Consider the following 56,959-nt stretch of genomic DNA (forward strand, 5'->3'; position numbering starts at 1 on the left):
ACGACGAGCCCGCGAGTGTCATCGCTCTCATCCAACCGGACCAAAACGTGGACACACGCCATGCGGGAATCATGAGATTCAGCATCTGGTGGGAAAAAGTGATTCAAAATCAATACTTAGCCGTGAACAAACACTGAATCATCGGGAGTCAGCGATTCGTCTCCGATTCGTTCTACTGCTGTTCCGAATCGCTATGCGAGCATTCCACAAGCTATTCGCGAAGCCTAAAATCCGCCGGTGAAATTCAAATCAGCCCTTGCGTTTGCACGATCGGCTGTCCATTTGTTTGTCTGCTTCGGATCAGGAGCTTGGTTTTACCCCCGGGGCACCCCCGCCCCGTCTGCAGGACAAAGACACTGACATCGCAGCCGATGATACTGAGCGGGCGCGGCGTGACCGCGGTGCTCGGTCCGACCAATACAGGCAAGACCCATTATGCCATCGAGCGGATGGTCGCCCACGGCGCCGGCATTATCGGCCTGCCGCTGCGCCTGCTCGCGCGCGAGGTCTATACGCGTGTCGTCGAGAAGGTCGGCGTCCACAACGTGGCGCTGGTGACCGGCGAGGAGAAGATTTCTCCGCCGAATGCGCGCTACTCCGTCTGCACCGTCGAAGCCATGCCGCGCGAGACCAAGGCCGCCTTCGTTGCCATCGACGAAGTGCAGCTGGCCGGCGATCTCGAACGCGGGCACATCTTCACCGACCGTATCCTGCATCTGCGCGGCCGCGACGAGACGCTGCTGCTCGGCGCAGGCACCATGCGGCCGATCCTCCAGCATCTGCTTCCCGGTATTACCGTCGTCGAGCGCCCGCGCCTGTCGCACCTGCTCTATGCCGGCCAGAAGAAGATCACCCGCCTGCCGCAGCGCTCCGCCATCGTCGCCTTCTCGGCCGACGAGGTCTATGCGATCGCCGAGCTTATCCGCCGCCAGCGCGGCGGCGCCGCCGTCGTTCTCGGCGCGCTGAGCCCGCGTACTCGCAATGCCCAGGTGGCGCTCTACCAAGCCGGCGACGTCGAATATCTGGTGGCGACGGACGCGATCGGCATGGGGCTCAATCTCGATGTCGACCATGTCGCCTTCGCCCAGGACCGCAAGTTCGACGGCTACCAGTTCCGCAACCTCAATCCCGCCGAGCTCGCCCAGATCGCCGGACGCGCCGGACGCCATCTGCGCGACGGCACCTTTGGCGTGACGGGCCATGTCGATCCGTTCGACGAGGAGCTGGTCGGCCGCATCGAGGGCCACCACTTCGACAACGTCAAGGTGCTGCAGTGGCGCACCACCGACCTCGATTTCAAGTCGATCCAGACGCTGCGCGCCAGCCTTGAAACCGGGCCGCGCGTGCCCGGCCTGACGCGCGCGCTGCCGGCGGTGGACCAGCAGGCGCTCGAGCAGCTGTCGCGCTATCCCGAGATCCGCGATCTGGCCGATACCCCGGCAAGGGTCGAAAAGCTGTGGGAGGCCTGCGCGCTGCCGGACTATCGGCGCATTACGCCGGCCCAGCACGCCGATCTGATCGCCACCCTCTTTTCCGATCTCGTGCGCTATGGCACGGTAAATGAGAATTTCCTTGCCGAGCAAGTGCACCGCGCGGATCGAACTGACGGTGAAATTGACACGCTTTCGGCGCGAATCGCGCAGATAAGGACGTGGACCTATGTATCGAATCGGCCCAGCTGGCTTGCCGATCCGACACACTGGCAGGAAAAGACGCGGGAAATCGAAGATCGATTGTCCGATGCGTTACATGAAAGGTTGACGAAACGCTTTGTTGATCGCAGGACATCTGTGCTCATGAAGCGCCTGAGAGAGAATGCGATGCTGGAAGCTGAAATCAGTGTAAATGGCGATGTCTTCGTAGAAGGACATCATGTGGGGCAGTTGTCCGGTTTCCGGTTCACGCCTGTATCGGGAGCGGATGGTCCGGACGCGAAGGCTGTCCAGGCTGCTTCGCAAAAGGCGCTTGCTTTGGAATTCGAAGCCCGCGCGGCGCGTATTCACGCGTCCGGCAACGGCGATCTGGCGATCGGCTCCGACGGTTCGATCCGTTGGCTCGGCGATCCCGTGGCGCGCCTGTCTGGCACCGAGCATATCATGCGTCCGCGCGTGATCCTGCTTGCCGACGAGCAGCTGACCGGCAATGCGCGCGACCACGTCGCCGCCCGCCTGGAGCGCTTCGTCAATCACCACATCTCGACCGTGCTGAAGCCGCTCGACGATCTGTCGCGCGCCGAAGATCTGCAGGGCCTCGCCAAGGGCCTCGCCTTCCAGCTGGTGGAAAATCTCGGCGTGCTTTTCCGTCGCGACGTGACCGAAGAGGTCAAGTCGCTCGATCAGGACGCCCGCGCCTCGATGCGCCGCTACGGCGTTCGCTTCGGCGCCTATCATATCTTCGTTCCGGCACTGCTGAAGCCGGCTCCGGCCGAGCTCATCACGCTGCTCTGGGGGTTGAAGAACGACGGTCTCGACAAGCCGGGCTACGGCGACCTCATTCCGGTTCTGGCCGCCGGCCGTACCTCCGTCGTCACCGATCCGAGCTACGAGCGCAATTTCTACAAGCTGGCGGGCTTCCGCTTCCTTGGAAAGCGCGCCGTTCGCGTCGATATCCTCGAGCGCCTGGCCGACATCATCCGTCCGCTGCTGCAGTGGAAGCCGGGTCAGCCGAACCGTCCCGAGGGCGCCTATGACGGCCGCCGCTTCACCACGACGACCGCGATGCTCTCCATTCTCGGCGCCACGCTGGAGGACATGGAAGAGATCCTGAAGGGCCTCGGCTACCGCGCCGACGCCGTGAAGGCCGAGGAAGCCGCGACCTATCTGGCGACGCAGGACGCCGCCGCGACGCCTGCCGCGGCAGCTACGCCGGAAGCAACCGCTGACGCCTCCGCTGAAACGGCCGAGCACGACGACGCCGACAGCGCCTCCGCTGACGAGACGGCTGCCGAAGCACCTGCTGCTGAAGCCGCCGAAGCGCCAGCCGCTGAAGCACCAGTTGCTGAAGCGACCGCGACGGAAGCCTCCGCCGAGGCTGCGCCTGCAGCTGAAGCACCGGCCGCAGAAGCCGAAGAGCCGAAGCCGGTCCTGCTGTGGCGCCTTGGCGGCCGCACCGACAACAACCAGCGCCAGGCACGCGGCCATGGCGAGCGCCGTGGCGGCGAACGCCAGGGTGACCGTCAGGAGCGCGGCGAACGCCAGGGCGACCGTCAGGATCGCGGCCACGGCAATCGTCGCCAGGGCGGCGAAGGCGAGAACCGCGACGGCAACCGCCAGAACCGTGGCAAGGACGGCGGCAAGCCGCACCAGGGCCGCAACGACCAGCGTGGCGACCGTCAGGACCGTGGCGGAGATCGCAAGGGTCGTGACGACCGCAACAACAACCGTGGCGGCTCCCAGCCGCTGCGCTTCGAGGCGAAGCCCCCGCGCAAGGAAAAGCCGGTCGATCCGGATTCGCCCTTCGCCAAGCTCGCTGCCTTGAAGGAGCAGATGAAGAAGTAATCCATGAGCGAGAAGACACAGCCATCGAGCGGTTCGCGCCAGCGCATCGACAAGTGGCTGTTCTTCGCGCGCATGATCAAGTCGCGCTCGCTGGCGCAGGCCCATGTCCAATCAGGGCATGTGCGCATCAACGGCGAGCGCGTTTCCCAGCCAAGCCACCAGATCAAGATCGGCGACAGGATCGAGCTCTCGCTCGACCGACGCGAGCTCGTTCTCATCGTCAAATCGGGTGGCGCGCGGCGCGGCCCTTTCGAGGAGGCGCGCCTCCTCTACGACGACATCTCACCCTCGCCGGAAGACCGCAAGCGTCTGACGCCCTACGAGCAGGCGACCCGCGACACCGGCTCGGGACGACCGACCAAGAAAGAGCGCCGCGCAATCGACCGCCTGATGTCCGACGACGATTAGAAAATCCGTCTCCAAACTCGGCGCTTTGGCGCTCTCTTTATCCTTGAAATCCGGTGGTAAAGCCGATACTTCACAAGCAACTTGCCGGATGGCATGGCGGTTCCCGAGACTGCTCACGTCCTTCTCCGGCCAGGGGAAAGGCGCGACGTTCCAGGTTGCCCGGCCCCGTCTGCGTGAAAATCCTGGAGTTCCTCATGACCTATGTCGTGACCGACAACTGCATTCGCTGCAAATACACCGATTGCGTCGAAGTATGCCCTGTTGATTGCTTCTATGAAGGCGAGAATTTCCTCGCGATCAATCCCGACGAGTGCATCGATTGCGGCGTCTGCGAGCCGGAATGTCCCGCCGAGGCGATCAAGCCGGACACCGAACCGGGCCTCGACAAGTGGCTGAAGATCAATGCCGAGTTCGCCAGCATCTGGCCCAACATCACCGTCAAGAAGGACGCGATGGAAGGTGCCAAGGAAGTGGACGGCGAGACCGGAAAGTTCGAGAAATACTTCTCCGAAAAGCCTGGCGCCGGCGACTGATCGACCGATGATACTATAGTCTGAGACGACGCCGGAATTTGGCCGATCTCATGGCGGATATGCATGACTTATGGGGGCGACATGTGTTGCCCGCATGACTCACGCGCAGTAAATTATTGATTTCCTCATATTTTTGTGGTAACTTTCACACACTGTTCCTTTTGCGGCATCAAGGATGCCCCAAACCACCACGAAAGCAAACAAATCCAAGCGCGATTTCCGTGACATATCATGATCTTGAGCTGTCACGCCCCAAGATTGCGTGTCTGAATATGCTTGCTTCTCCCCGGTGGGACCAGAAGTAAAGTCACCCGACGGATCCGACCGTCTCATCCGGGCCTGACTGACCCGGCTCCGGCCTTGGCCGGAAGCGTAACAGGGAGTTTTTGACAAGAATGACGATCCAGCAGAAAAAGCCTTCAGCAGCCCGCCATGGTTTCAAGACCGGTGAATCGATCGTGTACCCCGCTCATGGCGTCGGTACCATCAGCGCCATCGAAGAGCAAGAAGTTGCCGGGATGAAGCTCGAACTTTTCGTTATCGATTTCGAGAAGGACAAGATGCGCCTGAAAGTGCCGGTCGCGAAGGCCATGAGCATTGGCATGCGCAAGCTTTCCGAGACGGATTTCGTCGAGCGTGCTTTGAAGGTCGTGCAGGGCAAGGCGCGCGTCAAGCGCACCATGTGGTCCCGTCGCGCGCAGGAATACGATGCCAAGATCAACTCCGGCGACCTGATCTCGATCGCTGAAGTCGTTCGCGATCTCTATCGTGCCGAAAACCAGCCGGAACAGTCCTATTCCGAACGCCAGCTTTACGAAGCGGCGCTTGACCGCATGGCGCGCGAAATCGCCGCCGTCAACAAGCTCTCGGAAACCGAAGCCGTCCGTCTCGTCGAAACGAACCTGAACAAGGGTCCGAAGCGCGGCAAGGCTGTCGAGGAAGATGAAGCAGAAGAGGAAGAAGCAGCCTGATCTCGGGCTTTCTTCCCACCAAAAAACCCGGCCATCGTGCCGGGTTTTTTATTGGAACCTTTTCCAAGGTCGCGCGTTTACACACTGTCACCACGGACTTCCGGGAGAAAGCAATTTCGCTGGAGGTCCGGTTTTCATGTCAGGATGCGACGAGGAGCGGATCATGCCTTCCACAAATTGCCGATTTGGCAACGTGAAGAAAACGATCTGGCCCCGAGGCATAACCAGCACATAGCAGTAACTAGGGCCTCTCTCTGAGACGTCCAGAGTTCGAGGCTTTCATATCTTCAAGCCATGAATTTGATCCGGTCAGCAATGTCCGGAAGCAAGCCTTGTTTGCCCTTTTTCGGGGCTAAAAGCCTGAGCTCAGGAGACCGATATGAAGAACATGTCTGCAGACCGGCGCATGATCAAGATCGCCATGGCGGCTCCCTATCTTGCCCGCGAGGAAGAACACGACCTCGCCGTGCGCTGGAAGCACAATGACGACCGCGGGGCGCGCAACCAGATCGCAATGGCCCATATGCGCCTCGTCATTTCGATGGCCGCGAAATTCCGCAACTTCGGACTTCCAATGAGCGACCTCGTCCAGGAAGGCTATGTCGGCCTCCTGGAGGCCGCCGCCCGTTTCGAGCCGGAGCGCGACGTGCGCTTCTCCACCTATGCAAGCTGGTGGATCCGCGCCTCCATCCAGGATTACATCCTGCGCAACTGGTCGATCGTGCGTGGCGGCACCAGTTCTGCCCAGAAGGCGCTGTTCTTCAATCTGCGCCGCCTGCGCGCCAAGCTGGCCAAGGGCGATACGCAGCTGACGCTGCAGTCCATCCACCAGGAGATCGCCGCCGCGCTCGGCGTCAGCCTCTCCGACGTGCAGACCATGGATGCCCGCCTTTCCGGCAACGACGCCTCGCTGCAGGCGCCGTCCGTTTCGGGTGATGCCGATAGCGCCGAGAAGATGGATTTCCTCGTCAGCAACGAGCCGTTGCCCGACGAACAGGTCACCAACATGATCGACGGTGAACGCCGCCGGGTGTGGCTTGCCTCCGCGCTTACCCATCTCAACGAACGCGAGATGAAGATCATCAGCGCCCGCCGGCTTGCCGAGGATGGCGCGACGCTGGAAGAACTCGGCGCCGACCTTGGCATCTCCAAGGAGCGCGTCCGCCAGATCGAAAGTCGCGCCATGGAAAAACTCAGGACGGCGCTCGTCAGCGCCGATCCGTACATGGCCGCGAACTAACCCCCGATTACTCCGAGATTACTCCCCCAGTGATGTAACTAGCCCGGCGCAAGCCGGGCTCTTTTTATTCCGAGATGATTTTGACGCGGTCGCCGGGTGCGACGGAGGCGCCGGTTGGCAGGGCGTTGATCAGCTTGAACAGATCGAGCTTGCGGTCGGTTCCCATCATCCGCGCCGCCAGCGTGGTGATGTTGTCGCCCGGCTGCACCGTCAGCACCCGGACCCTGAGCGGCTTCAGCGACGCGGCCTCGGCCGGCGTCATGCGGCGGAAGCTGGAGCGCAGCACGTCGGCGGTCGGTTGCAGCGCGGCGCTCCCCTTCGGCACGGCCGTGAGGAAGCGGAAGATCTGCGCATTGTTGCGCACGACCGTGACGTCGAAATCCCAGCGGTCGGCGCTTGCCCGCGCGGTGGCGGCCTCCATCCCGTTGACGGTGATCTGCCGGATGGTCGACGGATCGAGCCCGGTGACCCAGCCGCTCGAGATATAGTTGGTCAGCGACTGGTTCTGGTTGTCGGCCACCCCGTCGAAACGGATGGCGATGTCGCCGGGACCGGTCGCCATCACGGCCTCGACCTTGTTGTCGATCTTGAAGTCGGGCGGCACGTCGAAGCGGATGCCGAGACCGCCATGCAGGAAGGTCTGGCCGCGAACATAGCCCTCCTCCGGGCTGTCGCCGTAGAGCAGGCCATCGATGCCGTCGAGATAGTATCCGCGCCCGGTATCGCCGACCTTGCCCTCCTGGCCGAAGGCGCGGGCGTGGCCGCGCGCGAGCTCGATGCGCTGCGCCGAGTTCGGATGGCTCGACAGGAAGTCCAGGCTCTGGTCGGCATCGGGATCGACGGACATGAAACGGCTGTAACCGGCCATGGAATCGAGGAAGCGGCTGGCCGCATAGGGATCGTAGCCCGCTTCGCCGAGCATGCGCACACCGATGACGTCCGCCTGCAATTCCTGCTGTCGCGAGAAGGCGGCAAGACGCAGCTTGCCGCGCGCCAGCGCCTGCTTGCCGGCGATATCGCTCGACAGCACTTCGGCGACGACGCGGCTGGCGATGACTTCCGCCTCTTCGCGCTTCTGGCGTTCGATGCCGTGATTGGCGGTGACATGGCCCATTTCGTGCGAAAGCACCGCCGCCACTTCCGAGGCGTCGTTGGCAAGCGCCAGAAGCCCGCGGGTGACGTAGAGATAGCCGCCCGGGAGCGCGAATGCGTTGATCGCCGGCGAATTCAGGATGGTGATGCGGTAGGACTGGCTCGGATTTTCCGACACCGCCGTCAGCGCGCCGGCAATGCGCGCCACCAGCCGCTCGGTCTTCGCATCCTTGTATTCGCCGCCATAGCTCGCGACGATACGCGGATGTTCGCGCGCGCCCATCGCCGCGCGCGGATCGTTCTTCTGCACCTCGTCGACGATCTGCGGATTGGACGAAGGGCCGACACTGGGTTGATAGGATTGTTCGAGCGCCGACTGGCAGCCGTAGAGCGCCACGGTGGAGACGGACAGGATCGACGCCAGCCGCGCCCAGCGGCACGCTGCGAAGAACACATCACTGGAAGGCGCGGGCAGTTTCCACGTCGTCATGCGGTCCAGTCTGGCTCTCCGAGTCATCGTGCTTCTCGGCCGGCTCGCCGTCATCGCGCCCCGGTCGTCTTCATCAAGGTTCAACAGGCGTACGCCCCCGTTTCCGCAATGCACAATCGAGGACCCAAGCCTTTGCTTTAGCTGATTTCCGCATCGGTTGCATAGCGAGACTCTGCCTAATTATGGCGGCTTTATACTTTAGCAAGCCTAACGTGGTTAAGGAGTTCTCTGGGTCGCCGCAAATTATGGCGAAAGTGCCGTTGTGTTGTTAAGATTCGTCGATCCGTAAAAATTGCCGCAGCGCCGCATTGTCCTCGCCGGTCGAAAAACGATCGATCGGCGCGGCCACGGCGACGCTCCCATGATCGATGAAAATCGCATAGTCGGCGATCCGCCTGATCTCGTCGGCGTCGTGCGATACGATCACGACCGTATTGCCGCTGTCGCGGTGCATGGCCAGAAGCAGCCCCGCCATGTCGCGGCGCAGGCTCGGATCGAGCGCGGCGAAGGGCTCGTCGAGCAACAGGATGGGCCGCTCGCGCACCAGCGCCCGCGCGAACGCCACCCTCTGCCGCTCGCCGCCCGACAGCGTCGCCGGCATCCGCTTTTCGAAGCCTGCCAGACCGACCTTCGCCAGCGCCGACGCAATGGCGTGCCGATCGGCATTGCCAAGTTTCAAAGCTGGATGGATGCCGAGCCCGATATTGGTGAAGACGTCGAGATGCGCGAAGAGGTTGCTGTCCTGAAACACCAGTGACACGGGACGCTCGGCCGGATGCTGGCGACCGATATCCTTCCCGCGGAACAGAATTCGCCCTCCATCCGCCATGTCGAAACCGGCCAGCAGATTGAGGAAGGTCGACTTTCCGGCACCCGATGCGCCCGTGACGCCGATAACGGCGCCCTCGGGCAGCGCGCAATCGAACAGGAAACCATTCTGGCCAAGCCGCAGCGTCACGCCGCGCATCTCGATGGCATCAGTCATGCGATAGCGCCTCCCGCTTCGGTTCATCCGCCACCCCCGAGCCCATCGTGCCCGAAATCGTCAGCAACAGGCAGATCACTCCGAGGATCAGCGCCAGCCCGTCCGCGTCGTTGGTGCGATAGCTGCCGAGGCTGGAATAGACCAGCCACGGCAGCGTCACGAAACTATCCGAACCGAACAGCGCCACGGCGCCAAGATCGCCCAGCGACAGCGCCATGGCAAACGACAGCGCCGTCAGCACCGGCTTGCGCAGGTCGGGCCATGAGATCAGCCGCAGCTTGGCGAGGCCGGAGACGCCGAGGCTGGCGCTCAGCCGCTGCGTGCGGCGCTGGTGGATCGCATAGGCCGGCTCCAGCACCCTGACGACGAAGGGCATCGCCATCAGCGCATTGATGGCGACGACGAGCACCGGCGCCACGACATTGACATCGCCGACATCGCGCGCCGCCAGGAACCATCCCGTGGCGAGAACGATGGGCGGAAAAAGCAACACGAGCGACGAAGCGGCCCCCATGGCGGCGAAGAAGGATCGCGCGCCGCGACGCGCACGACGTTCAAGCGAGAGCGTATGGCGCGCGCGCACGAGCGGCATCGACAGCGTGAGCGACAGCAGCGCGGACGAGAGCGCCATCACGCCACTGGTGGCAAGCGCCCGCCAGAAGATCGCTTCGCCGACGAGCTTCGCCAGATCGGCGCGCAGGCCGGCGACGACGATGAAGAGCAGCGGCAGCCCGAGAAACAGCACCGCCAGCGTGAGAAGCGCGCGATCGGCGATCCGCGCGCCGAACAGGGCGCCATCGGGCCGCCGGATCGTGAGACCCGCGGTCAGCCCCGCATCTCCTGATGCCGGCAAAAGCGACAGGATGCCGAGCACCACCGCCGTCAGCGCGATCTGCAGCAGCGACAGGGCCACCGCGCGACCGGGGTCGAAATCGAAGCGCAGCGACTGGTAGATCGCCACCTCGATCGTGGTCGCCGCCGGGCCGCCGCCGAGCATCAGCACCAGGGTGAAACTGGTGGCGCAGAGCATGAAGATCAGTCCGGCCACACCAGGGACGACCGAGCGCAGCACCGGCCATTCGATGAAACGGAAGACGGACACCGGCCGCATGCCGAGCCCGCTCGCCACCAGCCAGTATTCGCCGGGCACCCGCTCCAGCGCCGCCAGCATCAGCCGGCAGGCAAGCGGCAGGTTGAAGAAGACATGCGCAAGCAGAATGCCCGACAGGCCATAAATGCTGACGGGCCGATCGACACCCGCCCATGAGAGCATCGTGTTGACGACGCCCTGCCGACCCCAGATGCCGATCAGGCCGAGCGCGCCGATCAGCACCGGCAGTCCCATCGGCACCGCCATCAGCCGGATGATCCAGATGCGGCCGATAAATCGCGGTTGCCGCGCCAGCGCCCGCGCAACCGGAATGGCGAGCGCCACCGACAGCAGCGTCGAGAGCGCCGCCTGCAAAAGCGTGAAGCGCAGGACACGCAGAATGTATGGATCGGAAAGGATCGACCCCAGAGGCATGCCGTCGGTGGCGGTCAGCAGCGACAGCGTCGCGACCGTCACGAAGACGAGGATGCCGGCGAGGCTGAGCGCCCCGCCGGCCAGCGCATATCGTCTTTCGGACGGCGCAAGAAGCATCAATTCATGCTCATCAATTCATGCTCATGGCTGCGAGCCACTCGTCGATCCAGGCCTTGCGGTTCCTGGCAACCTCATCCGAACTCATAAGGAAGGTCTTCGACGGGTTGACGAGCTTGCCGAAGGCATCCGGCAGCGGCTCCGAGGTCTTGGACACCGGCATCATCCAGTTGTTGGTCGGGATCGTGTCCTGAAAGCCGGGCGTGATCATGAACTTCAGGAAGTCCCGCGCCAGCGCCTTGTCCGGCGCGTTCTTCAGGAGACCGGCGACCTCGATCTGGATGTAGTGCCCTTCGGAGAATGAGGCTGCCTGGTAGCGATCCGTGTTTTCCGAAACCATGTGGTAGGCCGGCGATGTCGTGTAGGAGAGCACCATCGGCGCCTCGCCCTTGGTGAACAGGCCATAGGCCTCCGACCAGCCGGGCGTCACCGTCAGCACGCGCTTCTTGAGCTTGGCCCAGGCTTCCGGCGCCTGGTCGCCATAGACCGACTTGACCCACAAGAGCAGGCCGAGACCAGGCGTCGAGGTACGGGGGTCCTCGATGACGATCTTCTGCGCGGGATCGCCATCGACCAGCTCCTTCAGGCTCGTCGGCGGCGTCTTGATCGTCTGCGTGTCGTAGATCACGGCGAAGTGGCCGTAGTCATACGGCACGAAGACGTCATCCTTGAACCCGCCAGGCACCGTCAGCGCGCCGGTATCGACGCCGCTGGCATCAAACAGGCCGGTGGCCTTGGCTTCGGTGATGAGGTTCGTGTCGAGGCCGAGCACGAGATCGGCCTTGGTGCCAGATCCCTCGAGCTTCAGGCGCGACAGCAGCGCCACGCCATCGGCGACGCTGACGAAATTGACGCTGCAGCCGCAGGTCTTCTCGAACGCCGCCTTCACCTTGGGGCCGGGACCCCATTCGGAGGTGAAGCTCTCATAGGTGTAGATGGTGAGCGTCTTGTCGGCGGCCTGGGCCGCCGTTGCCGAAAAGCCCGCCAACAGCATGGCGGCGCCGAGCGCATAGGTTTTGAAATGGGTCATGACACCTCTCCTCTAGGTTCAATGAAGGGGAAAAGGGCGGTGCCTGGTGTCACGCGTCTAATCCCTCCGCCGGTGTTAGCCGGATCAGGTTCCGCGGGTTGGCTTTCGCAAGCCTCTCAGCCAAATATCGCAAGGATACGAGGCACCCCGTTAGAGCGTCGCAAGGTGTATATCCGTAGCCGGCGTCTGGCAAGAGCGGACGTCGGCCCGGGTTGTCAGTCAGGTCCGCCGGCTATTCGGCGGCCTCGGCGGTCGCTTTCGCGGGTGCGGCGCCGGCGCGCGGCAATTGCACCGGCTTCAGCATCAGTGCCGCGACCAGCCCGATCAGCGCGATGCCGCAGGAGGTCATGAACAGCGGCACGAAGGCATTGGCATAGGCTTCCGCCACCGCCTGGCGCGCGGCCTCCGGCAGGGCGGCCAGCATCTTCGGCGTCAGCTGCTCGATATCGGTCACGCCGGGAATGGAGGAGCCGACGCGCGCGAGCTGCGAGCCGATGATCGCGCCGTAGATCGAGATCGCGATCGACGCGCCGCCCATGCGCGACAGGGTCACCGAGCCGGTCGCCGCGCCGATATCGCGCACCGGCGCGGCGTTCTGCACGCCGATGATCGGAACCTGCTGCGCCAGGCCAATGCCGACGCCCTGCAGCGTCATCACCGCGCCGATGAAGACGATCGGCGTGCCGGCTTGAAACTGCGACAGCAGCGCGAAAGCCAGCGCATTGCAGCTGAGGCTGGCGACGGCGAACGGCTTGTAGCGCCCCGTCACCGAAATGATCCGCCCCGCCGAGATCGACCCGCACATCAGGCCGCCCGTGAGCAGGATGAAGAACAGCCCGGCCGCGGACGGAGAAAGACCCGTCGTGGTCTGCAGGAAGAGCGCGAAATAGTTCAGCATGCCGATGGCGATGCCACCGCTCATGATCGACATGATCAGCAGCAGGCTGAAGGTCGAATTGCGAAACAGCGACAGCGGAATGATCGGTTCGGCGGCGCGGCGCTCGACGAATACCCACGACACCAGGAAGACCACGCCGGCGGCGATGATCGCGAGATTGAGCGGTGCGATCAGCGAGCCGAACACCTGCGCGCCATCGGCGGCGAGCACGATGCTTGTCGTCGTCAGCGCCAGGAGAATGGCGCCGGCATAATCGATCGTCGGACGGCGGTTCGGCTTGCGATAGGGAAGCATGACCGCCAGGCCGCCGAGCACGACGACGCCGATCGGGATATTGACGAGGAAGATCGAACGCCAGCCGAAGAGATCGCTCATCGTGCCGCCGAGCACCGGCCCGATGGCGCCCGACGCCATCAGCACGAGGCTGACATAGCTCTGGTACTTGGCGCGCTCGCGCGGCTCGAAAAGATCGGCCGTCACCGCGAAGATCGACACCATCACGCCGCCGCCGCCGAGGCCCTGCAGCAGGCGCGCGGCGATCAGCGTGTTCATCGACACCGCCATCCCGCAAACCGCCGAACCGACGGTGAAGATCAGGATCGCGGCCATCATCACATATTTGCGGCCAAAGAGATCGCCCAGCTTGCCGTAAAGCGGCATCACGGCGCTGACAGCCAGCAGATAGGCAGAGCCGACCCAGCTGAACCGATCGAGTTGCCCGAACTCGCCGACGATCGTCGGAAGCGCCGTGGCGACGATCTGGTTGTCGAGCATGGCCATGAACATGGCGGTCATCAGGAAAAGAAACAGGATGAGCCGGCGACGCGGATCGGTCACCAGCGGCTGCGCGGCGATCTGTACATTCATGAGGGCGATCTTTCAGGTTATGGCGAATTTATGTGACATCAGCACATAAATGTCAATGTCACATAAATGACATCTGCATGTTTTCTTGCGCCGCACTTCCTGCTATCGTCCGACACATGAATGAGACCGCAGAAAAAACCCGCGAGCCGGACGCCGCGATCGAGGACATCGTCCATATCGGGCAGAGCATGACCCGTATGCGGGTGATAACGGGGCGGCGCCTGATCGCCCGCCTCGCCATCGCCAAGGTGGCGCCCGATATCGAACTCTCGCATCTCGACGTGCTCGATGCCGTCATGCGCGCCTCCGAGCAGGGGGAGGTCACCGTCGGCACCATAGCCGAAGCCATGCGCATCGATCCCTCGCGCGCCAGCCGGATCGTCGCCGACATGGTGGGCCGGGACGTCCTGCGGCGCGCCGCCTCGCAGCAGGACGCGCGGCGCATCCTCGTGGAGGTCACCCCCTTCGGCCAGCGCCTGCTGGAAGAGCTGAAGGCCCAGAAGCTCGCCATCATCAAGGATGTGATCGCCGACTGGTCGGCTGAGGAGGCGGAGGCCTTCGCCGGCCTGTTCGACAAGTTCATGGGTGGCTTCGAGCGCGTCTTCGCCGTCAAGGACAAGAACCTGCCGCCGGCGCCCAGCCTGTCAAAATAAAGCCAAAGGTTACCCGGGCTCGCCGATAAAGACATGCTGGCGCCCTTTCCCTTTTCCGCCGCTTTGCGCTATGGGCAATGCCCATGAGCCAATCCACCTTCACCATCCTGCTCGGCGGCGAGCTGCACATGACGGAGCGCCTTCGCGCCGCCGTATCCGGCAGCCGTTTCATCGCGGCCGATGGCGGCATGCGGCACGCGCTGGCGCTCGATGTCCGGCCGGAGCTCTGGGTCGGCGATTTCGATTCCACGCCGGATGATCTGACGGCCGCATTCTCGGATATCCCGCGAAAACCCTACCCCGCCGCCAAGGCCGCGACCGACGGCGAAATCGCCGTGTCGGAAGCGATCGCGCGCGGCGCGACACGACTGATCCTCGCGGGCGCCCTTGCAGGCGACCGCTCCGACCACGCGCTGCAGCACCTCATCTACGCCGTCAGCCTCGCCGAGGCCGGCCTCGATGTACTTTTGACCTCAGGAACGGAAGAAGCCGTGCCGCTGATCGCGGGAAGCATCACGCTCGACCTGCCGAAGAACGGCCTGTTTTCCGTGCCCGCCTTCAGCGAGCTCAACGGTCTCTTCATCGAGAACGCCCGCTATCCGCTCAGCGATTTCCATTTGCCCTTCGGCTCGTCGCGCACCATTTCCAATGTCGCGGAAGGCCCCGTACGCTTCTCGCTTGAAAGCGGCCGCGCCATCGTGCTCGCCCGCCCTTACGATCTTTCCGGAGTCTGATTTTTGGCGCCCCCTATCCTTAAACTCGACGATATCTTCCTGAGCTTCGGCGGCGCGCCGCTTCTGGCGGGCGCCGCCCTGCAGGTGGAGCCCGGCGACAAGATCTGCCTTGTCGGCCGCAACGGTTCCGGCAAGTCGACGCTGCTGAAGATTGCCGCCGGCATGGTCGAGGCACAATCCGGCGAGGTGTTCCGCCATCCGTCATCGACCGTGCGCTATCTCGAACAGGCGCCCGATTTCGCCGGCTACAACACCGTGCAGGCCTATGCGGAAGCGGGCCTTGGACCGGGAGACGACCCCTACCGCGTCACATACCTTCTCTCGCATCTCGGCCTCACCGGCGAGGAAGACCCGAAGAACCTCTCGGGCGGCGAAGCGCGCCGCGCGGCCCTTGCCCGCGTTCTGGCGCCCGAACCCGATATCCTGCTCCTGGACGAGCCGACCAACCATCTCGACCTGCCCACCATCGAGTGGCTGGAAGGCGAGCTGCAGAAGACCCGCAGCGCGCTGGTTCTGATCTCGCACGACAGGCGCTTCCTCGAAAAAGTCTCGACCGCCACCGTCTGGCTCGACCGCGGCACCTCGCGCCGCCTCGACCGTGGCTTCGCCCATTTCGAGGCCTGGCGCGACCAGGTGCTTGAGGCCGAGGAGATGGAGCAGCACAAGCTCGGCAAGGCGATCGAGCGCGAGGAGCATTGGCTGCGCTACGGCGTCACCGCGCGCCGCAAGCGCAACATGCGCCGCCTCGGCGAGTTGCAGACGATGCGCGCCAGCTATCGCGGCCACAAGGGACCGCAGGGCACCGTGCAGGCGACCGTTTCCGACGCGCAGGAATCCGGCAAGCTCGTCATCGAAGCCGACAAGATCACCAAGACCTATGGCGAGCGCCCGATCGTCGCGCCGTTTTCGATCCGTGTTCATCGCGGCGATTGCATCGGCCTCGTCGGCCCGAACGGCGCCGGCAAGACGACGATCCTGAAGATGCTGACGGGCCAGCTCGCGCCCGACACCGGCATCATCAAGCTCGGCACCAATCTGGAGATCGCCACGCTCGACCAGAAGCGCGAGGATCTGAACCCAGAGGACACGCTGGCGCACTATCTCACCGACGGACGCGGCGAGAACCTGCTCGTCAACGGCGAGCAGCGCCACGTCACCGGCTACATGAAGGAGTTCCTGTTCCAGCCGGAGCAGGCCCGCACGCCGATCAAGAACCTTTCCGGCGGCGAGCGCGCCCGCCTGATGCTTGCCCGCATGCTGGCGCGGCCATCCAACTTGCTGATCCTCGACGAACCGACCAACGATCTCGACATCGAGACGCTGGACCTGCTGCAGGAGGTCGTCGCCGGCTTCCCGGGTACCGTCATCCTCGTCAGCCACGACCGTGACTTCCTCGACCGCACCGTGACCTCGACGATCGCACCCGCCGTGCCGGACGCGCCCGATGGCCGCTGGATCGAATATGCCGGCGGCTATTCCGACATGCTGGCGCAGCGCAAGGGTGCTGCCGACGAGCGCAAGAAGGCGGAAAAGGCCGAGAAGACGAAAGCGCAGGAGGCGGCTCCCGCCGCCGAAGCGCCGAAGGGCAAAGGAAAGCTCTCCTTCAAGCAGAAGTTCGCGCTCGAAAACCTGCCCAAGGAGATGGCCAAGGCCGAAGCCGAGATCGCCAAGCGCGAGGAAAAGATGGCCGACCCCAACCTCTTCTCCAAGGACCCCACGACCTTCAACCGACTGGCTGCCGAAATGGAAAAACTCCGCGACAGCCTGGTGAAGATGGAAGAGGAATGGCTGGAGCTCGAAATGCTCCGGGAAGAGCTGGAAGGCTAAGGGGCGGGCCTTCGCCGCGAGCGCGGTTTGCCTCACATTTCATTGATTAGCCAGCACTGAAACCTCGTGCCTAAGCTCCCGGAGGCTCCAGCCCCCGGGGCCATGAGGAGAAAACCATGTCTCGCTATCTGAATACCAGCCATGTCGCGGCGCTTGCCGTCGGCATCCTTCTGGGCACGTCGCATGTGACTTCCGCCGCCGACCCACGGAACGTGCGCGTGCGCGGCGATGTCGCCAGCCTGACCGGCGACACGCTCGTCGTCAAAACCCGAGAGGGCGCCGACCAGACGGTCACGCTGAAGCCTGACTGGAAGGTCGGCGGAATCAGGAAGGCATCCGTCGACGACATCAAGCCCGGCGATTTCGTCGGCATCGCCTCGCTGCCCCGGCAGGACGGCGGCGACGGCGCGCTGGAAGTGCTGATCTTTCCGGCGGCCATGAAAGGCACCGGCGAGGGAAGCCGGCCCTGGGATCTGAAGCCCAACAGTAGCATGACCAATGCAACCGTGGCCAAGGCCGTCAAATCCGTCGACGGCCACACCGTGACGCTGACCTACCAGGGCAAGGAAAAGACCATCTCGATCGCGGACGATACGCCGATCGTGACCTTCACCGCCGCGCGGAAGTCCGACCTGACACCGGGCGCGCATATCATCGTCATGGGCGAAAAGGCCAGTGACGGAACGGTCTCCGCGGCACGGGTCACCGTCGGCACCAACGGCATCGTTCCGCCGATGTGATCGCGATCACGACGATCAGAGCGCGGGCGCCGGCGTGTTCGACGCTTTGTCCGCGACCTTGCCTTGCTCGGGCTTGGCGGCAAGCGCTTCGAGATGCAGCACGCGCGGATGGAAGGCCTCGATATAGGCGTCGGAGCGGCCGATATAGATCATCGCCGCCTCCGGCATCGCCTCGAGCACCTTCATCATCGTCGACTGCCATTCGGGCTCCATGCCCTCGAGCACTTCGTCGAAGACCATCCACTGCGGACGCACCAGCAAGAGCCGCGCGAAGCCGATGGCGCGCTGTTCATCGGCATCGAGCAGCTTGTCCCAGCGCGCGCGCGTATCCAGACGGGCAACGAGATTGTGCAGCCCCGCCTTTTCGAGCGCCGCGATCACATCGTCGTTCTTGTAGGTGTCGGCGGCTGCGGGAAACGCCAGCGCTTCGCGCAACGTGCCACCCGGAATATAGGCCGATTGCGGCACGAACAGCATGTCGTCGGTGGGCGGCAGGCCGATCTTGCCGCTGCCGCAGGGCCACAGCTCCGACATGGCCAGGAACAGCAGCTTGCGATTGACGTTGTGATCGCCGTTGATCATCACCTTCTCGCCGGCCTTGATGGTGACGCTGCCTTCCTGCAGCCGGAAGCCGCCGCACTGGTCGATCTCCTCGTCCATCTTGGTGGCGATGGTCACATCCTCGAGCGTCAGCGTGCCCGGCGCGCTGCGTTCGTAGGCGATCGTCTCCTTGAGATCGACATCGTCGCCCATCGTGGTCAGAGCCTGGCGGAAGTCGGTGACGCGCATCAAGGTCGCGCGCCATTCGGCGATCGGCCCAAAGTTGGACACGTACCAGCGCAGCGCCGTGTTCACCTGGTTGAAGGCGCCGACCGACATCATCAGTTGACCGAAGGTGAGGCCGCCGGAGAAATAGGCGGGCGCCGCCACGATGATCGGGATGACGACGACGAGCCAGCCGTAGCCGGCTGACACCCAGGTCAGGTTGACGTTGGCCATCGCCAGCTTCTTGATGACGGCGAGAACGGCGCTGATGTCGGTGTTGATCCGCCCCCGCTCGTTTTCTTCCCCGCGCGCAGCCGTGATCGCCGGAATGTTCTCGTTGGCGTGCATCAGCGCGAAACGCAGCTCCGCCTCCCTGGAGAAGCGGTCCGCGTTGAGCTTGACGAGCTTGCGGCCGACGAGCTGGCTCAGCACCGAGGCGGACGCGGCGTAAAAGATCGCCGCCCAGACCATATAGCCTGGAATGGAAAAGGCGTACTCACCGAAGCGGAAGACGAAGCCGCTCGACAATTCCCAGAGAACACCGATGAAACTCACCAGAAGGATCGTCGACTGCACCAGGCCGATCACGAGCCCCGTGGTGCTTTCCGCCAGATTGCGCGCATCCTCATGCAGGCGCTGGTCCGGATTGACCCCGATCAGCCCGCTGGAAGCGAGCCTGAGCGCCCGCTTGCGCTGCAGCCACTGATCGACGAGATCGCGTGTCAGTCCCTCGCGCATATAGAGCGCCGTCATCTGGTTGAGCCAGGCCTGGATCACGTTGAGCAGGAGCAGCATGCCGGCGATCAACGCGAAGATCTTCAACTGGTAGAAAAACCCCGGCAGATCGCGACGCGAGATGGCGTCGTAGAATGGCGCGTTCCATTGGTTGAGAATGACCGTGGCATATGCCGTCGCCAGAATGATGCCGATCAATGCCGTCGAGAGAATGAGCACCGGCACGCGCACCTTGGAATGCCAGAATGCCGAAAACATCACCTTGAGGCGGAAGATCAGGCTGAGATCATACCCGACCCGGTCCTGCCCCTGGATGCTCGGTCTGCTTTTGACGTCCTCTGCCATCATGCTTCCTTACGCGTCTGTAGCACCTGAATAGCACCGTGAGTCAGCCTGTCCAGCAACAGTTTCTAGCATCAGGTAACGGGGGAGTGACCATGGCGCCGACGAGGCGGCTTCTTTCGACGATTGATTCGCGGCCCGACTGGCGCTATTTAGAGCGCTCCGTGGTGATTTGGCCGGCCGGCTTGCAGCCACGTTAAAGAAGTTGCTAAAGGGCCGCGTGCGGACCGATAGCGATATATTCGTATTTTTCATCGAGTGACCGCTATGCCGATCAAGATCCCCGATACCCTGCCCGCCTTTGAAACCCTGGTTCAGGAAGGTGTGCGCGTCATGACCGAGACGGCCGCGATCCGTCAGGACATTCGCCCCCTGCAGATCGGGCTTCTGAACCTCATGCCGAACAAGATCAAGACCGAGATCCAGATGGCGCGCCTCATCGGCGCCTCGCCGCTGCAGGTCGAGCTGTCGCTTGTTCGCGTCGGGAACCACAAGGCGAAGAACACCTCGGAAGACCATCTCTTCTCCTTCTACCAGACCTGGGAGGAGATCCAACATCGGAAGTTCGACGGCTTCATCATCACCGGCGCGCCGATCGAAACGCTTCCATACGAAGACGTCACTTATTGGCATGAAATGCAGCAGATTTTCGACTGGACGCGCACCAGCGTGCACTCCGCGATGAATGTCTGCTGGGGCGCGATGGCCGCGATCTACCATTTCCACGATATTCCGAAGCACGCGCTGACGGAAAAGGCATTCGGCGTCTATCGCCACAAGAACCTCAAGCCGTCGTCGGTCTACCTGAACGGTTTCTCGGACAATTTCGAGGTCCCGGTCTCGCGCTGGACGGAAGTGCGACGCGCCGACATCGAAAAATCCGACACGCTCGAAATCCTGATGGAATCGAGCGAGATGGGCGTCTGCCTCGTGCACGAGAAGAAAGGCAACCGGCTCTATATCTTCAACCACGTCGAATATGATTCGACGTCGCTCGCCGACGAGTATTTCCGCGACGTGAATGCCGGCGTTCCGATCAAGATGCCGCACAACTATTTCCCGCACAACGACCCGTCGATCCCGCCGCAGAACCGCTGGCGCAGCCACGCGCATCTGCTTTTCGGCAACTGGATCAACGAAATCTACCAGACGACACCCTACAATCTGGAAGATATTGGCGAGGACGGCTGAGGCTTTTCGTCTCGCTTGTTTTTATAGCGCGACGGTTGCGATTTCATTCAATTGAGAGCAGGTTCTGGCCCGAAATTGTGGACGCGAACCGGGGAGGAAACAGGATGGCGGATGGCTTGAAGCGGGACGTTTTTGGGACGACGAAGACGGGCGAGACCGTCCATCGCGTCGAAATCTCGGGCGGCGGCCTGACCGCCAAGGTGATCACCTGGGGCGCCGTCATCCAGGACCTCAGGCTCGAGGGTCATGATGCGCCGCTGACCCTTGGGTTCGACGATTTCGACAGCTATCCCGCGCACTCCGCCTATTTCGGCGCGACGCCCGGCCGCAACGCCAACCGCATCGGCGGCGGCAGGTTCACGCTCGATGGCAATGACTATCAGCTCGACCTCAACGAAAATGGCGTCAGCCACCTGCATGGCGGCTTCGAGAACATCGCGCTGCGCAACTGGACGATCGTCGAGCACGACAGCGACCGCGTCGTCCTGAAGATCGTCGATGCCGATGGTCGCGGCGGCTATCCCGGCAATTGCACCATCCTCGTCACCTACCGCGTGCATGGCGACGGCGAGCTCTCCGTCGTCTACGAGACGACAAGCGACCAGCCGACCATCGCCAATGTCTGCCAGCACGCCTATTTCAATCTCGACGGCCGCGACGACACGCTGGGCCACGACATCATGATCGCAGCCGACAGCTATCTTCCGACCGACGAGCGCCAGATCCCGACCGGCGAGATCCGCCCGGTGCAAGGCACGGTATTCGATTTCCGCGAAATGGCCTCGCTGAAGCGCTTCGAAGGCGACACCCAGGCGCTCTACGACCATAATTTCTGCCTTTCGTCCGAACGTGTCGCCAAGCGTTCCGTGGTGCTGGCACGCAGCCTCTATTCCGGCGTCTCGATGGAAGTGCGCACGACCGAGCCCGGCGTCCAGTTCTACGCCGCCTTCAAGCTCGATGTGCCGGTACCCGGCATCGGTGGCCGCAAATACGGCCCCTTCGCCGGCTTCTGCCTGGAAACCCAGATCTGGCCGGACGCCATCAACCATGAGGGCTTCCCCAACGCGGTTCTGCGCCCCGGCGAGGTGCTGCGCCAGGAAACCGACTACATCTTCTCGAAGAGCTGACGGCGAAAAGCCGACCACTGCTGATGTCATCAAACCCTCGCGGAACTTTGCGAGGGTTTTTTTGTGCACGTTGGCACTTGAAATTGGTTCCAAATAGGTTCTATTTTAATCTCATGGATAGAACCAGTCTGGTAGCGGAGATCGACACGCGCGGACTGCGCGACACAGCGCGCAGCGGGCCTCTCTATCGTCGTCTTGCGCAGGCACTGACCGGCCTGATCAACGAGGGCCTGCTGAAGCCTGGTGCCGCATTGCCGAGCGAGCGCGACCTGGCGGAAGCCCTGAAGATCGGCCGCGTCACGGTGCGCACCGCCTATCGCGATCTCCTCAACACGGGCACGCTGGAATCGCGCCACGGCAGCGGCACCTTCGTCTCCGCCAAGGTCGAGCGCATGGAACAGTCGCTCTGGCGGCTCTCGTCCTTCTCGGAAGACATGCGCTCGCGCGGGCGCGTGCCGGCGGCACGGATCCTCTCACGCACCATCAACAAGCCCTCGCCAGAGGAAGCCTTCCTGCTCGGCCTCGGCGTCGACGAGCGCGTCTTGCGCCTCGATCGCCTGCGCCTTGCCGACGGGCTGCCGCTGGCGATCGATCGCTCCGTGGTCCCCATAAAATTCCTCGATGACACCGCCGGCGGCGAAGGCTCGCTCTACGACGCGCTGACGGCGAGTGGCCACCGGCCCGTGCGCGCGCTGCAGAAACTCTCCGCCGTCACGCTCGACGCGACGTCGGCGGCAGCACTCGACGTCGCGACCGGGGCGCCAGCCCTTCTGATCGAACGCGTGTCGCGCCTGGAAGACCAGCGCGTCGTTGAATACACCCGCTCGCACTATCGTGGCGATGCCTATGATTTTGTCGCAGAATTGAGAATTGGAGATGAGCTATGAGTGAACCCCAATCGCTGATGTTGCAGGAAGCCGGCCAGTCTCCCGAAGTGGTCGCCACGCTGCTGCGCAAGGAAAAGCCTGTTTTCGACGAGATCGCCAAGCTCTTTTCCAAGAGTGCGCCAAGCGTTGTCACCACGGCCGCGCGCGGCTCCTCCGACCATGCCGCCACCTTCTTCAAATATCTCTTCGAGATCACCTGCGGCATTCCGGTGGCCTCGGTCGGCCCGTCGATCGCGTCGGTCTATGGCGCGCCGCTGCGCCTCAAGGGCGGCATTCATTTCACCGTGTCGCAGTCGGGCGCCAGCCCCGATATCGTGGCGCTGCAGGAAGCGGCCAAGCGCGGCGGCGCGACGACCATCGCCGTCGTCAACGTCACCGACAGCCCGCTCGCCAAGCAGGCCGACCTCGTGCTCGACCTCAACGCCGGGGCCGAAAAGAGCGTCGCCGCCACCAAGTCCTTCATCGCCTCGGTCGCGGCTCTCTCGGGCGTCACCGCTGCAATCGGCGCCAACGGCGACCTGCAGGCAGCGCTTGAAAAGCTTCCCGAAGCGCTGGGCGCCACATCGGGCATCGATACCCATGCCGCGGAGGACGTGCTCTTCAACGCCACCTCGCTCTACACCGGCGGCCGCGGCCCCGCCTTCGCCATCGCGCTCGAGGCGGCGCTGAAGGCCAAGGAAACCTCCGGCCTGCACGCCGAGGCCTTCTCGCTCGCCGAACTCATGCACGGCCCGATGCGATTGGTGCAGCCGGGTTTCCCGATCCTTGCCTTCACGCCCGATGACGCCGCTTACGCCAACAACGTCAAGGCGCTGGAGCGCCTGAGCAAGCTCGGCGCCACCACCGTGCCCTTCTCGACCAGGGAACTCCCCGGCATCAACCTGCGCATCCCCACCACAGGCAACGGCCTGCTGGACCCGTTGGTCTCGCTGCTGGTCTACTACCGCATGATCGAGGCGGTCACCCGCCGCAAGGGCTTCGACCCCGACAAGCCGGCCAACCTCCTGAAGGTTACGGAGACCGTCTGATGCCGCGCAAGATCTTCTCCGGCGCCCGTATTTTCGACGGCGAACGCTTCCACGACGACAGGGCGCTTGTCGTCGCCGACAGCCGCATCGAGGCGATCGCCGCCATGAACGACCTGCCTGATGGCGAGGCGATCAGGCTCGACGGCGGCATTCTCGCGCCCGGCTTCATCGACGCTCAGGTCAATGGCGGCGCCGGCCGCATGCTCAACGACGAACCGTCGCCCGCCTCCATGTATCGGATCGCCGGAGGGCATCGTCCCTATGGCACGACATCGCTGCTGCCAACACTGATCACCGATACAGGCGAGGCGACAGCCGCCGCGATCGACGCCGCGAAAGAAGCGGTCAAGACGAACCGCGGCGTGGCCGGCCTCCATCTTGAAGGTCCGCATCTTGCGCCCGCCCGCAAGGGCGCGCATCTGGCCGAACTGATGCGCCCGGTCAATGACGGCGACGTCAAGGCGCTTTCCGCCGCCGCGCAGGTGATCGGCACGCTGCTGGTCACCATGGCGACCGAGCAGGTCACGGTGCGACAGGTGCGCGAACTGAGCGAAGCCGGCGTCATCGTCAGCATCGGCCATTCCGATTGCACGAGCGAGGCCGCCGAGGCGCGCTTCGACGCGGGCGCCCGTGGCGTCACGCATCTGTTCAACGCTATGAGCCAGCTCGGCCACCGTACGCCGGGGCTTGTGGGCGCGGCGATCGATCATCCGGCCGTCTGGTGCGGCATCATCGCCGATGGCCACCATGTCGATCCCAAGGCACTGCGCACGGCGCTTCGAGCCAAGCGTGGCGAGGGCAAGCTGTTCTTCGTCACCGACGCCATGTCGCTGGTCGGCTCCGCTGAAAGCAGCTTCACGCTGAACGGCCGCACGGTGCGGCGCGAGACCGGCGCCTTCTGCTCGCGACTGGTGCTCTCCGACGGCACGCTCGCCGGCTCGGACGTCGATATGGCCTCGGCGATCCGCTATGGCCTGACCTATCTCGACCTGTCGCTCGCCGAAGCGCTGCGCATGGCCACGCTCTACCCCGCCCGCTTCCTGAAGCTCGGGGATCGCGGCCGCCTGGCGACCAGCCTGCGCGCCGATCTCGTGCACATGACCGACGGGATCAAGGTGAACCAGACCTGGATCAGCGGCGATCCTGCGTGACCAAGGAGCGACGATTGTCAACTCGACGTTGACAATCGGTCGCCGAAGCCTGGTCTATACGGTACCCGCCGACAGGCTCATATTGCCCTCATGAAAACGGCGGCCCATCGGACGCGCCGCGATTTGAGAGGACAGACCATGGCCCAGATCATCCTGAATTCGGCAGCCGCCATCCTGATCGCGGCGGCATTTCTGGCAACGGCAGCAACCGCGTTGCGCAATGAAAGCCAGGTGCGCGTCCGCGTGCCTGTGAAGGTCCGCGACCGGCACCATCCCAACGGTTGAATGACCGAATAATTCCTCGAATTCGCCCCAATATCGACACCGGCGGAGATCAGGAATACTCCACCGGCTTTGGGAGTGACAGACAATGACGAAGATCATCGGCGCGGCGGCGATCCTGACGATTGCGCTCGCCACGTATGCGGCCTCGCTCAACCCCTATGATGCCGGCAGGGTTCAGGCCAATCAGCCGCAGCAGACCGACGACCGCGACACGGCCTCCATCCGCTAGCCTAGCCCCGCCAGGTTCTAGACAAACAGCTGCCCGCCATTGGCGCTGAGCGTCGAGCCGGTGATGAAGCCGGCATCATCGGAAGCCAGGAATACCACGCAGCGCGCGATCTCCTCCGGCGTACCGAGGCGCCCCACCGGGATCTGCGGAATGATACGCTCGTTGAGCACCTTTTCCGGAACGGCGAGCACCATCTCGGTGCCGATATAGCCCGGGCAGATGGCGTTGACGGTGATGTTCTTCGCCGCCCCTTCCTGCGCCAGCGCCTTGGTGAAGCCGAGATCGCCGGCCTTTGCCGCCGAATAGTTCGCCTGCCCCATCTGGCCCTTCTGGCCGTTGATCGACGAAATGTTGACGATGCGTCCGAAACCGCGCTCGCGCATGCCGGCCCAGACCTGGTGCGTCATGTTGAACAGGCCGGTGAGGTTGGTGTTGATCACCTCGTGCCATTGCTGCGGCGTCATCTTGTGGAACATCGCGTCGCGCGTGATGCCGGCATTGTTGATCAGCACCTCGACCGGGCCGATCTCCGCCTCGATCCGCGCCAGACCTTCGGAACAGCCTTCGTAGCTCGAAACGTCCCATTTGAAGACCGGAATGCCGGTCTCGGCGTGAAACGCCCGGGCGGCTTCGTCGTTGCCGGCGTAGTTGGCCGCGACCCGATAGCCCGCGCTCTTCAGCGCCAGTGAAATGGCCGCGCCAATGCCGCGCGTTCCGCCGGTGACAACAGCGACTCTGCTCATGTTCCGCTCCCCATATGTAAGGCTCCGCTATGACCGGAGCTCAACCACGACACGATATAAAGCAGGCTATTAGAACGCTTCGAAGCACATGGCGACGCCCATTCCGCCGCCGATGCACAATGTCGCAAGTCCCTTCTTGGCGCCGCGGCGCTTCATCTCGAACAAGAGCGTGTTGAGCACGCGGGCGCCGGACGCGCCGATCGGATGGCCGATGGCGATCGCGCCGCCATTGACGTTGACGATCTCGGGGTTCCAGCCGAGATCCTTGTTGACCGCGCAGGCCTGCGCGGCGAAGGCCTCGTTGGCCTCGACCAGATCGAGATCGTTGATCGACCAGCCGGCCTTCTCCAGCGCCTTGCGCGACGCCGGGATCGGTCCGGTGCCCATGATCTGCGGATCGACGCCGGCGGTGGCCCAGGACACGATACGGGCCAGCGGCTGGATGCCGCGACGCGATGCTTCCTGTTCGGTCATCAGCACGGCTGCGGCCGCGCCATCGTTGAGACCCGAGGCGTTGGCGGCCGTCACCGTGCCTTCCTTGTCGAACGCCGGCCGAAGCTTCGCCATTGCCTCCATGGTGGCGCCATGGCGGATATATTCGTCCGCATCGACGGTGACGTCGCCCTTGCGCGTCTGGATCACGAAGGGAATGATCTCGTCGGCGAAACGTCCGGCCTTCTGCGCGGCTTCCGCCTTGTTCTGCGAGGCGACGGCGAACATGTCCTGCTCCTCGCGCGAGAGTTGCCACTGGCGTGCGATGTTTTCCGCGGTCACGCCCATGTGGTAGCCGTAGAAGGCGTCGGTGAGGCCGTCCTTGATCATGGTGTCGACCATCTTCATGTCGCCCATCTTGGTGCCGGCACGCAGATGTGCGGCATGCGGCGCCATCGACATCGATTCCTGGCCGCCCGCGACGATGATCTTCGCATCGCCGAGCGCGATCTGCTGCATGCCGAGCGCCACGGCGCGCAGGCCGGAACCGCAAAGCTGGTTGATGCCCCAGGCGGTCGCCTCCTTGGGAACGCCGGCCTTCATCGCCGCCTGGCGTGCCGGGTTCTGCCCCTCGCCCGCCGGCAGCACCTGCCCGAGAATGACCTCGTCCACTTCGGCGGCATCGACGCCCGCCCGATCGAGCGCGCCCTTGACGGCCGCGGCACCCAGCTCATGGGCGGCGACGGTGGCGAAAGCGCCGTTGAACGAGCCGACGGCCGTACGGCCGGCGGCTGCGATGACGATAGACGGACTGGACATGAAGGCCTCCTCGTTAGCTTCACCACGTATGGGTTGAAACTGACAAAGCTTCATCGCCAAGTCAAACGACAAGAAAGCATCCGCGAATTTTCGAAAGAACTTACGTTGCGTGAATTATGCTAACGCCAAAAGGGGCTTGCCGCATCGCACAAAGAGATTGTCACCGGCCCGATTTTGCGTCTACACTCCCAAGTGGAGGAATTTCAATGACAATAAGACGCGCTTCGGGAGATTCATATGGCGAAGAATGAGGGCCAGGTAGCGATCAAGAAATACGCCAATCGCCGACTCTACAACACGGGAACCAGCACCTACGTGACGCTGGAAGACCTGGCGGAGATGGTGAAGAAGGGGGAGGACTTCACAGTTCAGGACGCCAAGAGCGGCGACGACATCACGCATTCCGTGTTGACGCAGATCATCTTCGAGCAGGAATCGAAGACCGGCAACACGCTGCTGCCCATTTCCTTTTTGCGCCAGCTGATCACCTATTACGGCGACCAGATGCAGATGGTGGTTCCGAGCTTCCTGGAGCACTCCATGCGCGCCTTCACCGAGCAGCAGACACAGATGCGCGAACAGGTGACGCGCGCCTTTGGTGAGACGCCGCTGACGAAGAACCTGCAGCTGCCCATGCAGATGGTCGAGGACCAGGTGCGCCGCAACACCGAGATGTTCCAGCAGGCGATGCAGATGTTTTCGCCCTTCAAGGCGCCAGCGACGAACGCCAAGGAAAGCCGCAAGGCCGAAGCCAAGGACATCGACGAACTCAAGGAACAGTTGCGCGCGCTTCAGAGCAAGCTCGACAGCCTCTGATAGCAGACCGGATCACTCAGCATCTCCTCAAGCCGAAAGCTCGGGGAGATGCCAAAAAGCTTACAGCCCGATCGAAACATCCCGCCCGGCGCTGCGGATCGACACCGCGAAACCGCCGACCACGTCGATCAGCGCGATCGTCAGAAGAATGAAGAACACCTGCGTCGCCGCATCCGGAACAAGCAGGAATTCCACCAGAAACGCGATGAGCACGAGCATGGACAGCATGTGGTTGGCCAGGCTGCCGCGCGCATTGTGTGTCGCCCTCAATATCTCGAAGAACAGGACGACGAGCGCCACGACGATAAGGAGGTCGCCGAGCGACATGCTCCAGATCGCGCCCGATATCATTGACAGCACGAACAGGTCGTTGTCGAGCGCGGGAAGTCCGCCGCTGCCCATGAACCCGACCATCGCAAGATTATAGAGAATGAAAGGCACGACCATCAGCGGAATTGCAGTGAACATGTGGCGGTATTCTCCCTCTGCGAAAGAATAGTGCCGTAAACCACCACGTCACTTCAAGTGATCATGCGATATATTATTGCCAAAATGCAAAAGGCCGGCACATGGCCGGCCTTGCGAATTCTGCTGAAGCAGAACGCATAAGGAAATTATGCGCTTTCCTTCGGCGTCAGAACCTGACGGCCGCGGTACATACCGGTCTTCAGATCGATATGGTGCGGGCGACGCAGTTCGCCGGAGTTCTTGTCTTCAACGTAGGTCGGTGCCTTCAGCGCGTCAGCAGAGCGGCGCATACCGCGCTTGGACGGGCTTGTTTTTCTCTTCGGTACAGCCATTTTTCTTACTCCACTTCACAGGCGAACACATCCAACGGCCAGACTGGCGGCCGAAACGACATATCGCGATTTCGGAAATTTTGCGCGCTTATACATGCCTTGGAGGGGCTTGACCAGTCCCCAGCTTTATTTTTTGAGATTCACGTGAATCTCCGGTCAGACCTCGTCTTCCTCGACGATCCAGGGCTCGGCGCGCGCCGCGTCCTCCCACGCATTCCAGGCCGGATGGGCCTTCATCGCCGCCATATAGCTCAACGTGTCGGCCGACGCCACCAGATCGTAGATATCGAAGCGATTGACGACAGGCGCGAACATCGCGTCGGCGCCCGAAAATTCACCGAACAGGAAGGGGCCGCCGGAATGGGCGCGCAGATCCCGCCAGATCGTCTCGATGCGCGCCACATCGGCCATGACGCCGTCGGCGAGCACGATCCGGCCCTTCGGGCGGCGGATATTCATCGGGCAGGCGTTGCGCAGCGCCCTGAAGCCCGACAGCATCTCCATCGACACGGCGCGCGCCACGGCCCGTTCGTTCCGCGCCTTCGGCCACAGCCCCGCTTCGGGATAAAGTTCGGCGGCGTATTCGATGATCGCAAGCGACTGCCAGACACGGGTGGCGCCGTGCTGCAGCACCGGCACCTGCCCGGTCGGTGAAAACGCCCGGAAATGCGGATTGCCGGCAGCCATGTCGAAGGGAACAACGACCTCCTCGAACGGAATTCCGGCCGCCGTGAGCGCGATCCAGGGGCGGAACGACCATGAGGAATAGTTCTTGTTGCCGATATAGAGCGTCAGCCGGTCCAAGGATATCTCCCTTTCGAGCCGGCGCGGCGGCACGCGCACGGCATCCTTCATACGTAGGATCACGCATGCCAGATGATGTCGGCGGTCACCAGCGACATCTTCTAATGTCAGTTATAAATGCACCTGATGTAATCGCCCGAACCCCGCGCCCGGCGCTCGATGACGGCCGCGAGGCTGCGCAGCCCCCTGCCGGGTTTGCCGGCGTTGCGGTCAATCGGATTGGGCAGCGACACGGCAAGCAGCGCCGCCTGCCGGCTGGTGAGCTTCGAGGCCGGCACCTTGAAGTGATAGCGCGCCGCTGCCTCGATGCCGTAGATACCCGGCCCCCATTCGGCGACATTGAGATAGATCTCCATCAAGCGCCGTTTCGACCAGACGAAATCGGCGGTTACCGCCAGCGGCAGCTCCAATGCCTTGCGCACGAAGGAACGGCTGTTCCACAAAAACAGGTTCTTCGCCGTCTGCATCGGAATGGTGCTGCCGCCGCGCGTCGCTTCACCGCGCAGCGTATCGGTGACCAGCATCCGCATCTCGCCCCAGTCGACGCCGCCATGGAAGCAGTATTGCCCGTCTTCCGACATCATCACCGACTGCACCAGCACAGGCGAGATATCGTCGATCGACACCCATTGCCGGTCATAGCCGCGCAGCAGCGCCAGGTCGCGCAACATCAGCGTCGAGACCGGATGGATGAAGGGCAGCAGGTAGAGGAAGATCAGCGCATAGGGCAGGACGAGGAGTGCCACGATCGCCAGAACGATACGCATCATAAGCGAACGACCCTTCAGCCAAAACAGGGCGCGCCGATGGATCGGCATGGCCATGCTGTCGTCTGTCTCCGGCGTGATGTCCAATGCCCCTGACCCAGTCTCGTTCCCCTACCCTCCTTACCGTCTGCAAACTGGCATGGCCAGACACAAAGGAAATCTTGGTTGCTCTGTCGACAATTCCGTTGCAAGCCCAAGCCCGCCCGTGCCAAACAACACCGCATGAACGCGCACCTGAAGACATTCGAAAGCCGGCTGGCCGCCAACGCCCGTGAGATCGAAGGCGTGCTCGACGCGCTGCTCTCGCAACAGGTATTGGACGACGAGATCGCGCGACCGGAAAACCTGCGCTCGGCCATGCACTACGCGGTGCTGAACGGCGGCAAGCGGCTGCGCCCGTTTCTGGTCGTCGAGACGGCGACGATGCTGGGTGGCGACCGCGACGCCGCATTGCGGATCGGCGCGGCGCTGGAATGCGTTCACTGCTATTCGCTCGTCCACGACGACCTGCCGGCGATGGACGACGACGACCTGCGCCGCGGCAAGCCGACCGTCCACATCGCCTATGACGAGGCGACCGCGATTCTGGCCGGCGACAGCCTGCTCACCTACGCCTTCGACATCATTGCCTCGACATCGGGTATCGACGAGACGAGCAAGGTCGCGCTGATCCTGGCGCTGTCGCGGGCATCCGGCCTCGGCGGCATGGCCGGCGGGCAGGCGCTCGATCTGGCCGCCGAAAAGCGCGCGCCGGACGAACAGGGCATCGTCATGCTGCAGGCGATGAAGACGGGCGCGCTCATCCGTTTCGCCTGCGAGGCGGGCGCCATCGTTGCCGGCAGCACGGCCGAGGACCGTGCGGCATTGCGCCGCTTCGGCGAACGGATCGGCCTCGCCTTCCAGCTCGCCGACGATATCCTCGACCTGACCGCCGACAGCGCCACCATGGGCAAGACGACCGGCAAGGACGCCGGCCGCGGCAAGGGCACGCTGGTTGGCCTGCACGGCATGGCCTGGGCGGAAGCGACGCTATCGACCCATGTGAACGAGGCCGAAGCGCTGCTTCAGCCCTATGGCGAGCGCGCCGCGGTTCTCGTCGAAGCAGCCCGCTTCATCGCCGAACGCAAGAGCTGAGGCGGACAAGCGCCGCAATCGCCGAAAAAGCGTCACCGCGACAAGATTCCGGCACGCTCCCAAGCCCCGCTCTCTTGCCGAACGCCGAGCAGCGCGCCTAGAACGGCTGGACGCGCCGCGCCACCGCGCGGCCGACCGGGAACAGCGCCATGCACGAGACCCTCAGCTACCTTCCGCAGATCCTGCCCGCCTACATCGCCTATATCGTCGCCGTCATCAGCCCCGGCCCGGCCATCATGGCGATCGTCTCGACATCCATGGTGCATGGCCGCAAGGCCGGCATGACGATCTCGCTCGGCATTTTCGCCGGCTCCTTGACCTGGGCCTGCGCGGCAGCACTCGGGCTCGCCACCATCCTCAACACCTACGCGGTCGCGCTCGAGATCCTGAAGATCTTCGGCGGCCTCTATCTGCTCTATCTCGCCTACAAGGCCTTCAAGGCCGTGCGTGCCAACCCCGATATCCAGCAGGCAACAACGCCGAGGAACATGTCGACGCGCGCGCTGCTTCTGCGCGGCTACGGCATCCACGTCACCAATCCGAAGGCGATCTTCGCATGGCTGGCGATCATTGCGCTCGGCATGCCGCAGGGCGCGCCGCCATCCGTCGCCGGGCTGATCGTCGGCATCTGCCTGACGACGGGCTTCATCGTCTTCATGGGCTATGCCGTGCTCTTCTCGACGCCACGGGCACTGAAGATCTATTCAAGCCTGCGCCGCTGGATCGAAGGCGCCATGGCGGCCTTCTATTGCTTCGCGGGGCTGAAGCTGCTCACCAGCAGGATCTGACTTTGGATAGGAAAAGCGGCGGCGCGGATTACTCCGCCGCCGTCCTGTTCTGGCCGAAGCGCTTTTCGATGTAATCGGCGACCAGCGCCTCGAAATCGGATGCGATATTCGGGCCGCGCAGCGTCATCGCCTTCTGTCCGTCGATATAGACGGGCGCCGACGGGCTTTCGCCCGTTCCCGGCAGCGAAATGCCGATATCGGCATGCTTGCTTTCACCAGGGCCGTTGACGATGCAGCCCATGACCGCGACGTTGAGCGCCTCGACGCCCGGATACTTGTCGCGCCACACGGGCATGTTCTTGCGCAGATCGTTCTGGATGTTCTGCGCCAGTTCCTGGAAGACCGTGGACGTGGTGCGCCCACAGCCGGGACAAGCCGCGACGACGGGGACGAACTGGCGGAAGCCCATGACCTGCAGGATCTCCTGCGCCACCTGCACTTCGCGCGTCCGGTCTCCATTCGGCTCCGGCGTCAGTGAAACGCGGATCGTGTCACCGATTCCGTGCTGCAGCACATAGCCCATGGCCGCCGACGAGGCGACGATGCCCTTGGTGCCCATGCCGGCTTCGGTAAGACCGAGATGCAGCGCATGGTCGGAGCGCTCCGACAGCATCGAATAGACGGCGATCAGGTCCTGCACCTGGCTGACCTTGGCCGAGAGAATGATGCGGTTGCGCGGCAGGCCGATCTCTTCGGCGAGATTGGCCGAGATCAGCGCCGACTGCACGATCGCCTCCCGCGTCACCTGACGCGCCGAAAGCGGCGAGCCTGCCTCGGCGTTCTGGTCCATCAGCGCGGTCAGCAGTTCCTGGTCGAGCGAACCCCAGTTGACGCCGATGCGCACGGGCTTGTCGTAGCGGATCGCCATCTCGATGATGTCGCCGAACTGCTTGTCCTTCTTGTCCTTGAAGCCGACATTCCCGGGATTGATCCGGTACTTCGCCAGCGCCTCGGCGCAATCGGGATGATCGGCAAGCAGCTTGTGGCCGATATAGTGGAAGTCGCCGACCAAGGGCACGTCCATGCCGAGACGCAGCAACCGGTCGCGGATGCGCGGCACGGCGGCGGCACTTTCATCGCGATCGACGGTGATACGGACGAGTTCGGAGCCGGCCTTGTAGAGCGCGGCCACCTGGGCGACCGTGGCGTCGATATCGGCCGTATCGGTGTTGGTCATCGACTGGACGACGACGGGCGCGCCGCCGCCGACGATGACGCCGCCGACATCGACGGCGACGGATGCGCGGCGCGGTTTCGGATCAAAATCCGTAGCTGAAGACATGGATAGAGCTCTTGAACCCTTAAATTTCGTGCCTTTCAGGTGGATCATGACCGCCCGCTTGTCAACCCGCGGGATTGATCACTTTGTGCGGCGGCGGCCTCAATGGCCACCACCGGAAATGCCGTCGGCGTAGCGCGCCAGATTGGAAAGCGCCAGCACGACGAGAAGAAGCGCCGGCAGCGCGATGAACACGACCGAGAAGCCGACATGCTCCGCCACGAAGCCGATGGCCGACGGCGCCACCAGCATGCCGGAATAGCCCATGGTAGTGACGACGGAGAGGCCGATCCCCGCCTTCAGATGCGGAATGTTGCCCGCCGCCGAGAAGGCGATCGGCACCATGTTGGAAATGCCGATGCCGCAGAAGGCAAAGCCGAGGATGGCGATCTCCGGAGTTGGCGCGAAACCTGCGAGAAGCATGCCGGCGATGGCGAACAGGGTGCATATCCTGAGCGTCCTGACGCCGCCAAGGCGATCACGAACGAGGTCGCCGGCAAAGCGCATAGCCGCCATCGTCAGCGAGAAGGCCGCGAAGCCGAAGCCCGAGAGCGCAACCGAAGCACCGAGTTCCTCGCGCAGATAGAGCGCGCCCCAATCAAGAACCGCACCTTCGGGCATCATGGAAAACAGCGCGACGAGACCGAGCAGCCAGGGCAGCGGAACCATCGGCAGCCGTGTCTTCTCTTTCTTCGTATCGGGATGCGGCTGATCGGCAAGGATCATGTTCCAAGCAACGGCAAGCGTGATCGCCGCGAGAGCCGTGGCGACCACGGCATGCGAGAACACGCCGAAATTGGCGATCAGCAGCCCGCCCAGGCCAGCGCCGATCAAGCCACCGAAGCTCCAGAAGGCATGGCAGGACGACATGATCGCCCGCCGCATCGATTGCTCGACGGCAACGGCATTGGCGTTCATGGCGACGTCCATGGCGCCCATGAACCCGCCGAACAGGAAGATCGCGATTGCTGCCGTCACGACATTGGGTGCCAGCGTCAGCGCCAGCAGGCCGGGCAGCAGGCAGACCGCCATGGCGAGCGACACGACCCGCGATCCATGCCGGGCGATCTGCGCGCCGGCGATCGGCATCAGCGTCAACGAGCCGATCCCAAGCACCAGGATCATCAGCCCGAGCTGAAACTTGCTGAGCTCCAGCCGCTCGGCGAATTCGGGAATCTTCGGTGCCCAGGAGCCGACGGTGAAGCCGTTGATCAAAAACAGCAGCGACACCGCCGTCCTGTTCCTGGTGATGTAGCCGCTTCTTGCCGGAAGCGTCGCGTTGACGTGATTATCCATGTCTCTTCCCATATGCACTGGCGCCGGCACTCCTCGTCCGGCATGTCATTGAACGATATCTATACGGCTTCGCCGGCAACCAGCGTCTTGCAGCCAAGGTCGCGATAGCGGGCGAGCATCGCGGCATCGGCATCGCGCTCGACCACGAGGCAACCGCAGTCGGCGGCCGCAAGCACGCCATGCGGCGCGGCCGTGCCGAACTTGTCCGAGGTGACCGCGACCAGCACCTGCCGGCTTTTGCCGGCGACGAAGCGCTTGAATTCCGCATCCTCGAAACCGAAGACGGTGACGCCGGCCGCGATATCGAGGCCGCATGCGCCGAGAATGCACAGATCCGGCGATAGCGGCTCCATGTCGCGCATCGCCTTCGCCCCTAGCGCGCCGCCCACCTGCCGGTCGATCAATCCGCCGATCAGGATGACGTTGACGAGCGGCTTGTCGATCAGCGCCGTGGCGATCGACGGCGCGTTTGTCACCGCCGTCAGCGGCAGATCCATCGGTAGCGCCATGGCGATCGCGAGGTTGGTGCTGCCGGCATCGAAGAACACGGTCGTATCGGGCGCGATCTGCGAAACGGCAGCCGCCGCCAGCGCCTGCTTGCGGTCGCGCGCGATACCGGCGCGGTGCGTGAGGCTGCCGCCCGCCGGCGAGACCGGTAGCGCGCCGCCATAGACCCGCTCGCAAAGACCCGCCGCCGCCATTTCGCGCAGATCCCGACGCACCGTATCCTCGGACACGCCGAATTCCGCCGCAAGCTCGGCGGCGAGCACCCGCCCATGCGTCTGCAGCTTGCGCGATATCACGCTTTTGCGCTCCTGCAGCAGAAGTTCGCTCGTGTTCATGCCTGTTTCAGCCCGATCAATCTGAAATCGATTGAATCATGCATAAACCGATACAAACGTGCACGCAAGCAGGATGCAAACATGCGTCGCTTCACGTTGTGAAACACTCGACACCAAATCCGTGATAAATGAGAAAAATATTCGCAGCTGCCGATTTTCTTTGCAGTTTTTGACGCATCGCGGCATCGAGTTTTCTGCGATTTTCGCGCCATCGAACACATCTGGTGAATTGGATAGACATATGAACCTCCTGAAGACCCTCGCCACCGCCGCCCTGATCCAGGCCGCCGCCCTGATGCCGGCGCTGGCCGGCGAAAACCTCGCCGCCATCAAGCAGGCAGGCGTGCTGAAGATCGGCACCGAAGGCACCTACGCCCCGTTCACCTATTTTGACGACAGCGGCAAGCTGGTCGGCTTCGACGTCGAGATCGGCGAAGCGGTCGCCGCCAAGCTCGGCGTCAAGCCAGAATTCGTCCAGGGCAAGTGGGACGGCCTGATCGCCGGCATCGACGCCAAGCGTTACGACACCGTCATCAACCAGGTCGGCATCACCGATGCGCGCAAGCAGAAGTATGACTTCTCCGAGCCCTACATCGTCTCGAAGGCCGTCCTCATCGTCCGCGACGGCGACGACAGCATCAAGAGCTTCGCCGACCTCAAGGGCAAGAAGTCGGCCCAGACGCTGACCAGCAACTTCGGCAAGCTCGCCGAGCAGTCCGGCGCCGAACTCGTCGGCACCGACGGCTTCGACCAGTCGATCCAGCTGGTTCTGACCAAGCGCGCCGACGCGACCATCAACGACAGCCTGTCCTTCCTCGACTTCAAGAAGAAGAAGCCCGACGCCCCCGTCAAGATCGCGGCACAGCAGGCAGACGCCGACTATTCCGGCATCATCATCCGCAAGGGCGAGCCGGAACTTCTGGAAGCCATCAACAAGGCGCTGGTCGACATCAAGGCCGACGGCACCTACCAGAAGATCGCCGACAAGTATTTCGGCCAGGACGTCTCGAAGTAAGTCGAGGCCGTCAGGCGGCCTCCTCCAGCCCCTTCCCGCAACGGGGAGGGGCTTTTTATTGGGCGGTCTCCGACGAAATCCGGCATAAGTGCCGCAGCTGACCGCATTTTACGCAAACGGCACGGCCTCTTCGACCTTCCCCCTTGTGGGAAGGGGTTGGGGAGGGGTATTCCACGTCAACGCATAACCCGTGAAAGGGAATACCCGTGCCGTACTGGCTCCAATTGATGTTGGACTCGCTGCCGACGCTCCTGTGGGGCGGCATCAAGTTCACCGTCCCGCTGACGCTTCTTTCCTTTGTCTTCGGGCTTGCCCTTGGCTTGCTGACGGCCGTTACCCGGCTTTTCGGCCCGGCGCCGTTGCGGGCGATCGCCCGCTTCTACGTCTGGATCATCCGCGGCACGCCGCTACTCGTCCAGCTCTTCGTCATCTTCTACGGCCTGCCCAGCATCGGCATCCTGCTCGACGCCTTCCCGGCAGCCCTCATCGGCTTCACGCTCAACATCGGCGCCTACAGCTCCGAGATCATCCGCGCCGTCATTTCCTCCGTGCCCAAGGGCCAGTGGGAGGCCGCCTATTCGATCGGCATGAGCTGGCGCCAGGCGATGAGCCGCACCATCCTGCCGCAGGCCGCCCGCGTCGCCGTGCCGCCGCTGTCCAACACCTTCATATCGCTGGTCAAGGATACGTCGCTGGCGGCCGCCATCACCGTGCCGGAACTCTTTCAGGCCGCCCAGCGCATCGTCGCCACCACCTATGAACCGCTGATCCTCTATATCGAGGCAGCCCTGATCTATCTCGCCCTGAGCTCGGTGCTCTCGGTCCTGCAGGTCAGGCTCGAACGCCGCTTTGCGCGCTATGGCGGCATGCTGGAGGCAAACGCATGATCGAGCTTGATAACATCGAAAAGCGCTTCGGCGACGCCGTCATCCTGAAGGACATCAGCATCCGCATTCCCGAAGGCAGCGTCACCGCGCTCGTCGGCCCATCGGGCGGCGGCAAGAGTACGCTGCTGCGCTGCATCAACCTTCTGGAAATCCCGACGGCGGGCACGATCCGCCTCGGCGAGGAAAGGCTGACCTTCAAGCCCGGCCAGAAGACCAGCTGGCAGGCGATCCAGAAGATCCGCCGCCAGACCGGCATGGTGTTCCAGAACTTCCAGCTTTTCCCGCACCAGACGGCGATCGAAAACGTCATGGAAAGCCTGGTGACCGTGCTCAGATGGCCGAAGGAAAAGGCCCGCGCCCGCGCCATGGAACTCCTGACGAAGGTCGGCATGGCCCACAAGGCCGATGCCTGGCCCTCGACACTCTCGGGCGGCCAGCAGCAGCGCGTGGCGATTGCCCGGGCGCTTGCCCCCTCGCCCCGCGTCCTTCTCTGCGACGAGCCGACATCGGCGCTCGACCCGGAACTCTCCGCCGAAGTCGTCGACGTCCTCGGGCGTCTCGCCAGCGAAGGCACGACCATGGTCATGGCGACCCACGACCTCCGGCTCGCCTCGAAGATCGCCAACGACGTTGTCTTCCTGGAAGCGGGAAGCGTGGTCGAAACCGGCAGCGCGCGCAATGTCTTCACCGCGCCCGAACGCGAACGCACCAAGCGCTTCATCTCGACGATCAACGCCGCGCACACCTACGACATCTGAGGGCAGACATCCCGACGAAGCAGACATGAAAAAGGCGGCTCCGAGGCCGCCTTTTTCAATTTTTTAGCTGGATATCAGCCCGCGTACGTGACCAGCAAATCCTTGGCGTCGATCTGGTCGCCGGCCTTGACGAGGACCTCGGCGATCGTGCCGTCCTTCTCGGCGTGGATCGCCGTTTCCATCTTCATGGCTTCGATGGACACCAGCACGTCGCCGGCGCTGACCGTCTGGCCGGCCGAGACGAAGGCCCGGGAGATGACACCCGGCATCGGCGCACCGACATGGGCGGCATTGCCCGGCTCCGCCTTGCGGCGGGCGGCGGCGCCGGTGGCGCCATGGGCGCGGTCCGGAACCTTGATGCGGCGCGGCTGGCCATTGAGCTCGAAGAACACCGTGACCATGCCCTGGCTGTCGGTGCCGCTCATCGCCTGGTTGACGATGACGAGCGTCTTGCCCTTTTCGATATCGGCGAACAGCTCCTCACCATCGCCAAGACCATAGAAATAGGCGGGCGTCGGCAGAACCGAGACCGGGCCGTAGGTGTCGGACGCCAGCGCGAAGTCGGTGAAGACCTTCGGATACATCAGATAGGAGGCGAATTCGAAATCGCTGATCTCGCGCTCCAGCTTGGTCTCGATAGACTTTCGCTCGGCATCGAGATCGGCATCCTCGAGCAGCGAACCGGGACGCACCGTATAGGGGGCCTCGCCCTTCAGCGCCTTCTTCTGCAGCGCCTCCGGCCAACCCGACGGCGGCTGTCCGAGATCGCCCTTCAGCATCGAAACGACGGATTCGGGGAAGGACACGTCCTTGGCCGGATTGACGACATCGGCGACCGTCAGGTCCTGGCTCACCATCATCAGCGCCATGTCGCCGACCACCTTGGAGGACGGCGTCACCTTGACGATGTCGCCGAACATCTGGTTGGCGTCGGCGTAGGCCTGCGCGACCTCGTGCCAGCGGGTCTCGAGACCGAGCGAACGGGCCTGCTCCTTGAGGTTGGTGAACTGGCCGCCAGGCATTTCGTGCAGATAGACTTCCGAGGCCGGTCCCTTGAGATCGCTTTCGAAGGCCGCGTACTGATGGCGCACCGCTTCCCAATAGAAGGAGATGCGGCGAATCCATTCCGGGTCGAGGCCCGGATCGCGCTCGGAGCCGCGCAGCGCTTCCACGATCGAGCCGAGGCACGGCTGCGAGGTATTGCCGGACAAAGCGTCCATGGCGGCATCGACGGCATCGACGCCGGCATCCACAGCCGCGAGAACGGTCGCGGCCGCGATGCCCGACGTGTCGTGCGTATGGAAGTGGATCGGCAGGCTGGTCGCCTCGCGCAGCGCCTTGAACAATACCTTGGCGGCGGCCGGCTTCAACAGGCCGGCCATGTCCTTCAGCGCGATGATGTGCGCGCCGGCTTTTTCGAGCTGGACGGCGAGATCGGTGTAATACTTCAGATCATACTTCGGACGCGCCGAGTTCAGGATGTCGCCCGTATAGCAGATCGTCGCTTCGCAGAGCTTGTTCTCCTCGGCCACCGCATCCATCGACACGCGCATGTTCTCGACCCAGTTCAGGCAGTCGAAGACGCGGAAGAGATCGATGCCGCCGGCCGCTGCCTGGCGGACGAAGTATTTGACGACGTTGTCAGGATAGTTCTTGTAGCCGACGCCGTTGGCGCCGCGCAGCAGCATCTGCAGAAGCAGGTTCGGCGCCGCCTCGCGCACTTGGCCCAGGCGCTCCCACGGATCTTCAGTGAGGAAGCGCATGGAGACGTCGAAGGTGGCGCCGCCCCAGCATTCCAGCGAGAGCAGGTTCGGCAGCGCATGCGCGTATGTGCCGGCGATGCGGGCGATGTCATAGGTGCGCATGCGGGTCGCGAGCAGCGACTGGTGACCGTCGCGCATCGTGGTGTCGGTCATCAGAACGCGCTTTTCGTTGCGCATCCATTCGCCGAACTTCTTCGGCCCCAGCGTGTCGAGCAGCTGCTTGGTTCCGTCCTTGATCGTCGTGCCGTTGGTGTAGGGCACGACCGGCTCGGCGGCATCCGCCGTCGGCTTCGGCCGATCCTTGGCCTCCGGGTGGCCGTTGACGGTGACATCGGCCAGATAGGTCAGGAGCTTCGTCGCGCGGTCCTGGCGCTTGACCTGCTGAAACAGCTCGGGCGTCGTGTCGATGAAGCGGGTGGTGTAGCTGTTGTCCTTGAACTTTGGATGCGTGATGATCGCTTCCAGGAAGGTCAAGTTGGTGGCGACGCCGCGGATACGGAATTCGCGCAACGCGCGGTCCATGCGCGAGATCGCCTCCGACGGGCCCGGCGCCCAGGCCGTGACCTTGACCAAGAGCGGATCGTAATAGCGGGTGATGATGGCGCCCGAATAGGAGGTGCCGCCATCGAGACGAATACCGAAGCCCGACGCCGAACGATAGGCGGTGATGCGGCCGTAATCCGGAATGAAGTTGTGCTCCGGGTCTTCGGTCGTGATGCGGCACTGCAGGGCATGGCCGTTGAGCTTGATGTCGGCCTGCTTGGGAACGCCCGATTCCGGCGTGCCGATCGCGAAGCCGTCGAGGATGTGGATCTGCGCCTTGACGATATCGATGCCGGTGACGACTTCGGTGACCGTGTGCTCGACCTGGATGCGCGGATTGACTTCGATGAAGTAGAATTTGCCGGTATCGGCATCCATCAGATACTCGACGGTGCCGGCGCCGACATAGCCGGTGGCGCCCGCGATCTTCAGCGAGTAGGCGGCCAGTTCCTGGCGCTGCGCTTCGGAAAGATAAGGGGCCGGCGCGCGTTCGACGACCTTCTGGTTGCGGCGCTGGATCGAGCAATCGCGCTCGAACAGATGCACGACATTACCGTGCGTATCGCCGAGAATCTGGCTTTCGACGTGACGGGCGCGCTCGACGAGCTTTTCGAGATAGACCTCGTCCTTGCCGAAGGCGGCCATCGCCTCGCGCTTGGCTTCCGTCACCTCGCGGGCAAGATCCTTCGGATCGCGGATGGCGCGCATGCCGCGACCGCCGCCGCCCCAGGAGGCCTTGAGCATGACCGGATAGCCGATTTCGTCGGCCATGCGGGCGACTTCAGCTATGTCATCGGGAAGCGGCTCGGTCGCCGGAACGACGGGAACGCCGACCGAGATCGCCAGATTGCGGGCCGCAACCTTGTTGCCGAGCTGGCGCATCGTATCGGCCTTCGGGCCGATGAAGATGATGCCGGCCTTGTTGCAGGCATCGACGAATTCAGGGCTCTCGGACAGCAGGCCATAGCCCGGATGGATCGCATCGGCGCCGGAGAGCTTGGCGACGCGGATCACTTCGTCGATCGACAGGTAGCTCTCGATCGGGCCGAGGTCGCGCGCAAGATGCGGACCGCGGCCGACCTGATAGCTCTCGTCCGCCTTGAAGCGATGCAGCGCAAGTTTGTCCTCCTCAGCCCATATCGCGACCGTTTTTATCCCGAGTTCGTTGGCCGCGCGAAAGACGCGAATGGCAATTTCGGAACGGTTGGCGACAAGGATCTTGGAAATGGGCAAATGCGGTCTCCTCACTGCATCTAAACGGGCATTGCTGCACCCGCGAAAGGAGTCTTAACGCGCTGTCACGGAAAGTTCAATTTCCTCGATGACGACAAATTGAATTTCTCTAAACTACGAAATGAGCCCATGGCGGAAAGCGACGGCGACGGCATGCTGACGGTTTTTTGCCTTCAGCTTGTCCTGCAGGCCGTTCATGTACCAATCGACCGTGTGGTTCGAGATTTCCAGCATTTTCCCGATCTCGACCGACGTCATTCCCTCGGCGAGATACTGCAGGATTTCCATTTCGCGGCGCGTCAGCCGCGTGTCGGCGCCCGGTAGATCGTCCGACACCGAAGCGTCTTCGCCGCGCAGCTCGAGAAGACGCCAGAAGGCCCGCTTGGCGATCGCATCGAACAGCGTGATCTCGAGCGGAGAGAGGTCGACGGGCTTGCCGCCGGCGCTCAGATAGCCGAGCACGCCGCTTCTCCCATGGATCGGAAAGATGTAGCCATCCTTCAGGCCGTATCCCGATGCCGCGGACATCACCTGCTCCATTCGGCGGTAATGCGGATCCTTGCGGAAGGCCGCCAGCCCGTCCTTCCAGCGGAACGGCTGCTGCGCGAAGGCCAGATAGCGGATCGTCGGATCGCTCAGCATGTATTTCTTGCCGACATAGACCTGCGGCCAGCCCTCGGGCCAGTCGCTGGCGAGCGCCGCCCCGGTCAGATCCTCGCTATGCCTGGGATACCGAAGCAGGCCATGAAACTCGAAGCCGTAAGACTGGATGACGTGCTTCAGCTCGGCGACCACCGCTTCCGGCTTCCGGCACTCTTCAAGAACGACAAGCAATTGAATTAATGAATGAATATTCACTAAATGCCCCCATCCCGTCACAGGCTCTCAAGGGAAGCCGCTGCGACAGGATTTGCCCCGATAGCGAACGGTTATCGATGCAATTAAAATTAAAACTCAGAATATCGTTTATGGTTGTGCCAGTTTGACGCGACAACGCAAGGGTTAAATGAGGGGCCTTTTTATTTCACTAAGAAATTTTACCACATCTGGCCTCCCGCTCGTAAATGCGGCATCGCGCGGCGGCGAAATTCCGACAATGAATGCCTTGTTAATCGCCAGTTCAGATAGGTTTTCGTAGCATCGCAACATCCGCTATTTCGCAGATGCAAAAAAGGAAGTCGCCGTGTCGCTTTTCAAGGTCTATGCAAGAGCTTTGCGCTATCTTGGCGCCTATAAGTTCCGCGTATCCCTGGTCGTTATCGCGAACATCGTGCTCGCAGCGATCACCATCGCCGAGCCGATCCTTTTCGGCCGCATTATAGATGCAATTTCCGGCAAAGGCGAGGTCAAGCCGATCTTGTTCATGTGGGCCGGTTTCGCCGTCTTCAACACCATCGCCTTCGTGCTGGTCGCCCGCGAGGCTGACCGGCTGGCGCATGGCCGCCGCGCCACGCTTCTGACCGAGGCTTTCGGCCGCATCATTTCCATGCCGCTGTCCTGGCATCATCAGCGTGGCACGTCCAATGCCCTGCATACGCTGCTGCGCGCCTGTGAGACGCTGTTCGGCCTCTGGCTCGAATTCATGCGCAATCACCTTGCGACCGCCGTTGCCATCGCCATCCTCATCCCGACGGCGATCTCGATGGACGTGCGCCTGTCCGTCGTGCTTGTCGTGCTTGGTATCGCCTACTGGATGATCGGCCGTCTCGTCATGAGCCGCACCAAGGATGGCCAGGCTTCGGTCGAAAACCACTATCACACGGTCTTCTCGCATGTCAGCGACTCGATCAGCAACGTTTCGGTGCTGCACAGCTACAACCGCATCGAAGCCGAAACCAAGGCGCTGAAGTCCTTTACCGAACGCCTGCTGCAGGCCCAGTACCCGGTTCTCGACTGGTGGGCGCTGGCCGGCGCGATGAACCGCATGGCTTCGACCATCGCCATGATGATCATTCTGGTCATCGGTACCGTGATGGTGCAGGCCGGCGAGCTGCGCATCGGTGACGTCATCGCCTTCATCGGCTTTGCCAACCTGCTGATCTCGCGTCTCGACCAGATGCGCCAGTTCGCCTCGCAGATTTTCGAGGCCCGTTCCAAGCTCGAGGACTTCTATACGCTCGAGGACTCGGTCCGCGACCGCGAAGAGCCAGCCGGCAATGCCGATATCACCGACGTGAAGGGCGAAGTCGAGTTCCGCAACGTGTCGTTCCGCTTCGGCAACACGGCACAGGGCCTGCACAACGTGTCCTTCACCGCCAAGGCTGGCCAGACGGTTGCGATCGTCGGCCCGACCGGCTCGGGCAAGACGACGATGATCAACCTGCTGCAGCGCGTCTACGACCCCGACAGCGGCCAGATCCTCGTCGACGGCCACGATACGACGAAGATCACCCGCAAGTCGTTGCGCCGCTATATCGCCACCGTGTTCCAGGACGCGGGCCTGCTCAACCGCTCGATCAGCGACAACATTCGCCTCGGCCGGGAGAACGCTTCGGATGAAGACATGCGCCGTGCGGCCGAAGCTGCTGCCGCCGCCGACTTCATCGAGACCCGCGAAGACCAGTACGACACCCATGTCGGCGAGCGCGGCAACAGGCTTTCGGGTGGCGAGCGCCAGCGTGTGGCCATCGCCCGCGCCATCCTCAAGGATGCGCCGATCCTGGTGCTGGACGAGGCGACGAGTGCGCTCGACGTTGAAACCGAGAACCGCGTGAAGGCTGCGATCGACAATCTTCGTCAGAACCGCACCACCTTCATCATCGCCCACCGTCTGTCGACGGTTCGCGAGGCCGACAAGGTTCTCTTCCTCGACAACGGCCGTGTCGTCGAAGAAGGCAGCTTCGACGAGCTCAGCCAGAGCAACGGCCGCTTCGCCGCCCTCCTGCGGGCAAGCGGTATCCTGACGGACGAGGAAGTCCGCAAGGCACACACGACCGAAGCCGCCTAAGACAGCACTTCGCGAAAACGATAGAAGCCGGATGGTCCGCCATCCGGCTTTTTTCGTGCCCGGAAGGGCGCTGCGGCGGGAGAGCCTTGAACTGCAACGCCTTAGACTAAAGTCATAATCCCAAAGCCGCTCTCCGTAATGAACCGCTTTTCTGTCACAGTCCCGTCAGGCGAACCGCGACCAGGGGTATGCTTTGAGGAGAGTATGGTCGCGCGCCGCGTTCAGATCATTCTGTGGAGGACAGAACATGGCAAATGTCGCAAGCGTCGGGGGCGCCAAAGCCGGACCGATGACATCGGAGGAAAAGAAGGTCATCTTCGCCTCCTCGCTTGGCACCGTATTCGAGTGGTACGACTTCTATCTCTACGGTTCCCTCGCCACCTATATCGGCGCGACCTACTTCACCCAATATCCGGAAGCCACCCGCAACATCTTCACGCTGCTGGCCTTTGCCGCGGGCTTCCTGGTGCGCCCGTTCGGCGCGCTCGTCTTCGGTCGCCTTGGCGATCTCGTGGGCCGCAAATACACCTTCCTGGTGACGATCCTGATCATGGGTCTCTCGACCTTCCTGGTCGGTATCCTGCCGGGTGCCGCCACCATCGGCATCGCCGCCCCGATCATCCTGATCGCGCTTCGCCTGCTGCAGGGCCTGGCGCTCGGCGGCGAATATGGCGGGGCCGCCACCTACGTGGCCGAGCACGCGCCGAACGGCCGTCGCGGCTACTTCACATCGTGGATTCAGACCACGGCGACGCTCGGCCTCTTCCTGTCGCTGGTCGTCATCGTCGGCGTCCAGTACATCATGGGCAAGGAAGCCTTCGCCGCCTGGGGTTGGCGCATACCGTTCCTGGTCTCGGTCATCCTTCTCGGCGTCTCCGTCTGGATTCGCGTGCGGATGAACGAATCGCCCGCCTTCCAGAAGATGAAGGCGGAAGGCAAGGGTTCGAAGGCGCCACTGACCGAAGCCTTCGGCCAGTGGAGAAACGCCAAGATCGCGATCATCGCGCTGCTCGGCGCCACCATGGGCCAGGCGGTCGTCTGGTACGGCGGCCAGTTCTACTCCCTGTTCTTCCTGCAGAACGTTCTGAAGGTCGATCTGCAGGCGGCCAACATCATGGTTGCCGTCGCCCTCATTCTCGCCACGCCCTTCTTCGTCATCTTCGGCGGCCTGTCGGACAAGATCGGCCGCAAGCCTATCATCATGGCCGGCCTGCTGATCGCGGCGGTGACCTACAATCCGCTGTTCAAGGCCCTGACCTGGACCGCCAACCCGGCGCTCGCCGAAGCCCAGGCCACCGTCAGGGCAACGGTGACGGCCGATCCGGCGGACTGCAAGTTCCAGTTCAACCCGACAGGCACATCCAAGTTCACCAGTTCCTGCGACGTGGCGACAGCCTTCCTGACCAAGAACTCGGTGCCCTATGACGTGGTCCCCGGCCCTGCCGGCCAGCCGGCAACGGTCAAGATCGGCAATGAAACCATCACCAGCTTCGACGCCGTCGCGGCCGGCGACAAGGCCAAGGGTTTGACGGCGGCCTTCGAAAAGAGCGTCAACATCGCCCTCCATGACGGTGGCTACCCGCTGAACCGCGGCGCCATCAAGGTACCGGACGCGAAGCTGGACGCCTTCATCGCCGCCAATCCGGAGCTTGCCCTGAACGCCGACGCGATCCGCTCGGGCACCAAGGAAACCATGCCCGCCGACAAGCTGGTGGCGGCCAAGCTGCTGACGGCGGACGAGGCCAACGGTGTCACCGACATGGCGGTCTACAATGTCGCCGGCGGCGGTACCTTCGCCATGGCGGCCGATCCGGCCCGCGTCAACTGGATCGGCACCATCGCCATCCTGTTCGTGCTGGTTCTCTATGTGACCATGGTCTACGGCCCGATCGCCGCCCTGCTGGTCGAACTCTTCCCGACCCGCATCCGCTACACCGGCATGTCGCTGCCCTACCACATCGGCAACGGCTGGTTCGGCGGCCTGCTGCCGGCAACGGCCTTCGCGATGAGTGCCGCCACCGGCGACATCTACTTCGGCCTCTGGTATCCGATCATCTTCGCCGCGATCACACTTCTGATCGGCCTGATTTTCCTGCCGGAAACCAAGGACCGCGATATCCACGCCATGGATTGACCATGCCTTTTATGACAGACCAGGCCCGGCGCTCCAAAGGCGCCGGGTTTTCTATTGACGGAAACAGCCGCTTGGGCTCGGGCCAGCCGTCGCTGCCAGGACGAAACAGCAGATCGTGGCGTGCGTAGACGATGGCGATCATCGTCGAGAACCACCCACCAAGCGCCAGACCGGCGATCACGTCGCTCGGATAGTGCACCCCCACCATCACCCGCGTCATCCCCAACCACAGCGCGAAGGCGATGAAGGCGAAGCGATAGCGCGGAAACAGCAGCGCGAAGGCGGCGAAGAAGGCACCGATCGTCGTCGCGTGCCCGGATGGAAAGCTTTCGAAGGAAGCGCCGGAAAAGGGCGAAAAGGAGAAGATTCCCTCGTCCTGGAAATGCTCCGGCCGCGCCCGCCCGATCACCCGCTTGAGGAGATTGGCGACCAATCCCGACAGCGCGATCGATGTCAGGAGATAACAGCCGATCCAGCTGATTCTCAGCGCCTGCAGGCGGTGCCGGATGTTTGTCGCCGTCCGCGACGCGGCCCAGCCCTGGAACAACAGGAAGGCACTGACGATGATGATCCAATCGGATTTGCCGAAGTCTGTCAGCATCATTCCGATCCTGCGAACGGCCGCCGGCACTTGATCACCGCCGACAGGATCATCGAACAACAGAAGCGAAATGATCACGGCATTGACCGTGACGAAAAGACAGGACCGCCAACGCAGACGCGGCCTGCCGTGAGAGCAACGAAGCCTGCGTTTCTCGAGGGACGAGAGAAAGGATCTCATATCTGTCGGCTATCCGGGTCAGGGGTTGTCGATCAACGATCGAGACCTAGCAGAAGCAGAATACAGATTTTTTACGGACGTTTAGAGCAGGCGGCTAAGCCTCGGTGTCGGCCACCCGCCATCGCGGCCGATGGAGAACACCAGGCCGAAACGCGCAAACAGGATCGATGTGGCAAAGGCGATCCACGCACCAAGCGCCAACCCGGCGGCGACGTCGCTCGGGTAATGCACGCCGATGATCACGCGCGTAACCCCGAGCCAGAGGCCGATGCCGATAAAGCCGAGACGAAACCGCGGGAAAAGCAGTGCCAGCGCCACGAACAGCGCGCCGATGTTGGCCGCATGGCCGGATGGAAAGCTCTGGTACAGGAAATCCAGGTTGAATGGCACGAAACTGAAGATGCCTTCCTGATCGTAGATCAGCGGCCGCGCCCGCCCGATCATGAACTTCAGGAGATTCGCGACAATGGCGTTGAACAGGACGGAAAGCGCGACATAGGCGGTCATCTGCCCGAAATAGATCATCCTGAACCGTCCGCGCACCTTCCACAGGCGCCGGCGGACCAGGTAGGCGGTCGCAAGGATGGTGGAAAGGCCCGCGAGAATCCAGGCAAACCTGCCGATATCCGTGACATCGCCCGCGATCGAGATCAGCGGCGGCGCCAGATCCTTGGCGGCCATGCCGAGCGGGCGATCGAACACGAAGAAGGCGATGGCCACCGCATTGATCGCGGAAAAGGCGAAACCCTTCCAGGGAACCCGACGATGGATCGTGCGGCGCGCCTCATAGCGCTTTTTCAGATAGTCCCAGAAACCCGGCCCGCGATCGATGCTCTCGGTCATTCCACTCCCGCTCTTTTCTCAATGTAGAAGGGAGATAGGAGCTGCGGCGGACGCCTTCAATGCAAAGGCCCTCCGCATCATGAGATGCGAAGGGCCTGAAAGGTGTTTCACGTGAAATATCAGGCGGAAAGCGCCTTGAACTCGGAAAGGATCGCCTCGCCCATCTCGATCGTGCCGACCTTCTTGGCGCCTTCGGCCATGATGTCGGCCGTGCGGATGCCCTTGTCGAGCACATTGGCGATCGCCGTCTCGAGGTTGTCGGCTTCCTTGACCATGCCGAAGGAGTAACGCAGGCACATCGCAAACGAAGCAATCATCGCGATCGGGTTGGCGATACCCTTGCCGGCGATGTCAGGCGCCGAACCGTGCACCGGCTCGTAAAGCGCCTTGCGCTTGCCGGTCTTGCCATCGGGCGCGCCGAGCGAAGCCGACGGCAGCATGCCGAGCGAACCCGTGAGCATGGCGGCGACGTCGGACAGCATGTCGCCGAACAGGTTGTCGGTGACGATGACGTCGAACTGCTTCGGCGCGCGCACCAGCTGCATGCCGCCGGCATCCGCCAACATGTGCTCGAGCTTGACGTCGGAATACTTGTCCTTGTGCGTCGCGGTGACGACCTGGTTCCACAGAACACCCGACTTCATGACGTTGCGCTTTTCCATCGAGCAGACGCGGTTCTGGCGCGTGCGGGCCATTTCGAAGGCCACGGCCGAGATGCGCTCGATCTCGTAGGTGTCGTAGACCTGCGTGTCGATGGCGCGCTTCTGGCCATTGCCGAGATCGGTAATCGTCTTCGGCTCGCCGAAATAGACGCCGCCGGTCAATTCGCGGATGATCAGGATATCGAGGCCCTCGACCAGCTCCGGCTTCAGCGAGGAAGCGGCGGCGAGCGCCGGATAGCAGATGGCCGGACGCAGGTTGGCGAACAGCTCGAGATCCTTGCGCAGGCGCAGCAGGCCGGCTTCGGGGCGCACTTCATAGGGAACGTCGTCCCACTTCGGGCCGCCGACGGCGCCGAAGAGAACCGCGTCGGCCGCGAGCGCCTTCTGCATGTCGGCTTCAGAGATCGCCGCGCCGTGCGCGTCATAGGCGCTGCCGCCGACCAGACCTTCGTCGGTGACGAAACCGGCGGACATTTCCTCGTTCATGTAGGCGATGATCTTGCGGACCTCGCCCATGGCCTCGGGACCGATGCCGTCACCAGGGAGCAGGAAAAGATTGCGCGTCGTCATGAAACCCTCCGAGAAAACCAAGTTGCGGCTTATTATCCCTCGACAGAAGGCATTTCAAGCGACCAAGAGGCCGTTTCGGTACGGTTGACGCCAGAGTTGAAGATCAGTTGAACGATCGGTTGACCCCGCGATTTGCCTGGGCAACAAGAAGGGCATCGTGACCATGATCCGGAAAACAGCCATGCCCGCCGCACCGCTCCATCTCGACACCCCGCTCTTCCTGACATCAGCGGACTATAGCGCCGCAAGCAGACCGCTCTGGCTGAAGCTCGATGCGCTGCAGCCGGCGGGAAGCTTCAAGCTGCGCGGTGTCGGCAGATTGTGCCAGCACGAGGTGGAAAACGGCGCGAAGGAGATCTTCTGCGCCTCGGGCGGCAACGCCGGCATCGCCGCCGCCTATGCCGGCCGCGCGCTCGGCGTTCCCGTCACCATCGTCGTGCCGCAAACCACCTCCGAGGAGGTCCGCCGCTCGATCGCAGCCACCGGCGCCGCTGTCCTCGTCCACGGCTCCGTCTTCGACGAGGCCAACGCCCATGCGGTCAATCTCGCCGCGGAGCGCAAGGCCGCCTATGTACACCCCTTCGACCATCCGCTGCTGTGGGAAGGCCACGGCACGCTGATCGACGAAGTGGTGGCCAGGGGCGCCGAATTCGATTGCGTCGTCGCCAGTGTCGGCGGCGGCGGCCTGCTTGCCGGCATCGTCGCCGGCCTGAAACGCAACGGGCTCGATAATGTGCCCGTCATCGCCGTCGAGACCGAAGGTGCCGCCTCCTTCCATGCCAGCCTGGCCGCCGACGAGCGCATCACCCTGCCCGCCATCACCTCGATCGCCAATTCGCTCGGCGCGCGCCAGGTTGCCCAGCATGTCTTCGACCTTCCCAGGCATCATCCGATCGAGAGCGTAACGGTGACCGACGCCGAAGCCGTCGCCGCCTGCCTGAAATTCGCCGACGCCTACCGCATCCTCGTCGAACCCGCCTGCGGCGCCGCCCTTGCCGTCGCCGACACCCACCCCGACCTCCTCGCCCGCTTCAAGAACCCGCTGATCGAGGTCTGCGGCGGCATCGGCGTGTCGCTGGACAAGCTCAAGATGTGGAGAGAACGGCTGCTCTGAAGCCAAAGAAAAAGCCGGCGGGACGGACCCACCGGCTTGATCATGCAATCCTGTCGAGGCGCTTAGGCGGCCCAGGGATGGGCGGCGGCGTTGGCCTTTTCGAACTGGTCGATTTCCTTGCCCTTTTCCATCGTCAGGCCGATATCGTCGAGACCGTTCAGCATGCAGTGACGCTTGAAGGCATCGAGATCGAACTTGATGGAGCCGCCATCAGGACCGGTGATCTCCATGTTTTCCAGGTCGACCGTCAGGATGGCGTTGGAGCCGCGCGAGGCGTCGTCCAGCAGCTTTTCCAGATTTTCCGGGCTGACCTTGATCGGCAGAATGCCGTTCTTGAAACAGTTGTTGTAGAAGATATCGGCGAAGCTGGTGGAGATCACGCAGCGGATGCCGAAATCGAGCAGCGCCCACGGAGCGTGCTCACGCGAGGAACCGCAGCCGAAATTGTCGCCGGCGACGAGGATCTTGGCGTTCTGGTAGGCCGGCTTGTTGAGGACGAAATCCTCGTTCGGCGTGCCGTCTTCATTGTAGCGGGCTTCCGCGAAGAGACCCTTGCCGAGACCGGTGCGCTTGATCGTCTTCAGGTAATCCTTCGGGATGATCATGTCGGTGTCGATGTTGACAACCGGCAGAGGGGCGGCGACGCCCGTCAGCTTGGTGAATTTTTCCATGGCCTGGCCTCCAGTTCGGCAGAGATAGTGTGTTGATCAGCGTTTAGTCCAGTTTCCCGGCAAAATGAAGGGGAATCTGCAGCCCCGGCCAGCACTTGAAGATTCAGCCGGCCGGGCGCGGCTGATCTAGCCGGCCTTGGCGGGCTCGTTCATCGCCCAGGAGACGCCGAAGGGGTCGCGCAGCTGGCCATAGCGGTCGCCCCAGAACATGCGCTCGACGGGCATGACCACCTCGACGCCGGCCTTGACCGCCCGCTCCCACCACAGATCGATATCGTCGACGACGAGCTGCAACGAGAAACCCTGGTGCTTCAGGAAGGGATGGCCGTGTTCGGGATAGGCGTCGCTCAACATCAGCGAACTGCCGTTGATATAGAGATGCACATGCATGGTGCGCCCCTTGTCATCGGGCGGGACGACGAACGCCTGCTCGGCGCCGAAAGCTTGTTTGTAGAATTCCGCCGCCTTCAGCGCGCCATCGACGGTGATGTAGGGCAGAAGCCCGTTCTTGACCGGCGGCATGGCCGTCTGGCCGGTTTGCGTTTCGCTTTCCATGCAGTCCTCCATTGATGCCTGGGCGTGATGCTTGCGCAGCCACAAGCCTTGCCGCATCTAGGACGCGCGAGCAAAACGCCAGCCGACAGACCGAATGAAATAAATGCGGCCGGCAGAAGCGATCAGACCAGAAGCGATCAGAGATCGATGATCGTGCCGCGACCGTCGTTCCAGATGCGCATGGGCTGACCATCGCGCGTCTTGGACTTCGCCCTTGCGCAGACCGGGGCCGCCTTCATCTTCAGCGAGAGCGCGCGGCCGACCATCAGCACCGTCAAGATGGCGCCGACGGCGAGCGTCACCGAGAAGGTGAAGAGCGCCAATGCTGCGAATGCGGTGACGCCTGCAAGCAAAAGGAAGACGGAACGAATATTCTGCATGGGTTTGAAACCTTTCTAGGAAAGGAATGTGGTCCTTCGTCTTGTCTTCTGCAAGATAAGCATGGCTTTTTGTTGTCTTGCCATCGGTCACAAAGCTTGACACACATTCGTGATGAACCAGCCTGCCCTTCCCCGTTCGATGAACCTGCGCCGTTCGGTGCTCAGCGTTCCCGCGATCAACCCTCGCGCCCTGGAAAAAACCCATCAGCTCGATTGCGACGCGGTGATCTTCGACCTCGAGGATTCCGTGGCGCCGGAGAAAAAGGCCGAAACGCGCGAGAACCTGGCCGCCTTCTTCCGAAGCAAACCGCTCGACGGCAAGGAACGCATCATCCGCATCAACGGTCTCGGCACCAGCTGGGGTCGCGCCGACATGGAGCTCGTGAGCGCGCTGGAGCCGGACGCCGTTTTGCTGCCGAAAGTCAACGAACCGCAGGATATCATGGCGATCGGGGATCTTCTCGCCGATGCCGATGCACCTGATGAAGTGCGCATCTGGGCCATGATCGAGACGCCTCGCGGCATCCTCAATGCCGCGGCGATCGCCGAGGCCGGGCGAACGGCGGGCTCAAGGCTCGATTGCTTCGTCGTCGGCCTCAACGACCTCAGAAAGGAAACCGGCGTCTTGCCGCAACCCGGCCGGCAGTATCTCGTCCCCTGGCTGATGCAGGTGATCCTGGCCGTTCGGGCTTACGGCCTCTGCGCGATCGATAGCGTCTTCAACGATTTCAAAAATATCGATGCGTTCGATGCCGAATGCGCCGAGGCGCGCGCCATGGGCTTTGACGGCAAGATGTTGATCCACCCCGCGCAGATCGAACCCGCCAACCGGTATTTCGGGCCGGATGCATCCGCCATTGCCGAAGCTGAGGCGATCATCAAAGCCTTCGCCGACCCCGCCACGGATGGCCTCAACGTCATCAATGCCGACGGCCGCATGATCGAGCGGCTGCATCTTGTCCAGGCGGAAACTCTGGTTCATAAAGCCCGCCTGATTGCGGAACGCCTGAAGGCGAAAGGCCCGACGGCTAACTGAAAGACGATGAAATGAAGCTATACCGCCTTCTGACCGGCCAGGACGACGCCGCCTTCTGCCACCGCGTAACCGACGCCCTCAACAAGGGCTGGTCGCTGAACGGCTCCCCGGCCATGACCTTCAACTCGCAGACCGGCCAGGTCATGTGCGCCCAGGCAATCGTCAAGCATGTCGAAGGCAAGGACTACCACCCCGACATGAAGCTCTCCGAGCAGTAAGCGCTCAGAAAAGCGGCCGACAACTTAACGCTCGGCCGCCTCTTCGGCGCTCGCCTCGATCCGCTCCATGTCGTCGTCACTGAGACCGAAATGGTGGCCGATCTCGTGGATCAGCACATGGGTGATGATATCGCCCAGCGTTTCGTCGTTCTCTGCCCAGTAATCGAGGATAGGCCGCCGATAAAGGCGGATGCGGTTGGGAAGTTCGCCCGTCTCCAGCGTGAAGCGCTCGGAAATCCCGCGCCCCTCGAACAGGCCGAGCAGATCGAAGGGCGTTTCCAGCGCCATGTCCTCGAACACATCGTCGTCGGGGAAGTCTTCGATCTCGATCGTCAGATTGGTCGTCAGCGCACGGAATTCTTCCGGCAGATGGCTGTAAGCCTCCATCGCCAGGGACTCGAACGTGCTGATTGTCGGAGCGTGGCGATCCTGCCAATTGTCGCTCTGGTCTATGCGAGCCATAAAAGCTCCTTTCCTTTGCCGCCCATATAGAGCCTTTGCAGCTGATTTTCGAGAGCGGAATCAAGGGCAGGAATAAATTCACATCAAACGGCTGTTGACTCTTCGGTCGAGCTCTGGAATCCATAAGAACATAATAGGAACATCCGATAGATGGAGTGACGTCGTGGCACAGTCGGCCGTGGCGCGCGAGCGGCTTTTTGCGCTCCGCGAAACCATTGCGAAGCTTGAAGGAAAGCCGGTGCCGGCATTGGCGGCGGCGGAGAACCAGGCTTTGGCCGACACCGTTCTCGACAAGCGTGGAACCGAAGATGTCCTGCGCCTGCCGCTTGGTATCCCCGCTCTGGATGAGGCTCTCGACGGCGGCCTGCCGCTCGATGGCCTGACGGAAATCCGCACGACGTTGCTGCGCAATGCCGGCGCAAGCAGCGGCTTCGTCCTGGCGCTCGCGGCCATGCTCCAGCACGGGCAAGCGGAAGGTGCCAAAGGTCAGCTGCCGATCCTCTGGATCGCCGACACGGTGGCGACGATGGAGGCCGGGCGGCCCTACGCCGTCGGTCTCAGCGATTTCGGCCTGAAGCCGCGGCTCTTCCTGCACGCCGCCCCGAAAAAGCTGGAAGACGCGCTGTGGCTGGCGGAAACCGCCGTCGAAAGCGGCGTCTTTCCAGCCACCATTCTTGAGGTTCGCGGCAATCCCAGGCCCTTCGGCCTGACGGAAAGCCGCCGTCTCAACTTGCGGGCAAAGGCATCTCGCCGCCCGCTTTTCCTGTTGCGGCAGGCAGCGGAGGAAGAGGCCAGCAGCGCCATCTTCCGCTTCCTTGCCGAACCCGCGCCATCCACGGCGCGGCCCTTGCCCGATGGCTCGATGCTGGGCGGCAGCATCGGCAATCCGATCTTTCGCCTCACCCTGGAGAAAAGCCGAAACCCGGCTCCCTTCTCCATTCTTCTGGAGTGGAACCCTCATGACCGCCGGTTTTTCCCTGTCCGCCCATCAGCCGACACTCGCTTTCCAGGCGAACGCTCAGCGCATTCTGGCGCTGCATTTCCCGCATCTGCCGACCGATCGCATATCCAGGAAGAAGTGGGGTCTCGCCTGGCGTTTGCGCAATCGTCCTGAGACGTCGCCGATCGTCTGTTCCGGCCGCCACGCCAACACCATGCGGCTGACGGCGCTGGACGAGGCGGCCGAAGCGATCAACCTGAAAAAGAACATGGGGGTCGCCGAAGCCCGCGCCATCCACCCGACGATCGAGGTGATCGAGGAGGACCCGGCCGCCGACCTGCGCTTTCTCGAAGGTATCGCCGACTGGTGCGACCGCTATACGCCGCTGGTGGCGCTCGACGGCAGGGATGGCCTGTTTCTCGATATCACCGGCTGCGCCCATCTCTTCGGCGGCGAAAAGGCGCTGCTCAAGGATATCCTGTCCAGGCTCTTTCAAATGGGCATCGACGTTAGGGGCGCCATCGCCTCCTCCCCCGGCCTGTCCTGGGCGGTCAGCCGCTTCGGCCATGGAGGCGTGATCGACGCGGATGAGACGGAACGGGTCGTCGCCCCTCTTCCGGTCGCCGCACTTCGCCTCTCGGACGACACGATCGCAGCCCTCACGAAGATGGGGCTGAAGTATATTGGCGACCTTATGGAAACCCCGCGCGCGCCGCTGACCCGCCGCTTCGGCGCAAGCGTGCTGTTGCGGCTTGACCAGGTGCTTGGCACGGATGAGGAACCGATATCGCCGCGTCTGCCCGTCGCCAGCCTTTCGGCCGAGCGGCGGTTGATGGAACCGGTCGCGGCGGAAGAAGAGATTCTCGCCGTGACCGATCAGATCGCCCATGCGCTGAAACCCTCGCTGGAAGCACGCGGTGTCGGCGGACGCGTTTTCGAGCTCGTCCTGTTTCGCGTCGATGGCAAGGTCTTCCGCATCGCGGCCGGCACGACGAGGCCGATCCGGGAACCCAGGCGCATCGCCGTCCTGTTCACCGAACGACTGCAGGCCGTCCATGACGATCTCGACGCCGGCTACGGGTTCGAGATCCTGCGCCTCAATGTCCTTCGTCACGAGACCTTCGATACGGCCCAGAGCGATTTCGAGGGACATCAGCAAAATGATGCGTCGCTGGCCGCCTTCGTCGATCGCGTCTCCGCGCGATTGGGATCGGATTGCCTGCGGACCTTCCAGCTGCGCGAGAGCCATCTGCCGGAAAGGGCCGTGACTTCGGTCCCCGCCATCGACGGCCTGTCCGCCAGGATCGAGCAAGGAAACCCACTGCCCTCGCGCAGCGAAAGACCCACGCGCCTCCTGAAAAAAGCGGAGCCTATGGACGCCTTCGCCATCGAGGTACCTGACGGCGCGCCGGCCAATTTTCACTGGCGCCGCATGCGCCACCGGGTTGTCAAAAGCGAGGGACCGGAGCGGCTGGCCATGGAATGGTGGCTCGATAGCGCGCAGGCTCCGCCCCGCGACTATTTCCGCGTCGAGGATGACCGGGGCCATCGCTTCTGGATTTATCGCGAGGGCCTTTATG

At 63.0% G+C, this 56,959-nt stretch carries 52 protein-coding genes, 1 pseudogene and 2 riboswitches (1 of these 55 only partly in view); of the genes and pseudogenes, 29 read left to right on the forward strand and 24 right to left on the reverse strand.

What is annotated here, in order from left to right:
* The first annotated feature begins 371 nt into the window (after window positions 1-371).
* The 5 genes from GGQ67_RS09685 (at window position 372) to GGQ67_RS09705 (ending at window position 6,649) form a co-directional block, all read left to right on the forward strand.
* Window positions 372-3,497 (forward strand): helicase-related protein, encoded by a 3,126-nt coding sequence (locus GGQ67_RS09685; protein WP_183899949.1) that lies wholly within the window; start codon window positions 372-374, stop codon window positions 3,495-3,497.
* A gap of 3 nt (window positions 3,498-3,500) precedes the next feature.
* Window positions 3,501-3,905, forward strand: coding sequence for an RNA-binding S4 domain-containing protein (locus tag GGQ67_RS09690; protein ID WP_183899950.1), 405 nt, complete (start codon window positions 3,501-3,503; stop codon window positions 3,903-3,905).
* 194 nt (window positions 3,906-4,099) lie between these two features.
* Complete coding sequence (fdxA, locus tag GGQ67_RS09695; protein ID WP_183899951.1) at window positions 4,100-4,438, forward strand: ferredoxin FdxA; 339 nt, start codon at window positions 4,100-4,102, stop codon at window positions 4,436-4,438.
* A gap of 395 nt (window positions 4,439-4,833) precedes the next feature.
* Entirely contained in the window at window positions 4,834-5,409 is a 576-nt protein-coding gene (locus GGQ67_RS09700; protein ID WP_018901867.1) for a CarD family transcriptional regulator, read from the forward strand.
* Between the two features lie 379 nt (window positions 5,410-5,788).
* On the forward strand, window positions 5,789-6,649 hold the full coding sequence (locus tag GGQ67_RS09705) for an RNA polymerase factor sigma-32 (protein WP_183899952.1): 861 nt from the start codon (window positions 5,789-5,791) through the stop codon (window positions 6,647-6,649).
* A 64-nt stretch (window positions 6,650-6,713) separates the two neighbouring features.
* On the opposite strand, the gene GGQ67_RS09710 is transcribed toward GGQ67_RS09705, so the two are convergent.
* The 5 genes from GGQ67_RS09710 to GGQ67_RS09730 form a co-directional block, all read right to left on the reverse strand.
* The gene (locus tag GGQ67_RS09710) at window positions 6,714-8,258 is read right to left on the reverse strand and encodes a M48 family metalloprotease (protein ID WP_183899953.1); all 1,545 of its coding nucleotides are present in this window, start codon (window positions 8,256-8,258) and stop codon (window positions 6,714-6,716) included.
* A gap of 241 nt (window positions 8,259-8,499) precedes the next feature.
* Window positions 8,500-9,216, reverse strand: a complete 717-nt coding sequence (locus GGQ67_RS09715; RefSeq protein ID WP_183899954.1) for a thiamine ABC transporter ATP-binding protein — start codon at window positions 9,214-9,216, stop codon at window positions 8,500-8,502.
* Window positions 9,209-10,858 carry a thiamine/thiamine pyrophosphate ABC transporter permease ThiP gene (gene thiP, locus GGQ67_RS09720; protein ID WP_183899955.1) on the reverse strand — a complete coding sequence of 550 codons (1,650 nt, stop codon included), beginning with the start codon at window positions 10,856-10,858 and terminating at the stop codon, window positions 9,209-9,211. Before thiP ends, GGQ67_RS09715 begins: the two co-directional genes overlap by 8 nt.
* 13 nt (window positions 10,859-10,871) lie before the next feature.
* On the reverse strand, window positions 10,872-11,852 hold the full coding sequence (thiB, locus tag GGQ67_RS09725; protein ID WP_246400156.1) for a thiamine ABC transporter substrate binding subunit: 981 nt from the start codon (window positions 11,850-11,852) through the stop codon (window positions 10,872-10,874).
* Window positions 11,853-11,932: 80 nt separating this feature from the next.
* Window positions 11,933-12,048: riboswitch (TPP riboswitch) on the reverse strand.
* 72 nt (window positions 12,049-12,120) lie between these two features.
* The gene (locus tag GGQ67_RS09730; protein WP_183899957.1) at window positions 12,121-13,653 is read right to left on the reverse strand and encodes an MDR family MFS transporter; all 1,533 of its coding nucleotides are present in this window, start codon (window positions 13,651-13,653) and stop codon (window positions 12,121-12,123) included.
* 116 nt (window positions 13,654-13,769) lie between these two features.
* Here GGQ67_RS09730 and GGQ67_RS09735 point away from each other — a divergent pair, with 116 nt between their 5' ends.
* From GGQ67_RS09735 to GGQ67_RS09750, 4 genes are all read left to right on the forward strand, one after another.
* Window positions 13,770-14,306, forward strand: coding sequence for a MarR family winged helix-turn-helix transcriptional regulator (locus GGQ67_RS09735; protein WP_183899958.1), 537 nt, complete (start codon window positions 13,770-13,772; stop codon window positions 14,304-14,306).
* Window positions 14,307-14,383: 77 nt separating this feature from the next.
* Window positions 14,384-15,040, forward strand: coding sequence for a thiamine diphosphokinase (locus GGQ67_RS09740; RefSeq protein ID WP_183899959.1), 657 nt, complete (start codon window positions 14,384-14,386; stop codon window positions 15,038-15,040).
* Between the two features lie 3 nt (window positions 15,041-15,043).
* Window positions 15,044-16,867, forward strand: coding sequence for an ABC-F family ATP-binding cassette domain-containing protein (locus tag GGQ67_RS09745; protein ID WP_183899960.1), 1,824 nt, complete (start codon window positions 15,044-15,046; stop codon window positions 16,865-16,867).
* Window positions 16,868-16,983: 116 nt separating this feature from the next.
* Window positions 16,984-17,607, forward strand: a complete 624-nt coding sequence (locus GGQ67_RS09750; protein WP_183899961.1) for a DUF5666 domain-containing protein — start codon at window positions 16,984-16,986, stop codon at window positions 17,605-17,607.
* Between the two features lie 15 nt (window positions 17,608-17,622).
* Here the strand turns inward: GGQ67_RS09750 and GGQ67_RS09755 are convergent, their stop codons facing one another.
* Window positions 17,623-19,452: an ABC transporter ATP-binding protein/permease gene (locus tag GGQ67_RS09755; RefSeq protein WP_183899962.1), complete on the reverse strand. Its 1,830-nt coding sequence runs from the start codon at window positions 19,450-19,452 to the stop codon at window positions 17,623-17,625.
* Window positions 19,453-19,603: 151 nt separating this feature from the next.
* Window positions 19,604-19,681, forward strand: a riboswitch (SAM riboswitch).
* Window positions 19,682-19,716: 35 nt separating this feature from the next.
* On the opposite strand from GGQ67_RS09755, the gene metA reads away from it, so the two are divergent.
* The 7 genes from metA to GGQ67_RS09790 all read left to right on the forward strand — a co-directional run bounded on the left by metA (window position 19,717) and on the right by GGQ67_RS09790 (window position 25,347).
* Window positions 19,717-20,640, forward strand: a complete 924-nt coding sequence (gene metA / locus GGQ67_RS09760; RefSeq protein ID WP_183899963.1) for a homoserine O-acetyltransferase MetA — start codon at window positions 19,717-19,719, stop codon at window positions 20,638-20,640.
* Window positions 20,641-20,744: 104 nt separating this feature from the next.
* On the forward strand, window positions 20,745-21,767 hold the full coding sequence (locus GGQ67_RS09765) for an aldose epimerase family protein (RefSeq protein WP_183899964.1): 1,023 nt from the start codon (window positions 20,745-20,747) through the stop codon (window positions 21,765-21,767).
* 113 nt (window positions 21,768-21,880) lie between these two features.
* The gene (locus tag GGQ67_RS09770; protein ID WP_183899965.1) at window positions 21,881-22,654 is read left to right on the forward strand and encodes a GntR family transcriptional regulator; all 774 of its coding nucleotides are present in this window, start codon (window positions 21,881-21,883) and stop codon (window positions 22,652-22,654) included.
* Entirely contained in the window at window positions 22,651-23,682 is a 1,032-nt protein-coding gene (locus GGQ67_RS09775; RefSeq protein ID WP_183899966.1) for an SIS domain-containing protein, read from the forward strand. The genes GGQ67_RS09770 and GGQ67_RS09775 overlap by 4 nt, the downstream gene beginning before the upstream one ends.
* Window positions 23,682-24,833: an N-acetylglucosamine-6-phosphate deacetylase gene (gene nagA, locus GGQ67_RS09780; protein WP_183899967.1), complete on the forward strand. Its 1,152-nt coding sequence runs from the start codon at window positions 23,682-23,684 to the stop codon at window positions 24,831-24,833. Before GGQ67_RS09775 ends, nagA begins: the two co-directional genes overlap by 1 nt.
* A 138-nt stretch (window positions 24,834-24,971) precedes the next feature.
* On the forward strand, window positions 24,972-25,118 hold the full coding sequence (locus GGQ67_RS09785; protein WP_183899968.1) for a hypothetical protein: 147 nt from the start codon (window positions 24,972-24,974) through the stop codon (window positions 25,116-25,118).
* Window positions 25,119-25,203: 85 nt separating this feature from the next.
* Window positions 25,204-25,347, forward strand: coding sequence for a hypothetical protein (locus GGQ67_RS09790; RefSeq protein ID WP_183900136.1), 144 nt, complete (start codon window positions 25,204-25,206; stop codon window positions 25,345-25,347).
* A gap of 17 nt (window positions 25,348-25,364) precedes the next feature.
* On the opposite strand, the gene phbB is transcribed toward GGQ67_RS09790, so the two are convergent.
* Entirely contained in the window at window positions 25,365-26,090 is a 726-nt protein-coding gene (phbB, locus tag GGQ67_RS09795; RefSeq protein ID WP_183899969.1) for a beta-ketoacyl-ACP reductase, read from the reverse strand.
* 69 nt (window positions 26,091-26,159) lie between these two features.
* Window positions 26,160-27,341: an acetyl-CoA C-acetyltransferase gene (locus GGQ67_RS09800; protein WP_183899970.1), complete on the reverse strand. Its 1,182-nt coding sequence runs from the start codon at window positions 27,339-27,341 to the stop codon at window positions 26,160-26,162.
* A 237-nt stretch (window positions 27,342-27,578) separates the two neighbouring features.
* Here GGQ67_RS09800 and phaR point away from each other — a divergent pair, with 237 nt between their 5' ends.
* Complete coding sequence (phaR, locus tag GGQ67_RS09805) at window positions 27,579-28,157, forward strand: polyhydroxyalkanoate synthesis repressor PhaR (protein ID WP_183899971.1); 579 nt, start codon at window positions 27,579-27,581, stop codon at window positions 28,155-28,157.
* 60 nt (window positions 28,158-28,217) lie between these two features.
* Here the strand turns inward: phaR and GGQ67_RS09810 are convergent, their stop codons facing one another.
* The 4 genes from GGQ67_RS09810 to mtgA all read right to left on the reverse strand — a co-directional run bounded on the left by GGQ67_RS09810 (window position 28,218) and on the right by mtgA (window position 30,615).
* Window positions 28,218-28,625 (reverse strand): hypothetical protein, encoded by a 408-nt coding sequence (locus GGQ67_RS09810; RefSeq protein ID WP_183899972.1) that lies wholly within the window; start codon window positions 28,623-28,625, stop codon window positions 28,218-28,220.
* Between the two features lie 146 nt (window positions 28,626-28,771).
* Window positions 28,772-28,957: a 50S ribosomal protein L32 gene (gene rpmF / locus GGQ67_RS09815; RefSeq protein WP_003543812.1), complete on the reverse strand. Its 186-nt coding sequence runs from the start codon at window positions 28,955-28,957 to the stop codon at window positions 28,772-28,774.
* 156 nt (window positions 28,958-29,113) lie between these two features.
* Window positions 29,114-29,761, reverse strand: coding sequence for a glutathione S-transferase family protein (locus GGQ67_RS09820; protein WP_183899973.1), 648 nt, complete (start codon window positions 29,759-29,761; stop codon window positions 29,114-29,116).
* Window positions 29,762-29,868: 107 nt separating this feature from the next.
* On the reverse strand, window positions 29,869-30,615 hold the full coding sequence (mtgA, locus tag GGQ67_RS09825; protein ID WP_183899974.1) for a monofunctional biosynthetic peptidoglycan transglycosylase: 747 nt from the start codon (window positions 30,613-30,615) through the stop codon (window positions 29,869-29,871).
* A 135-nt stretch (window positions 30,616-30,750) separates the two neighbouring features.
* Here mtgA and GGQ67_RS09830 point away from each other — a divergent pair, with 135 nt between their 5' ends.
* Both GGQ67_RS09830 and GGQ67_RS09835 read left to right on the forward strand, forming a co-directional pair.
* Window positions 30,751-31,662 carry a polyprenyl synthetase family protein gene (locus GGQ67_RS09830; RefSeq protein ID WP_183899975.1) on the forward strand — a complete coding sequence of 304 codons (912 nt, stop codon included), beginning with the start codon at window positions 30,751-30,753 and terminating at the stop codon, window positions 31,660-31,662.
* A 149-nt stretch (window positions 31,663-31,811) separates the two neighbouring features.
* Window positions 31,812-32,450 carry a LysE family translocator gene (locus GGQ67_RS09835; protein ID WP_183899976.1) on the forward strand — a complete coding sequence of 213 codons (639 nt, stop codon included), beginning with the start codon at window positions 31,812-31,814 and terminating at the stop codon, window positions 32,448-32,450.
* 28 nt (window positions 32,451-32,478) lie between these two features.
* Here GGQ67_RS09835 and ispG read toward each other — a convergent pair whose 3' ends face one another.
* From ispG to GGQ67_RS09850, 3 genes are all read right to left on the reverse strand, one after another.
* Window positions 32,479-33,732: a flavodoxin-dependent (E)-4-hydroxy-3-methylbut-2-enyl-diphosphate synthase gene (gene ispG / locus GGQ67_RS09840; protein ID WP_183899977.1), complete on the reverse strand. Its 1,254-nt coding sequence runs from the start codon at window positions 33,730-33,732 to the stop codon at window positions 32,479-32,481.
* Between the two features lie 99 nt (window positions 33,733-33,831).
* Window positions 33,832-35,025 carry an MFS transporter gene (locus GGQ67_RS09845; RefSeq protein ID WP_183899978.1) on the reverse strand — a complete coding sequence of 398 codons (1,194 nt, stop codon included), beginning with the start codon at window positions 35,023-35,025 and terminating at the stop codon, window positions 33,832-33,834.
* A 59-nt stretch (window positions 35,026-35,084) separates the two neighbouring features.
* Window positions 35,085-35,867: a DeoR/GlpR family DNA-binding transcription regulator gene (locus tag GGQ67_RS09850; RefSeq protein ID WP_183899979.1), complete on the reverse strand. Its 783-nt coding sequence runs from the start codon at window positions 35,865-35,867 to the stop codon at window positions 35,085-35,087.
* 241 nt (window positions 35,868-36,108) lie between these two features.
* Here GGQ67_RS09850 and GGQ67_RS09855 point away from each other — a divergent pair, with 241 nt between their 5' ends.
* From GGQ67_RS09855 to GGQ67_RS09865, 3 genes are all read left to right on the forward strand, one after another.
* Complete coding sequence (locus tag GGQ67_RS09855) at window positions 36,109-36,882, forward strand: amino acid ABC transporter substrate-binding protein (protein WP_183899980.1); 774 nt, start codon at window positions 36,109-36,111, stop codon at window positions 36,880-36,882.
* 206 nt (window positions 36,883-37,088) lie between these two features.
* A complete protein-coding gene (locus GGQ67_RS09860) occupies window positions 37,089-37,769 on the forward strand; it encodes an amino acid ABC transporter permease (protein ID WP_183899981.1) in 681 nt (226 codons plus the stop codon).
* Window positions 37,766-38,527 (forward strand): amino acid ABC transporter ATP-binding protein, encoded by a 762-nt coding sequence (locus GGQ67_RS09865; protein ID WP_183899982.1) that lies wholly within the window; start codon window positions 37,766-37,768, stop codon window positions 38,525-38,527. The genes GGQ67_RS09860 and GGQ67_RS09865 overlap by 4 nt, the downstream gene beginning before the upstream one ends.
* A 74-nt stretch (window positions 38,528-38,601) precedes the next feature.
* Here the strand turns inward: GGQ67_RS09865 and pyc are convergent, their stop codons facing one another.
* Window positions 38,602-42,066, reverse strand: a complete 3,465-nt coding sequence (gene pyc, locus GGQ67_RS09870; protein ID WP_183899983.1) for a pyruvate carboxylase — start codon at window positions 42,064-42,066, stop codon at window positions 38,602-38,604.
* 114 nt (window positions 42,067-42,180) lie between these two features.
* Window positions 42,181-42,924 (reverse strand): autoinducer binding domain-containing protein, encoded by a 744-nt coding sequence (locus tag GGQ67_RS09875; protein WP_183899984.1) that lies wholly within the window; start codon window positions 42,922-42,924, stop codon window positions 42,181-42,183.
* Between the two features lie 325 nt (window positions 42,925-43,249).
* On the opposite strand from GGQ67_RS09875, the gene GGQ67_RS09880 reads away from it, so the two are divergent.
* Both GGQ67_RS09880 and GGQ67_RS09885 read left to right on the forward strand, forming a co-directional pair.
* Window positions 43,250-45,013 (forward strand): glucan ABC transporter ATP-binding protein/ permease, encoded by a 1,764-nt coding sequence (locus GGQ67_RS09880; RefSeq protein ID WP_183899985.1) that lies wholly within the window; start codon window positions 43,250-43,252, stop codon window positions 45,011-45,013.
* Between the two features lie 247 nt (window positions 45,014-45,260).
* Window positions 45,261-47,147, forward strand: a complete 1,887-nt coding sequence (locus GGQ67_RS09885; protein ID WP_183899986.1) for an MFS transporter — start codon at window positions 45,261-45,263, stop codon at window positions 47,145-47,147.
* A gap of 61 nt (window positions 47,148-47,208) precedes the next feature.
* Here the strand turns inward: GGQ67_RS09885 and GGQ67_RS09890 are convergent.
* From GGQ67_RS09890 to leuB, 3 genes and pseudogenes are all read right to left on the reverse strand, one after another.
* Window positions 47,209-47,928 (reverse strand): annotated as a pseudogene (locus GGQ67_RS09890) (phosphatase PAP2 family protein); the annotation flags it as partial.
* Between the two features lie 81 nt (window positions 47,929-48,009).
* The gene (locus GGQ67_RS09895; RefSeq protein WP_183899988.1) at window positions 48,010-48,771 is read right to left on the reverse strand and encodes a phosphatase PAP2 family protein; all 762 of its coding nucleotides are present in this window, start codon (window positions 48,769-48,771) and stop codon (window positions 48,010-48,012) included.
* Window positions 48,772-48,890: 119 nt separating this feature from the next.
* A complete protein-coding gene (leuB, locus tag GGQ67_RS09900) occupies window positions 48,891-50,003 on the reverse strand; it encodes a 3-isopropylmalate dehydrogenase (RefSeq protein ID WP_183899989.1) in 1,113 nt (370 codons plus the stop codon).
* A gap of 181 nt (window positions 50,004-50,184) precedes the next feature.
* Between leuB and GGQ67_RS09905 the strand changes: the two genes are divergently transcribed.
* Complete coding sequence (locus GGQ67_RS09905) at window positions 50,185-51,117, forward strand: pyridoxal-phosphate dependent enzyme (RefSeq protein ID WP_183899990.1); 933 nt, start codon at window positions 50,185-50,187, stop codon at window positions 51,115-51,117.
* A gap of 62 nt (window positions 51,118-51,179) precedes the next feature.
* On the opposite strand, the gene leuD is transcribed toward GGQ67_RS09905, so the two are convergent.
* The 3 genes from leuD to GGQ67_RS09920 form a co-directional block, all read right to left on the reverse strand.
* Window positions 51,180-51,788 carry a 3-isopropylmalate dehydratase small subunit gene (gene leuD / locus GGQ67_RS09910; RefSeq protein WP_183899991.1) on the reverse strand — a complete coding sequence of 203 codons (609 nt, stop codon included), beginning with the start codon at window positions 51,786-51,788 and terminating at the stop codon, window positions 51,180-51,182.
* A gap of 126 nt (window positions 51,789-51,914) precedes the next feature.
* On the reverse strand, window positions 51,915-52,343 hold the full coding sequence (locus GGQ67_RS09915) for a VOC family protein (protein WP_183899992.1): 429 nt from the start codon (window positions 52,341-52,343) through the stop codon (window positions 51,915-51,917).
* A gap of 137 nt (window positions 52,344-52,480) precedes the next feature.
* Complete coding sequence (locus tag GGQ67_RS09920) at window positions 52,481-52,723, reverse strand: hypothetical protein (RefSeq protein ID WP_183899993.1); 243 nt, start codon at window positions 52,721-52,723, stop codon at window positions 52,481-52,483.
* A gap of 112 nt (window positions 52,724-52,835) precedes the next feature.
* Between GGQ67_RS09920 and GGQ67_RS09925 the strand changes: the two genes are divergently transcribed.
* Both GGQ67_RS09925 and GGQ67_RS09930 read left to right on the forward strand, forming a co-directional pair.
* A complete protein-coding gene (locus GGQ67_RS09925) occupies window positions 52,836-53,759 on the forward strand; it encodes an HpcH/HpaI aldolase/citrate lyase family protein (protein WP_183899994.1) in 924 nt (307 codons plus the stop codon).
* An 11-nt stretch (window positions 53,760-53,770) separates the two neighbouring features.
* Window positions 53,771-53,977, forward strand: coding sequence for a DUF1737 domain-containing protein (locus tag GGQ67_RS09930; protein ID WP_018901046.1), 207 nt, complete (start codon window positions 53,771-53,773; stop codon window positions 53,975-53,977).
* Between the two features lie 24 nt (window positions 53,978-54,001).
* Here the strand turns inward: GGQ67_RS09930 and GGQ67_RS09935 are convergent, their stop codons facing one another.
* Complete coding sequence (locus GGQ67_RS09935; protein ID WP_183899995.1) at window positions 54,002-54,439, reverse strand: metallopeptidase family protein; 438 nt, start codon at window positions 54,437-54,439, stop codon at window positions 54,002-54,004.
* A gap of 163 nt (window positions 54,440-54,602) precedes the next feature.
* Here GGQ67_RS09935 and GGQ67_RS25290 point away from each other — a divergent pair, with 163 nt between their 5' ends.
* Together GGQ67_RS25290 and GGQ67_RS09940 are read left to right on the forward strand one after the other, a co-directional pair.
* The gene (locus GGQ67_RS25290) at window positions 54,603-55,553 is read left to right on the forward strand and encodes an ImuA family protein (protein WP_343056500.1); all 951 of its coding nucleotides are present in this window, start codon (window positions 54,603-54,605) and stop codon (window positions 55,551-55,553) included.
* Between the two features lie 40 nt (window positions 55,554-55,593).
* Window positions 55,594-56,959, forward strand: the 5' portion of a protein-coding gene (locus tag GGQ67_RS09940) for a Y-family DNA polymerase (RefSeq protein WP_246400157.1). 47 nt of this gene lie beyond the right edge of the window; 1,366 of the gene's 1,413 nt are visible here — the first part of the coding sequence; it begins with the start codon at window positions 55,594-55,596; its stop codon lies off the right edge, out of view.

The sequence above is a fragment of the Rhizobium metallidurans genome, assembly GCF_014196505.1.
Classification (GTDB): domain Bacteria; phylum Pseudomonadota; class Alphaproteobacteria; order Rhizobiales; family Rhizobiaceae; genus Rhizobium; species Rhizobium metallidurans.

Coding starts and splice junctions, on each gene's coding strand:
- GGQ67_RS09865 (WP_183899982.1), top strand. CDS start 37,766: ATGATCGAGCTTGATAACATCGAAAAGCGCTTCGGCGACGCCGTCATC.
- GGQ67_RS09920 (WP_183899993.1), bottom strand. CDS start 52,723: ATGCAGAATATTCGTTCCGTCTTCCTTTTGCTTGCAGGCGTCACCGCA.
- GGQ67_RS09775 (WP_183899966.1), top strand. CDS start 22,651: ATGAGTGAACCCCAATCGCTGATGTTGCAGGAAGCCGGCCAGTCTCCC.
- ispG (WP_183899977.1), bottom strand. CDS start 33,732: ATGTCTTCAGCTACGGATTTTGATCCGAAACCGCGCCGCGCATCCGTC.
- GGQ67_RS09845 (WP_183899978.1), bottom strand. CDS start 35,025: ATGGATAATCACGTCAACGCGACGCTTCCGGCAAGAAGCGGCTACATC.
- GGQ67_RS09790 (WP_183900136.1), top strand. CDS start 25,204: ATGACGAAGATCATCGGCGCGGCGGCGATCCTGACGATTGCGCTCGCC.
- GGQ67_RS09715 (WP_183899954.1), bottom strand. CDS start 9,216: ATGACTGATGCCATCGAGATGCGCGGCGTGACGCTGCGGCTTGGCCAG.
- GGQ67_RS09800 (WP_183899970.1), bottom strand. CDS start 27,341: ATGTCCAGTCCGTCTATCGTCATCGCAGCCGCCGGCCGTACGGCCGTC.
- GGQ67_RS09770 (WP_183899965.1), top strand. CDS start 21,881: ATGGATAGAACCAGTCTGGTAGCGGAGATCGACACGCGCGGACTGCGC.
- fdxA (WP_183899951.1), top strand. CDS start 4,100: ATGACCTATGTCGTGACCGACAACTGCATTCGCTGCAAATACACCGAT.
- rpmF (WP_003543812.1), bottom strand. CDS start 28,957: ATGGCTGTACCGAAGAGAAAAACAAGCCCGTCCAAGCGCGGTATGCGC.
- GGQ67_RS09810 (WP_183899972.1), bottom strand. CDS start 28,625: ATGTTCACTGCAATTCCGCTGATGGTCGTGCCTTTCATTCTCTATAAT.
- GGQ67_RS09730 (WP_183899957.1), bottom strand. CDS start 13,653: ATGAATGTACAGATCGCCGCGCAGCCGCTGGTGACCGATCCGCGTCGC.
- GGQ67_RS09895 (WP_183899988.1), bottom strand. CDS start 48,771: ATGACCGAGAGCATCGATCGCGGGCCGGGTTTCTGGGACTATCTGAAA.
- GGQ67_RS09755 (WP_183899962.1), bottom strand. CDS start 19,452: ATGGCAGAGGACGTCAAAAGCAGACCGAGCATCCAGGGGCAGGACCGG.
- GGQ67_RS09830 (WP_183899975.1), top strand. CDS start 30,751: ATGAACGCGCACCTGAAGACATTCGAAAGCCGGCTGGCCGCCAACGCC.
- thiP (WP_183899955.1), bottom strand. CDS start 10,858: ATGCTTCTTGCGCCGTCCGAAAGACGATATGCGCTGGCCGGCGGGGCG.
- GGQ67_RS09735 (WP_183899958.1), top strand. CDS start 13,770: ATGAATGAGACCGCAGAAAAAACCCGCGAGCCGGACGCCGCGATCGAG.
- GGQ67_RS09785 (WP_183899968.1), top strand. CDS start 24,972: ATGGCCCAGATCATCCTGAATTCGGCAGCCGCCATCCTGATCGCGGCG.
- nagA (WP_183899967.1), top strand. CDS start 23,682: ATGCCGCGCAAGATCTTCTCCGGCGCCCGTATTTTCGACGGCGAACGC.
- phbB (WP_183899969.1), bottom strand. CDS start 26,090: ATGAGCAGAGTCGCTGTTGTCACCGGCGGAACGCGCGGCATTGGCGCG.
- GGQ67_RS09885 (WP_183899986.1), top strand. CDS start 45,261: ATGGCAAATGTCGCAAGCGTCGGGGGCGCCAAAGCCGGACCGATGACA.
- GGQ67_RS09710 (WP_183899953.1), bottom strand. CDS start 8,258: ATGACTCGGAGAGCCAGACTGGACCGCATGACGACGTGGAAACTGCCC.
- GGQ67_RS09765 (WP_183899964.1), top strand. CDS start 20,745: ATGGCGGATGGCTTGAAGCGGGACGTTTTTGGGACGACGAAGACGGGC.
- GGQ67_RS09925 (WP_183899994.1), top strand. CDS start 52,836: ATGAACCAGCCTGCCCTTCCCCGTTCGATGAACCTGCGCCGTTCGGTG.
- GGQ67_RS09740 (WP_183899959.1), top strand. CDS start 14,384: ATGCCCATGAGCCAATCCACCTTCACCATCCTGCTCGGCGGCGAGCTG.
- thiB (WP_246400156.1), bottom strand. CDS start 11,852: ATGCTGTTGGCGGGCTTTTCGGCAACGGCGGCCCAGGCCGCCGACAAG.
- GGQ67_RS09700 (WP_018901867.1), top strand. CDS start 4,834: ATGACGATCCAGCAGAAAAAGCCTTCAGCAGCCCGCCATGGTTTCAAG.
- GGQ67_RS09750 (WP_183899961.1), top strand. CDS start 16,984: ATGTCTCGCTATCTGAATACCAGCCATGTCGCGGCGCTTGCCGTCGGC.
- leuB (WP_183899989.1), bottom strand. CDS start 50,003: ATGACGACGCGCAATCTTTTCCTGCTCCCTGGTGACGGCATCGGTCCC.
- GGQ67_RS09705 (WP_183899952.1), top strand. CDS start 5,789: ATGAAGAACATGTCTGCAGACCGGCGCATGATCAAGATCGCCATGGCG.
- GGQ67_RS09855 (WP_183899980.1), top strand. CDS start 36,109: ATGAACCTCCTGAAGACCCTCGCCACCGCCGCCCTGATCCAGGCCGCC.
- GGQ67_RS09905 (WP_183899990.1), top strand. CDS start 50,185: ATGCCCGCCGCACCGCTCCATCTCGACACCCCGCTCTTCCTGACATCA.
- GGQ67_RS09930 (WP_018901046.1), top strand. CDS start 53,771: ATGAAGCTATACCGCCTTCTGACCGGCCAGGACGACGCCGCCTTCTGC.
- phaR (WP_183899971.1), top strand. CDS start 27,579: ATGGCGAAGAATGAGGGCCAGGTAGCGATCAAGAAATACGCCAATCGC.
- GGQ67_RS09685 (WP_183899949.1), top strand. CDS start 372: ATGATACTGAGCGGGCGCGGCGTGACCGCGGTGCTCGGTCCGACCAAT.
- leuD (WP_183899991.1), bottom strand. CDS start 51,788: ATGGAAAAATTCACCAAGCTGACGGGCGTCGCCGCCCCTCTGCCGGTT.
- GGQ67_RS09935 (WP_183899995.1), bottom strand. CDS start 54,439: ATGGCTCGCATAGACCAGAGCGACAATTGGCAGGATCGCCACGCTCCG.
- metA (WP_183899963.1), top strand. CDS start 19,717: ATGCCGATCAAGATCCCCGATACCCTGCCCGCCTTTGAAACCCTGGTT.
- GGQ67_RS09915 (WP_183899992.1), bottom strand. CDS start 52,343: ATGGAAAGCGAAACGCAAACCGGCCAGACGGCCATGCCGCCGGTCAAG.
- GGQ67_RS09835 (WP_183899976.1), top strand. CDS start 31,812: ATGCACGAGACCCTCAGCTACCTTCCGCAGATCCTGCCCGCCTACATC.
- GGQ67_RS09690 (WP_183899950.1), top strand. CDS start 3,501: ATGAGCGAGAAGACACAGCCATCGAGCGGTTCGCGCCAGCGCATCGAC.
- GGQ67_RS09850 (WP_183899979.1), bottom strand. CDS start 35,867: ATGAACACGAGCGAACTTCTGCTGCAGGAGCGCAAAAGCGTGATATCG.